Below are 55,261 nucleotides of genomic sequence, written 5' to 3'. Positions count from 1 at the left end.
CGATAGAACGCGCGTGAGTTGACCAACTTGCCGTTCGCCGTGCCCGAGACGGGCGTGACATACACCTCGCCCGCGGGCAGGTACACCGCGTTCGCCGCACCGCCGGCCTGCATGTCTTCGGCGGAGATCACGCCGTCGCTCACGCCGACGGGCCGGCCCTTGATGTTGACGGTGAGGTCGGTCCCGTTGGGATGCGTGATGTGCACTTCGCTGCCCGCGGCGAGCGCGCCCTTCACCGTCGCGCCGCGCTTGACGAGATCGGCGTAATCGACGTTCACGCCGTTCCAGAAGATCTTCGACAATTCGTCTTCGCTCATGCCGAAGCGTTGCGCGCGCCATGGCGTGGGATAGAGGTTGTTGCCGACTTCGAGATTGCGCACGCCCTTGCGCTGGTACAGCTCGCCGATGCCTTCGTTCGCCTTGCCGCGCGCGGCCATGCGCTTGGGGTCGGCGCCTTCGAACAGGTTCTCGGTGGTGTTGTTGCCGAGGGAGATGATCACGTCGACGACGTCGGCCAGGTCCGCGTCGAGCGTGTCGCGCTGCGAATCCCACTTCTCCGGCACATCGAAGAACATGCGCTTGGCCAGGCGGTCGCTGCTGTACAGGATCATCGGGAACGCGCCGAGCTTGCGCGCGGCCACCGCGATGTCTTCCATCAACTCGGCGTCGTGCGCGCGGCCCACGATCATCACCACTTCGCCTTCCTTCACGGCGGCGTTGGCGACCAGGCGGTCGGAGAGCAGGTTGTAGTCGACCGGCGCGGCCTTCGGTGCGGCGGCGGTGGTGGCGCCCGATGCCGGCGCGGCGGCGGTCGACGTCGAAGGCGTGGTCGACGTCGGCGCTTCCTGCTTCTGGCACGCGGCGAGGAGCGTTGTCGCGAGGGCGGCCGCCAGGGCGGTCACGATGAGTTGGCGAGTCATGGCGGGAACCGTCGACGCCCGCGAGTCGGGCGAAGGGGTCAACGTGCGTGGCGCGGCCGTGCGGTCACCCCGGGTCGCCGGGGTGAACCCGCGCCGACGCACGGTTCCCTAGACTGGCCGCATGGCCCGCAAGACTCGTTTGCCCCGCGCCTTCTACCGACGCGACACCGTCCGCGTGGCGCGCGATTTGCTGAACAAGATCCTCGCCATGCCCGATGGCCGCGCGGGCCGCATCGTCGAAGTCGAAGCCTACCTGGCGGGCATCGACCCGGCCGCGCACACCTATCGCGGCAAGACGGCGCGCAACGCGACGATGTTCGGCGAGCCGGGCCACATGTATGTCTACTTCACCTACGGCATGCACTGGTGCGCGAACGCGGTGGCGTGGGACCAGGCACCCGGCGCGGGCGTACTCATCCGTGCGCTGGAACCGATCGCGGGACTGCCCGAAATGCACGACGCGCGCGGCGGCGTCTCCGATCGCCTGCTGTGCAGCGGACCGGCGCGGTTGACGCAGGCGCTCGGCATCGACGGCGCGTTGAACGGCGCGGACCTGGTGAAGGGCGATGGCCCGCGCATCCTCGACGACGGCACCGCGCCGCCATTGCACCCGATCGCCACGCCGCGCATCGGCATCAGCGTCGGACAGGAACACTTGCTGCGGTTCCTCGTGCCGAACAACCTCCACGTCAGCCCGGCGCGCGTGAAGCAGGTGCAAAGCTGAGCTAGGCTGGGTCCCATGCCCGTGCCGCGCCGGATCGTGTTGCCCATGCTCGCGTTGATCGCGCTCGGCGTGGCCGTGCATGGATGGATCCTGACGCAACGCAAGGACGCGGCGGACGCGCGCACGACGCGCATCGCCGACAAGGCCTGGAAGGAAACGCACACCGCGCACTACCTGATCGTCTCGGATGCGCCGCAGGACCAGGTCGCGCTGACCGGCGCCGCCGTCGAACACCTGCACGCCGCATGGGCACAGGTCTTCCCCGACATGCCGCGCACGCACCCGTCGCTGCGCCTGGTGCTGTATCGCTCGCGCGCCGAGTTCAAGGCGAACAACCGCGGCGTGCCGTGGGCCGAGGCGATCTACCGCACGCCGGAGTGCCACGCGTACGTCGCCGACGGCGAGAACCGCGTGCACTGGATGGTGCATGAAGCCGCGCATCAACTCGCGCGCGAAGTGATGGGCTTCGAACGCGTGCGGTGGATCGACGAAGGGCTCGCCGGCTACTTCGGCGCGAGCCGCATCGACGCGACCGGCCTGCATCCGGGCACGCTCGATCCGAATACGTATCCGCTGTGGTGGCTCGCGCAATTCCACTGGTCGGGCAACCTGGAACGCGACCTGCGCGAAGGCCGCCTGATCCCGTTGCGTGCGCTCATCGAAGACACCGGCCCGCCGATCGCCGGTTACGTCAATCTGTACTACATCGAATACTGGAGCCTGACGCACTTCCTGCTGCACGGGGAGAACGGCAAGTACGCGGCCGGTTACAAGCGTTTGCTGGCGAATGGCGCGACGCTGGCGGATTTCGAACGCGAAATCGGCCCGACCTGGCAAATCCAGGTGGCGTGGTATGCGTGGATGCGCGAACAGCGCGCGCGTTTGTTAGCCGAAAGCGCGGAAGGCGTCGATGGCGCGCGCGATGCCGGCGTCGTCGATGTCGATGTGCGTGACCATGCGGATGCGAGGTAGGTAACCGATGGACATGCGGATGCCGGCGGCGTCCATGTGCGCGCGGAAGGGGTCTAGGTGTTCCTTCGGTACGTCGATGAACACCATGTTGGTGTGTTGACCGGCCACGGTGACCTTCGACAAGCCCTGCAATCCATCGGCGAGCGTCTTCGCGCGGCGGTGGTCGTCTGCGAGGCGTTCGACATGGTGATCGAGCGCATGCAGGCACGCGGCGGCGAGCAGGCCCGATTGCCGCATGCCGCCGCCGGCCACCTTGCGCCAGCGTTTCGCATCGTCGATCAATGCGCGCGAACCGACGAGCACGGAGCCGACCGGTGCGCCGAGGCCTTTGGAAAGGCAGATCGACACGCTGTCGAAGTGTTTGGCGATCTCGCGCGGCGCCACGCCGTCGGCGACCGCGGCGTTGAACAGGCGCGCACCGTCGAGATGCAGCTTGAGCCCGCGGCGATCGCACAACGCGCGCGCTTGCGCGAGATACGCACGCGGCAACACGCGGCCATGCCACGTGTTCTCCAGGCACAGGATCTTGGTGCGCGCGAAATGCGGATCGACCGGCTTGATCGCGTTTTCCACCGCATCGAGCGGCAACGTGCCGTCTTCGGCCTGCACGATCGGCTGCGGTTGGATCGAACCGAACACCGCCGCGCCGCCGCCTTCGAACTTGTAGGTGTGCGCGTCCATGCCGACGATGTACTCATCGCCCCGCTGGCAATGCGACAACAACCCGAGCAGGTTGGCCTGCGTGCCGCTGGGCGCGAACAACCCGGCCTCGAACCCGAGGTCGTGCGCGAGGCGTTCCTGCAGCGCGTTGACGGTGGGGTCCTCGCCGTAGACGTCGTCCCCGACGTCGGCGCGGAGCATGGCTTCGCGCATGGACTGGGTGGGCTGGGTGACGGTGTCGGAGCGCAGGTCGATCGGGGTCATGGGCAAAAGTCTACACACCCGTCAGCCCCATCAGCCGCTTGTGCACCGCCTTGCCGTGATCGGTGATCACCATGACGCCGGTGAAGCGCAGGTCTTCCGCCAACGCGGCCAGGTGTTTGTCGACTTCCTTCGACAACTGGAACACGTCCGCGTCGTCCGCGCGGCGGCCTTGCGTGGTCATCTGCGCCTGCAGGTCGCTGCGGAAATCGACGAACGACGCCAGGCGCCGCACGTCGTCGAAGAACTGGCTCAGGATCACGCGCTGGTCGACGTTGCGGCAGAGCGAAGTGAAATGCCCGTGGCTGGCGTACCACACCGCGGTTTCCAGGTCGGCGTGCAGCAGGCGCGGGCAATGCGTCGAATCCAGCAGGCGCAGGATGCGCTTGGCCTCGGCGGTGTTCTTCACCACCGAGCCGAGGATCGAATCGATCACGCGCTCGTATTCGGCGAGCTGCAGCGCGTCGCGCTCGGCCGTGTCCTCGGTCTTGCGGCGGCGCTCGACGACGAGCGCCAGCCAGATACCGATGAACACGGCGACCACGCCGCTCAGCGTCTGGACGATGAACGACCATGCCATCTCGCTCATGGGGATGGCGCCTGAGTCGGGTTATTCGGCCGTGGTCGGATCGATGATCGTCGCGACCTGCGTGACGCGCTGGACAGGGAAACTGCCGAGCCGCCCGTGTTCGCGCACCATTTCCTCGTCAGGCGCGACGTACACGCAGTACAGGCTGTCGCCTGCGACGTAACTGTGGATCCACTGGATATCCGGGCCGAGCTGGCGCAGCACGCCGACCGAGCGGCGGGCCAGGCTCTGCAATTCCTGGGGCGTCAGTTTCCCCGCACCGGGGACTTCGCGTTCGATGACGAACTTGGGCATGGGTGAATTACCTCCGTGACTAAAGAACGCCACGGAGGAAATGGACAGGCCGCGTGCGCGCCACGGCCGTTCGACTGCCGTTCGAACTCCCTCACAAAGCGCGCACCAGGTCCTTCGCGAGCGTCGGCGTGCCGTCCTTGTCGCGCGTGAAGCAGTGGCGCCCGATGCCATGGTTCCAGGCGTCCTGGCTCGCCGGCCAGCCTTCCGGCGGATGCATCGACGTATCCGTTGCGAACACCGCGCAAATGCGGAAGCGGTCGGCGTCGATTCGCTCGTATTCGTAGGGCGCGCGTGTTTCCGGATCGGTGAACGACGTGATCGTCCCTGGTTGCGCCTTCACCTGCGCAATCTGCGCGGGCAGGCGCTCCTTTTCCTTCGCGTACGCCACGATCGCGTCTTCGAGCTTGTCGAGGTCGGAAACGCGATGCTCATCGATGCGCACCAGCCGCTGCTCGGACGGCGAGCCCATCATCCGGATCGCGAGCACGATGGCGACGACGGCGAGCACCGTGCCGCCGATGGCGAGCCACTTCCCGATGCGATCCGCCTTCTCGCCGCTCATGCGTCTTCCCCGCGGCGCAGGTCGAACAGGTAGTAGCTGAAGATCGAACCGGCGACGACCGCGACGACCAGCACCTTCAGGAGGAAGCGCAACGTCAGGTCGCCGGCGAGCAGGTTGTTGACCAGCGTGATCATGTCGCCGATCAACGTCATCGCCGCGAGGAACAGCGTGAGATACGTCAGCCAACGGCGCACCGGCGAGAGCCGCGCGAGCGGATCGCGCGTGACCTGCCGCGCGACCAGGCGCGCCATCCACAGGAACACGGGCAGCGCGATGATGATCGAGGCGGTCGACCAGCGCATCCTGCTCGTCGAGTATCCGTATTGACGCAACGCATCCGCCGCATCGGGCAGGGACCGGTTGAGCAGCGTGAACAACAGATCGCACGTATGCCAGGCCGCCATGTACAAAGCAGCGAACATCAGCAGATAGAAGAACGCCTCACGCGCGGACAACGACGCGCGCGGCCGCGGCACCGGCACCGCGAAGGGCACGTCGGCCCACGCGTTGAGCGCGCGTTGCACTTGCGCCTGCGACCAGCCTGCGCCGGTGAGGGTCGATGCGATGGTGTCGCGGGAGTTGCCTTGCGCGAGCGCGTCGCGCACGAACGATTCCAGGTCCTGTGTCGCGGAAGCCATGCGTCCCCTCCCCTGTGGTGGACGCAATCTAGCAGGCCGCTACGCGTGCGGCACGTGCCTCGATACCACCGCGGCGCGCCGCGCGGAAATCAGGAGATACACCAGCGTGGCGAGTTCCGCGATCGCCAGGCCCGCAACGGCGCCGCGCCACCCGAAGGGAACGACCAAGGCCAGCGCCGCGCCCACGCGCAACACCGCGCCCAGCCACAACCCATGCGTGAACGCATCGCCGCGCCCCGCGACGATCGCCGCGTTCCCCAGCATGCCGCGCGCGAAGTCGAGCATCGGCAGCCAGCACAACCAGACCAACGCATCCGCCGCCAGTGCGAACTGCGGCGCGGACGAGCGCAACAACGCCGAGAGGACGAACAACACGCCGCCCGCGAGCAACGCGTACGCCGCCGGCCACCAGATCGCACGCCGCCACAGCGCGACGCGCGCCTCCGGCGTGGCATGCAGCAATCCCGGCAGCGTGCTGGCCACCGAGGCCTGCAACGGGAAGCCGACCAGGTCGACGATGCGCTGCGCGAAGAACAACGCGCCCGACGTCGCCGCGTCGATCACGCGCAACACGATCGGCTTGTCGCCATCGGACAGGATGCGATTCGCCGTGCCGCCTTCGCCGTAGCGGAACCCGACGCGCACCAGTCGCCGCACCGCATCCCACGAGCGCGGGGCGTCCTTGCGCGGTACGGTCATCGCGCCGAGCGCGACCACCGCCGACAACGCGAGTGCGATCGCGACCCACGCATCGAGCCGCAGCGCGACATCCCACGCGATCACCGCCAGCACCGCGACCAACCGCAACGCATGCGGCGCGGCCTGCCACAGCACCATGCGGGATGCGCGCCCGCGGCCTTCCTCGTAGCGCGCACGCAGTTCCGCGAACCCGATCATCACGATGTCGGCCACGCCGACGCCGAGCCACAGCAGTGCGTCACGCCAATCGTCCCCGAGGGCGAGCATCGCCAGCATCACCAGGGCCGCGCACGGCAGGCCGACGACGACGAGCGTGCGCGACCACAACGTCGCGATCTGTTCGCGCGTGCTGCCGAACGCCTTGTGGCTGTGCATGTAGACCACCGCCGGCCCGCTCACCAGCAGCGGCGCAAGGCAGGTGGCCATCGCCACTGCGGTGACGTAGCGCCCGTAGTCCCCTTCGTGCAACACCAGCGCCAGCAGCAGCAAAGTGGCGGCCTGCATGCACGTGCGCGTCCACTGCCATGCCCGCAGTTGGAGCATCGGTCCGATCATCGGTCCAGTTCCCTTGGCCCGGTCGCCCGGTCGATTGCCGAGCGTCCCCTGTACCGCGTGCAACGGGCGCGAAAGCGCCCCCCGGTCACCGGACGATCAAGTTGAACCCCACCTGGCGGACCACGCCATTGGATTCCCCTTGCACGACAAGGGGATAGGTGCCGGCGGTGGCCTGGGAGCTGGACACGCGCAGGGCCACGCGGGAGGTGCCGTCCCCGTCGGCCGGGGGCGTCACGGGGTTCACCGACCAGGTGGCCGTGACCCCGGTGGGCAGGCCGATGATCGAAATCTGGATCGGTGCGTTGAAGTCGCCGTAGCTGCCGAAGGTGATGATCTTCCCGCCCGTGCTGCCGCGATTGACCGCGATCGACGGCGAGGCCTGCAGCAGGAAATCGGGCACGACCTGCGTCGCGCGATTGCACGTGCCGGCGACGGTGTCGGTGAACGTCTTGCCCGCGATGGGTACGAAGTCCGCCCGATAGTCCGACGCGGTGAGCGTCAACTTCAGGATCCCGTAGGTGCTGCTTTGCTTGCGCTCCAGCAACGGCGAGGTGCCGTTGACCGGGTACATCGGGCCGCCGCCGGTGCCGACGACGATCTCCCGCACGCCATCGCTCTGCGGATTCTGGTTGCCGTCCATGGGCGACCAACGCTGGTAGTTGTGGTCGTGCGCGACCAACGCCAGATCCGCGCGCGAGGCATACAGGCGGTCCATGAACGGCTTCATCGTCGCGTAGCCGGTGTAGTTGCCGCGGCTGATGAACGCGTGGTGCCAGTACGCCGCCGTGCACGGCTTGGTGTTGGCGCGCAGGTCCGCATCGAGCCAGGTCAGTTGCGCCGCGGCCACCGTGTTGCCGCTGCGGCTGTTGAGCGCGATGAAGTGCCAATCGCCGACGTCGAAGCTGTAATAGCCCTTGCTGCGGTCGCCCGCCGGGCCCGTCTGGTTGCCGACGCCGTTGTAGTAGTCGAAATACCCCGGCGCATTGGCCACCGTGTACTCGTGGTTGCCGGGCACCGGCTGCGTGATCGCCTTGAAGCGGCCCCAGTTCGGTTCGTAGCGCAACAGATAATCGTCGAGCGTGCCGTTGTTGTACGCGTTGTCGCCCAGCGTCAGCGCGACCACCGGGTTGATGCCGAGCACCAGGTCCGAGGTGGCCTTGCAGTTGTTCGGATTGGTGGCGCTGCAGATATCGCCCGCCGCGGTGACGAGCGACTCGGTCGAAGCGAGCGACACCGTGCCCGCCTGGTAACCGCTCAATGCGTAACGGCTGCCCGGATTGGCGAACGTCGGCGTGATCGTGACGCAACTGCCGCGCAGCGCGCGCGTGTAAAAGCTGCGGCCTTCCCACTTGTCGCCGGCCTTCAGTTCGATGACGCCACCCTGCGTACCGCTGAGCCTGAGCTTGTCGTTGCCCTTCAGCACCAGCGAATCGAAGCCCACGCGGATCCAACGCGAATTGCTCCGGCATACCTGCGTCGGCGCCGTGCCCGCGAGTTCCCGCGAGACGGCCGTGTCTTCCGCGAACTGCAGCGTGTTTTCCGCACCCTTCGCAACGCCGACCGCGGAGACCAACGCGACCAACGGTGCACCCCACATGCCGAACTTCATGCCCGCAATCCTCCACGCACGTTGCGTTTACAAAAAGCAACGCACGCACGCGCGCGCAACAGGACACCCTCACGGAAGTGAAGCGCGTTTCATCGGCATGAATGCGGCGCACGCCGAATCAAGGCGCCGGAACGTTGGCGACGACCACCGTGCCCGCGTACGTGCCGTACGCGAACCGGGTGAAGTCCGGTGACCAGGTGACCGCAGAGGTCACGCCGATCCCCGTGCCCGATTCGAAGGTTTGCCGCAGCGCGCCGTCGGACACGCGCCAGAAGCGGATCGTGCCGCGTTGATCCCATCCTTCCGACGTTTCGAACGGACGGTAACCGGTGGTCACCAATCGCGTACCGCCGGGCGAGAAACGCACCGCGGTGACGCCTTCGTTCGACTGCGCATTCGGGAAGCGACGGAGCACCGCGCCGTCGGAGATGCGGAACAGCGTGGTTTCGTTCGGCGACGAGGCCCACGCCGCGAGCGACGCACTGTCCGGCGCGAACTGCATCGGCGTGGTGGTGCGCAGGTTGCCGGCGGTAAGCAGCCGCATCGTTCCCCCATCGCTACGACGCTGCACGGTGATGGTGCCCTGCGATGCGGACGCCTGGAGTTGCCCGTCGGGCGAGAACACCCAGTTGGTGGAGATCTTGTTGTAGCCGCTGCCGACGATCCGCACTACGGAGAAATTCACAATGCGCCACCGCGCTGCGGTCGTATCGCCCGTCGACGCGGTCAGCTGCGCATCCGGCGTGAACGTCACCACTTCGTTGGGTTGGATCGTGATGACCAGCGACCCGAGGAATGCGCCATCCGACGCGCGATGCACGCGATATGCGCCGCCGCGATTGCTGTTGTGCACGGCGAGTTGGACGCCGTCGTTCGAGTACACCACCTGATCGGCCGTGCCCGAGCGATGCGGCTGCAACACCGACCATGCGAGCGCGCCGTTCGACGCCGCGCGCGCACGCACCCAGCGATCCGTCGAACCGACCGCGACACGCGCGCCCGACCCCGGCGCCCATGCCACGCCGACGATGGAATTGGCCAGGCCGTTCGGCGTCGGCGCCGACCACACGATCTGCGGCGCGGATTGCGCGTGCGCGGCGGCGCCCATCACCAGCGAGAAGGCCAGCAGCCCGTGGACGAGATGGCGATGCGTGTTCATGGTCGGCCCTCCGCGTGGCTGCGCACGCGGTGGATGCCCATGGGCGTGGCGGCGGTTCGACAAAAGGCCGGCGATGGAACACGGAAGCACCGGGGATGCAACGCTGCTGAGCTTCATCCCGCGCGACCATGTGCGCCGCGAAACCGCCCCCACGGAATCCCCATGTCCAAGCCCAAGCTGTTCGAACCCCTGCGCGTGCGCAACCTCGCGCTCGACAATCGCATCGTCATCGCGCCGATGTGCCAGTACTCATGCGACGCCGACGGCCGCGCGAACGACTGGCACGCGATCCACCTCGGCCACCTCGCGCTCTCCGGCGCGGGCCTGCTGACGATCGAAGCGACCGCCGTCGTGCCGGAAGGCCGCATCACCTGGGCCGACCTCGGCTTGTGGGACGACGCCACCGAAGACGCACTGCGTGACGTCCTCAAGCGCGTGCGCGCCTTCTCCGACATGCCCATTGCGATCCAGCTCGCGCACGCGGGACGCAAGGCCTCCTGCGAAACCCCGTGGGCCGGCGGGCACCAGTTGCCGCCGAAGGACGCGCACGGATGGCAGACCGTCTCCGCGAGCGCGCAACCGCACTACCCGCACGAGCACGCCCCCGTCGCACTCGACCGCGCCGGCATGGACCGCATCCGCGACGCCTTCGCCGAATCCGCGAAGCGCGCGGCGCGCATCGGCATCGACGCCGTGCAGATCCACGCCGCGCATGGTTACCTGCTGCATCAATTCCTTTCGCCGTTGAGCAACACGCGCACCGACGAATACGGCGGCAGCCTGGAAAACCGCATGCGCTTCCCGCTGGAAGTGTTCGACGCCGTGCGCGCCGCCTTCCCCGCCGACCGCACCGTCACCGTGCGCGTGTCGGGCACCGACTGGATGGACGGCGGCTGGGATGTCGAACAGACGATCGCATTCGCGAAAGCGCTGGAAGCCCGCGGCTGCGATGCGATCCACATCAGCAGCGGCGGCGTCGCCGCGGAACAGAAGATCCCCCTCGGGCCTGGCTACCAGGTACCGCTGGCGCGTGCGGTCAAGCACGCGGTGACGATGCCCGTGGTCGCCGTCGGCTTGATCAACGACCCCGAACACGCCGAAGCGATCCTCGGCAACGGCGATGCCGACATCATCGCCCTCGCGCGCGCGTTCCTCTACGACCCGCGCTGGCCGTGGCGCGCGGCGGTGAAGCTCGGCGGCCACGTGCGCCCGCCGAAGCAATACCTGCGCAGCGAACCGCGGCAGGATCGCGGGTTGTTCAAGGTGCCCGAGAAGGTGTCGCCTGCCGCGCACTGGAGCGCCGACGAGGCGTAGCACCTCCGCTCACGCCGAGAGCGCCGTTCACCGGCTGGCCGAGCGGCCGGCCGGGTGCCGTTTCGCCGAGTGTCGAAGCGACGGGAACGGCCATGCACATTTCCGGCAAAGGCACGATCGCATTGTTGGCGCTGGCGCTCGCGCTGCCCGCGTGCGTCGATGACGACGACGGCGGCAACTCGACCCCGCCGCAGTGGATCTACCAGGATGCGCAGAAGCCGCATCCCATCGCGGTGGTATTCGTCCACGGCCTCATCGGCGATACCAAGGGCACATGGACGAACGGCGGCAAGTCCTTCTTCGACTATCTGCACGACAGCCCGGGCGTCGGCGACCAGGTCGACATCTACGCGTTCGGCTTCACGTCGAAGATGGTGGGCGATGGGTCGCTGAAGATCGGCGAGGCTGCGATCAAGCTCAACGAGATGATCAAGGACGCCGGCATCGACCGTTACGACCAGATCGTCTTCGTCGCGCACAGCATGGGCGGGCTCATCACCCTGCGCGAGTTGATCAGCCGGCCGGAAGTGCGCGCGAAGGTGCCGCTGGTGGTGTTCTACGCGACGCCGCAGGAAGGCGCGCAGATCGCGAAGATCGGCCAGCTCCTGAAAGACAACAAGGCCGTGCGCCAGATGCTGCCGTCCGACAGCAACGATTACCTGGAGCAGTTGCAGGAAGACTGGGTGAACGTGCGCAACGGGCCCGTGCATCCACGGGTCATCTGCGCCTACGAAACCAAACCATTGCCCGTCCTCGGCGTCATCGTCCCGAAGACCACAGCCACGCGTTTCTGCGACCAGAACGCATCGGCGATCGAAGACAGCGACCACGTCACGCTCGTGAAGCCGAACGGACTGGATCATCCGTCCGTCGTGGTGCTGCGCAATGCGCTGAAGGACTACGCGATGCCGGCGCTGAGCGACGCTTCGTGGGAGCCGCAGAAGATCGACACCGCGACGCAACCCTGGTCCTACGTAATCGAGGACGCAGGCGGACCGAACCCGGTGCACTTCAAGAACCGCGCGCGCATCGCCATGCCGCTGTCCGTGCGCTCGCTCGACGGCGGCTTCGTGCCCATCCAGGACGACAAGCCACCGCTCGTGCAACCCAATGGCGAAGGCGGCGTCGAACTCGTGCTGTTCAATCCGCTCAAGACCGAATATCCGTTGGAAGTGCGGCTCGGCCGCGCGCCGCCGCGCACCCTCATCGCGCGCATCACCGACATGGACCGCGCGATCGCGCAACGCAATGCACTGCGCGACACCACGACGCAACACATGAACGCCTGGATCGAGACCGGTGACAACAAGGCACGCCTCGAAGCGTTGCCCACCGAGCAGCGCAACGAGAAGTTCCTCGCGCTCGCCACCGAATCGATCGCGCAACTGCACCCCGAGATGCCCGAAAGCGCACGACTGGTGCTGGCCGCCGACACGCTCAACACCCTCGGCCTCTCCGGCGGCGCGGCGCATGCCTTGTCCACCGTCGAAGCGCGCTACCCCGAAGTCGCGAAGACCGCCGGCGTACGGCGACTGGCCGGCATCGTCTCCGCACGCACCGGCAACGACGCCGTCCTCGAACACGTCGACGTCCCGGCCATCCCCGCCGACGAAGCCCTCAAACCCGCCGACTTCTCCACCGCCACCGACGCACAACGCCACCACCTCGACGTCTTCGCCGACCACCTGCGCACGATCCCCGCCACGCACGCCGAAGGCGCGGTGCTGAAAGGCGACGTCGCGATGGCGGCCGGCCACGATGAAGCCGCCGCCCGCGCCTATACCGAAGCGCAGCATGTCGAAGCCACGCCGGTGGTGCGGCATCGCATGCGGTCCGCTGCGGAGGTGCATCGCTGACGCGGGCAACCGCAACGCCGCGGGGGCCGATAGACTCGTGCGTTGACTCGGGGAAAGTCGATGCAATCGGACGCACTGCGGTTCTGGATCTTCGTGCTCGTCTCGCTGGTGGCGTTCGCCGCCATCCTGCGATTCGCCACCCGCCACCGCACGCAGCGCCCGCGCGCCGCCACGGTAATCGCAACCGCGGCCATCGTGGTCGTCGGCGGAATGACCTTCGCCAAGTACGGCCACAACCTCGGCCTGCCGTGGTGGATCTACTACACCGCCCCCGCATTGGCGACGCTGCTCCTGCCGCCGATCGTCTTCCGCCTGCGCGGACGTGAGCTCGCGTGGTACCTGGGTCTCGCGTTCCTGTCGTCGCCCGTGATCCACGTGGCGTTCTCCTTCCTGCTCGGCTGGAAGGAATACATGCCGTTCATCCCGGTCCCGGCGTGGTGGGACGTGCTGGGGCGCTAACCCCTAATGCACATACCCGGCATCCCGACACGACGCCTGCACATGCGCCTCGACCGCCGCCCAATCCGGCGCGTCATCGCCCCGCAGCGCATCCCAGGCCTTGTGCAACACCGGCGACAACTCGTCCCAGGACCCGTGCGCACATTCCTCGCGGGCGACCTTGAGGACCGCTTCGAACAGGTGCGCGTCCATCGCGCGCGTAATGGCCATCTGCGCCTCCCGTGGTAGAAGCACGCGGAAACGATGGGCTTGGGGGTGTCAAAGCGATGGGTTCGCGTGGTGATGGAGGCTGACTGGTTCAGCCTTGGCGCCGACGCGAGTAACGCAGCTACTTTCGGTATCGAGTGACCGGGGCACTGCGTGCGACCCGTATCCTCCACCGACGCAATGGCTCCGGGGGGATGCCGTGGGGAACAAACTTCTTTGGACGGCTGCCGCAACCTTCGCGGTTGCGTTCCTCTTGCCCGGACTGAATTCGAACGTCGCGCACGCGCATAGCGGCGGCCTCAATGCCGAAGGCTGCCACCACGATCGGAAGCATGGCGGGTATCACTGCCATCGTGGGCCGGGTGCGAGCGCGGCGCCGAAAGCGCGAGTTGTGCCGCGCTCTGACTTGAACTCGGGGAGCGTGTATTACCGGAATTGCTCGGAGGCGCGGGCGGCGGGAGCTGCGCCGGTGCGTCGGGGGGACCCGGGGTATGCGCCGCATCTGGATCGGGATAACGACGGCATAGGTTGCGAATAGAGATACGAAACCTGATCTCACATGGAGCAACTCGCAACTCGGCTCAGAGAATTTTCTTGTAACGCAATGAGAATTGCGACAAATTCCGGATGCCCACAGGGGGGCGTACGGGGTTTCTATGAAAGGGGAGGCAATCGCTTTGGAGCCGTTCCGGCTCGGCGCGACGTACACGCGTGAAGATATTGCTCAAGAGGGCGGAGTCGCACCAATAAATCCGCGATCGGGCGGAATCACTGAGTACAGTAACGCTGTTCTCTTCTTCGTCACTTTGGAGAAGGAAGAGCCGTACCTGGACACTTTTGACGGCACATACTTTCAGTGGCAGAGCCAGCTTCAACAGCATCAGGGCTCACCAGTAATCTTGCGAATTCGCGACGAGGCACTACCTGTACATCTGTTTGCTCGAATTCGGGCAAAGACTGACGGCAGGACTCACCCCTTTGTCTATTGTGGCGAACTCGCGTTCCTGGCGATGCAAGGCGAGAACCCGGTCACGGTCATGTTCCAGTCGCTACATTTCGATCTCAAGTCGAAATCCGACTTGCTCCGCGCCATTTACGCATGGCGCTCCAACTTGCCGCCAAGCGCTCTGGACCGCGCGCGACGAGACGAGATCGAAGGGCGCGTCTCCAAGGGGCAGGGAAGGCTCCTCGACGCCGCTCTCCGCAAGAAGATTGAACTGCTCGGAATGGAGGCAGCGAAAGGGCACTACGTCTCACTGAAGTACGTCGTTCGTGATACCTCCGCAAACCACCCCTACGACCTTGAGTGCAGACGAGGAAGCGAGTTGCGAAGAGTTGAAGTGAAGGCAACGCAAGGGGATGCGAGTGAGGTTTACGTGACTTCTGGGGAGGTTCTGTGCGCGCGGATGCCTGGAGTATCCACTGACCTTTTCATCCTGCATGGAGTGCGAGTACACAAGGAGAATGGCAAGGAACTGTCCGTCATCGGCGGTCAAGTACGAATTGTTGAAAATTGGCACCCTCGGAATGAAGATCTCACTGCCACACAGTACCGATACAGAGTTTCGAAATAGAAGCTCACTTGAATCAATCGTTCGACTCTAGGGGATTCATGAAAGCTAAGTTATTGCTGGTGGCCGCGATCGTCACTCTCGTTGGCTGCGCCACTACACCAATCAACACCGCGACGGCGCGCAGCACTCCGCTCAGTCGCATTTATGCGCAGGATCTCGTGATTCCTGGCGAAGGCAAAGTACAGCTGATTGTCGCGCGTGACGCAGGTGCCGTCGGCAGCGCTTGCATGACCGCTGTGTACCTTGATGGCAAGATCGTTTCCGCAATCGATAACGCTGAAAAGGTCACTTTTTACGTCTTGCCTGGCAGATACATCCTCGGAACAGGCCCAAATCCAAATGGAACTGGACTGTGCAAATACAATTCCGAGAGGTCCCGTCGAGAAGCTGAAATCATCGCCGAGATTGGTAAGCCGCTGAAGTATCGGTTGGCAATGAATGACCGCGGTGAGTTTTCCTTGATGCCGACCGCGTTCTAATCAGCAGGCATCAATCGATAACCGTCTGCGCGAATTGGATGGCGATGTGACTCATAGTCCGTCGCCATCGCACCTGCGCACCTGATTCAATCTCGCAACTTCATCCGCGAGATCATCAATGCAAGCCATTCCCGACTACCCACGCCAATTCATCCTCTCCACCGACACCCGCAACCGCTGGCGCTGGTTCCTCTTCGACGACGGCATGAAGCCCGTCGCCCGTGCCTTCACCACCTACCGCACCTATGACGCCTGCATCGAAGGCATTCGCCAGGCCGTCGGCATCGCGCAGGGTGCGGCGGTGTGGGATGCGGAGCTGCAGCGGTGGGACGAACAAGCGCTCGCTCGGGAATGAGCCGCCCTGCTGGTGGGGAATTGGGAAATCTCGTATCTCGACACCCTTCCGGAGTATGTCGACACACGATTTTTGTATGTCGACTTCCCTTTTTCGTATCTCGACGCAGGTTCGAAGCGTTCTGACACACCTTTTCGGTCTGTGGGGATACGTTCGGAGGGTGCTGACACACCTTTTTCGTCTATCAGTTAACGATTGAGGTCCTCCCACGGGGAAAATTCCTCCTCCGGAGCACGTTTGAAGGTCTCGGGAGAGGAAAACTCGTTCTCCGGAGACCTCGCGACCGGCACCAGGCGTACCCTTCCCTCCCATGCACCCCGACTTCGACAACTTCGATCCCGACGACAACTTCGCCGCGTCCTTTTCGTCCTCGTCCGACCTCGACGAGGACGCCGCGCTCGAGGCCGTCGCCTGGCAGCTCCTGCTCCTGATCAATCCGGGGGACGAGGATTCGGCGGCGTTGCAGTTCGCGGAGGTGCGCGATGCGCTGGGGTCGGGTTCGGAGGCCATCGATGCCATCCGCGATGCGATCGACTGGAAGGCGGGGTTCTTCCTCGCCGAGGACGATGCGGGCGGGGTGGTCGAGGCGCTCGATGAGCTCGCGGCGCGGGTCGGGGTCCGGGTGGATTGGGACCTGGACGACGAGGCCGACGATGCGCTCGCCGATGCCGATGCGGGGGCGTTGTTGTCGCGGGCCGCGGTGCAGTTACGGGAGCGGGGGTATTCGCTCTGGTTGTGGGAGACCGGAAGCGAGCATTTGGCCGGGTGGGTAGCGGCCCGGTCGGATGATGAGTCGGTGCCGATGGTCGCAGGAGCGTTGGGGTTTCACGTCCGCGCGGCGATCTAGCAATCCCCGCCCGCTTGCACCCATCCGTTGTCCACGCGCTTCATGCGCTGGCCGTTGATGCAGCGTTCGTTTTCCGTCGGGGTTTCCGCGCGTTGTTCGCGGGCGCGTTCCTGTTGGCGGAGTTGTTGCTGGACCTTGAGCGTTTGTTCGCGGGCAGCGCGGGCGGCGGCGTCGCGGGCTTCGGCCTGGTCCATGAAGGTTTCGGTCGCGGTGGCGGGTTTCGCCACGGTCGCGGGCACCACCGGCGGTGGCAGCGGCGTGGGGGTTTCGATCACGGTGGCCGAAGGTGCGGCGACGGCGGTTTGCGACGGCGGCTTGATCGGCAGGTTGCCGCGCCAGTACTGCACGCCCACGTAAGCCAGTGCGCCCACCGCAATCAGTGCGATGGTCCAACGCAATCCACGGTTCTTCTTACGACGGCGCCGCATATGCCCCGGTCTCCCGACTGATCCTCGCCCCTGCGCGGAGCATAGCGGGCCGGTCGGCGGGAAACGTGTTGCGGTGCAACGTTTCGAATACCGGTTACTTCCGGGCGCGGCGTCGGCGCAGGTATTGCGAGACGGCGAAGCTGCCCCAGAACACCAGCGTCGCCACCAGCACCAGGCCTTCCGAAATATGGAACTGCGTGGCTTGCGCCTGGGGCACCCAGATCGTGCTGCCGCGGTACTGGACGGCGGCGGTGGCTTGCTGGTTGGGCTCCACGTAGCCGGTGCGCAGCACGTCCTGCCCGAGATGCACCTGCCAGGCGATGGCGCCGAACCAGCTGCCGGCGCCGACCAAAGTCAGCACCAACTTGCGTCCCTGCCATGCATCCAGGTCGCGGTCTTGCTGCGAGACCCACGGTTCGAACGGATCGCGTTTTTCCTTCGACAGCCAGGGCTGGTACGGATCCATCGCGACTCCCTTAGTTCGAGGGGATCAAGCTCATGTCGCTACGATAACTCCAGATCTCCGCCTGCACCTCGTCGACGGTGCCGGCGAAGCCATCGAGCAGTTGCTGCCGCACCGTCGTGTCTTCCACCGATGCGAGCACGCCTTCGAGGCCGCCGGGGCCTTCGTCGAACGCCGACCAGCCTTCGCGCGAGACCATCAACATGTAACCAGGCGACGCCGTGCCGCCCACGCCTTCGTACCAGGTGAACGACGATTTGTGTTTCGCGGTGTCGAGCGCGGCGCGCATGCGCTTCACGATTTTCTCGAAGCGCTCGCTGCGGCCCAGGCGCACCTCGTACGTGTAGACCTGCACGAGTTTGGTCGGGCGCCATTGTTCGAGCGGTGTGCCGGCGCTGAGGTCGCGGCGCACGCGGTACACCGCGCGGTAGGTCGGTTCGCCATAAGGCAGGAACGTGCGGTCGGCATCCTTGCCGTCGTCGGAGGGCGCGACGCGGTTGTCGAACGCCGCGAACGGCGCGCCGAACGTGCCATCGATGAACATCCCCATCCGCGGTCCATGCGTGACATACCAGCCGTACCAGACGAGCGGGTCGTCGTGCGTGCGGTGCCATTCCAGGTGCTTGCGGTAGCCGGCGTCGAATTGCGCGTCCATGCCGGGCTTCGGCAGGTAGCCGAAGAGGTGCGCGGCATCGCCGGAGTCCTTGAGCGTGGTGGTGGGTTCGGCTGCGGAGGCTGCGAGCGCGGCACAAGTGAGCGCGACGGCGGCGAAGACCTGGAGCAAGCGGGGACGCTGCATGCGGATGGGGTGTGCGATCGGGGGAGGATCGAGTGTATCGCCGTCCAATCACCGAAGGCCTCACAATGGCGCCAACATCCCGCCTGGAATTCGCCATGGCGATTTCGAAGTGGCTGTCCCTGTTGGCGTTGGCGCCTGTCCTCTCTCTCGCGGCCGATACCGCCGCGCCGCCTGCGCTTGCGGATTTCGTCGCGCATTGCGATGCGCAAGGCCGCACGGTCTGGAAGGTGTCGCTCTGCGCGCCGGTCGTGGTCGTCGCGCAAGACGGTACCGTGCAATGGACCAGCACCACGCCGCCATCGGCGCCGTTGCCTTCCACGCGTGCCAATACGTCGGTCGATTGGGGTGGCAGCAAGTGGGTGATGTTGCTCGCGCCGCTGCCGACGAGTGACGCGGAGCTGCGGCGGCTCGTGTACCACGAGTCGTTCCACGTGCATCAGGGTGCGCTCGGGTTGCCGGACAACATGGCGGTCGCGGCGCATCTGGAATCACAACAGGCGCGGGTGTCGATTCGCCTGGAATGGAGTGAGCTTGAGCAGGCGCTTGCGTCCACGGGCGACGCGCGCAAACGAGCCATCGAGCGTGCCCTCGCCTATCGCGCGCAGCGCCTGACCGACGCCACCGCCCGCAGCGACGAACGCGCGCAGATGCGCCACGAAGGCCTGGCCGAGTACACAGGCACCGTGTTGTCGGGCGATGCGGCGGCGCTCGCGATCGACAGCCTGAAGCATGCAAATGAGCGGCCGTCGTTCGCGCGCAGTTTCGCGTACGTCAGCGGGCCTGCGTGGGGATTGTTGCTGGATGCGCTCGTGCCGGATTGGAAGGCGCAACTCGCGGCGAAACCGGATGCCGACTTGCCGGACCTGATGCCGCTGAAACCGGCGACGCTGCCGCGCGTGCTGATTCGCGGCGCCATCGAGCGCGAGGAAGCCAGCCGCGCATATCGCCGCAAGCAACTCGTCGACGACGCCACGCAGCGCACATCCGAAGCCAACGGCCTCCACCTTCCGCTCGCGAAGATCCAGCTCGACTTCGATCCCAACCGCGTCGTGCCGATGCCCGACGGCTCGCAGGTCTACGACAAGATCACACTGACCAGCGATTGGGGCACCATTGCGGTCGACGGCGCGCCGCTGCGCATCGTCAAGGAATGGAATGCCGCGTACGTACCATGGCCGCTACCGGGGGAGATGACATTGAAGCTCGCGGATGGGTGGTCGGCGCAACGTGGCGCAGACGGACGAATGATCGTCGGAAAGAAGGAATCGCCATGACGCGCAGTCGCACGTGGGTCGCTTATCTGTGCGGAATCCTGGGATGCGCCGCGGCGCCGGCGTTGTGTTTCGCCACCATCGAGGCGTCTGACGGATCGCGGTACAGCGCCGACTTTGCCGCAACGTTCTTGATCGCATTCCTGATCGCGTTGCCGCACGCCGTGTTGCTGGGCGCGCCGTACGTGGCGTGGTTGCGCAAGCGCGCCAGGTTCCGCTTGTGGCCGATGCTGGTGGGGGGGTTCCTCGCGGCGGCGTTGCCGTACGCGCTGCTCACGGTCGGCCCGGAGTTGCTGCGCGGCAGCGTCTCCGGCTTCTGGACGCTGTGGTATCAGCCGATCGTCTGGGGGGCGTGGGCGATGTTCGGCGCGCTGGGCGCGGCGGCGTTCTACTTCGCGTTCGCGTTCGTGCAATCGCACGCCACGTTGCGGACGAGCGCTGGCTGATCGCGCGCGTCGGCGGTGGCAGGATGTGGCCTTCAAGAAGGGGCGAACCATGCAACAACGTCCAGGGTTACTCGCGATCGTGTTGGGGATGCTCGCATCCGCCGCAGTCCCGACGCTCGGCGTGTTCGCGCTGATGCTGTTCTTCATCGCGGAAGACGGATGGGCGGACTGGGTGACGCTGGTCGTCGCCGTGACATTCGCCGCCGCGCTGCTGCACCTGTGCTTCCTGGGCCTGCCGGCGATCTACTGGCTGATCTCGAAACAGAAATTCCGCGCATGGCCCATGGCGCTGACCGGCGCAATCGTCGCGGCGATCCCGGTCTCGATCCTGACGTTCCCCTACGCGCCCTGGGCTGATCCGAGCGACACGTTGGCGGACTTGGGCGTCGCGGTGCTGCTATTCGCATCCGCCGGCGCGGTGAGCGCGCTGGCGTTCTACGGCGTATGCCGCGCGATGGCGAAGCCGGTGGCGGCTGTGTAAAGAAAAAGGCCAACCTTTCGGTTGGCCTTCTCTTTCCTCAAGCCTGCAACGGATTCATCCGCTCCACATCAATCTTGTACAACTTGATCGCGCGAGCGACATCCTTGCCTGCCATCTTGCCTTCCGCCGCGAGCGCCGCGATGGCGGCGTGCGCGATGTAGTAGCGATCCACTTCGAAATGGCGACGCAGGTTGGCGCGCGTATCGGAGCGTCCGAAACCATCCGTGCCCAGCACCGTGTAACGCGTCGGCACGAATGCGCGGATCTGCTCGGCGAACGTGCGGATGTAATCCGTCGCGGCGATCGCCGGGCCCTGGCGGCCTTCCAGCATTTCGGTGACGTACGCCTTGCGGGGCTTGTCTTCCGGATGCAGGCGGTTCCAGCGTTCGGCGTCGAAGCCGTCGCGGGCGAGTTCGTTGAAGCTCGGGCAGCTCCAGATGTCGGCGGTGACGCCGAAGTCCTTGTCGAGCAATTCCGCCGCGGCGATGGCCTCGCGCAGGATCGTGCCGCTGCCCATCAGTTGCACGCGTTGCTCGCCCTTCTTCGGCTTGCCGGCGTCCTGCAGCAGGTACATGCCCTTGATGATGCCGGTCTCGGCGCCCGCCGGCATGTCCGGGTGGGCGTAGTTCTCGTTCATCAGCGTGAGATAGAAGTACTCGTCGCGCTGTTCTTCGATCATGCGCTGCATGCCGTGCTGCAGGATGACCGCGACTTCGTAGCCGAAGGTGGGGTCGTAGCTCTTGCAGTTCGGGATGACGCTGGCGAAAACCTGGCTGTGGCCGTCTTCGTGCTGCAGGCCTTCGCCGTTGAGCGTGGTGCGGCCGGCGGTGGCGCCCAGCAGGAAGCCGCGCGCGCGCATGTCCGCTGCCTGCCACGCGCTGTCGCCGATGCGCTGGAAGCCGAACATCGAGTAGTAGATGTAGAACGGCACCATCTGCAGATCATTGGTGCTGTAGCTGGTGGCCGCGGCCATCCAGCTGGAGAACGCGCCGCACTCGGTGATGCCTTCTTCCAGCACTTGGCCGGCCGCGTCTTCGCGGTAGTACATCAGTTGGTCGCGGTCGACCGGCTTGTACTTCTGGCCGTGCGGGGCGTAGATGCCCAGCTGGCGGAACATGCCTTCCATGCCGAAGGTGCGCGCTTCGTCCGCGACGATCGGCACGCAGCGCGGGCCGACTTGCTTGTCGCGCAGCACGATCGACAAACTTTGCACGAACGCCATCGTGGTGCTGATCTCGCGGTCGCCGCTGCTCTTGAGCAAACGGTCGAACACTTCGAGCTTCGGCGCGGTGAGCGATTCGGTCGCCTTGCGGCGGCGCTGCGGCAGGTAACCGCCGAGTGCGCGGCGACGCTCCTGCAGGTATTCCACTTCCGGCGACTTCTCGCCCGGGTGGAAGAACGGCACGGCGCTGTCCTTGAGCTGGTCGTCGGTGACCGGGATGTTGAAACGGTCGCGGAAGATGCGCACCGCTTCGTCGTCGAGCTTCTTGGTCTGGTGCGTCGGGTTGAGCGCTTCGCCCGCCGCGCCCATGCCGTAGCCCTTCACCGTCTTGGCGAGGATGACCGTCGGCATGCCCTTGGTCTGCGTGGCCTGGTGATAGGCCGCATAGACCTTGTGCGGGTCGTGGCCGCCGCGGTTGAGGCGCCAGATGTCGTCGTCGGAGAGGTTGGCCACCATGGCCTTCGTCTCCGGGTACTTGCCGAAGAAATGCTCGCGCGTGTACGCGCCGCCGAAGGCCTTGCAGTTCTGGTACTCGCCGTCGACGGTCTCCATCATCAGCTTCTTGAGCACGCCATGCGTGTCGCGCGCCAGGAGCGGATCCCAGTAGCTGCCCCAGATGAGCTTGAGGACGTTCCAGCCCGCGCCGCGGAAGCTGCCTTCGAGTTCCTGGATGATCTTGCCGTTGCCGCGCACCGGGCCGTCGAGGCGCTGCAGGTTGCAGTTGATGACGAAGACCAGGTTGTCGAGGCCTTCGCGGCCGGCCACGGAGATCGCGCCCAGGCTTTCGGGCTCATCCGTTTCGCCGTCGCCCAGGAAGCACCAGACCTTGCGGTCGGTCTTGGGCATCAGGCCGCGGCCTTCGAGGTACTTCCAGAAGCGCGCCTGGTAGATGGCCGAGATCGGGCCCAGGCCCATGCTGACCGTCGGGGTCTGCCAGTAATCCGGCATCAGCCACGGGTGCGGGTAGGAGGAGATGCCGCGGCCGTCGACTTCCATGCGGAAGTTGTCGAGCTGGGATTCGCTGATGCGGCCTTCGAGGAAGCTGCGCGCGTAGATGCCCGGCGAGCTGTGGCCCTGGATGTAGAGCAGGTCGCCCGGATGACCTTCGCTGGGGCCGCGCCAGAAGTGGTTGAAGCCCACGTCGTACAGCGTGGCGGCCGACGCGAAGGACGCGATGTGGCCGCCGAGGTCGCCCGGCTTGCGGTTGGCGCGCACGACCATGGCCAGCGCGTTCCAGCGGATGATCGAGCGGATGCGCCATTCCATCGCCGAGTCGCCCGGCGACTTGGCCTCGAGCTGCGCGGGGATGGTGTTGATGTATTCGGTGGTCGGCGCGAACGGCAGGTGCGCGCCGGCGCGGCGCGTGAGCTCGACCATGTTGTCGAGCAACTGGTGCGCGCGCTCGGGGCCGTCGTTGTCGATGACCGCCTTGAGCGCCTCGACCCATTCGCGGGTCTCTGCGGGATCGGGGTCGTTGGAAAGGATGTCGTTCAGCCAGTTCATCGGGGGCTTTGGCAGTCAGGCGGTTAGAGTCGGGATTCTAGCAGCGCCCCCGTGGACGCCCACCTTCGCTTTCCGGTGAAACTAACCGGCGGCAACGCGACGGCCTTACGATCGGCACATGGCCACTGACCTCCCCCGTGTCTCGGTCGCCCTGTGCGTGCACAACGGTGCGCGCTGGCTGCGCGAACAGATGGACTCCGTGCTGGCGCAGGAAGGCGTCGAGTTGGAGGTGATCGCGCTCGACGATGTGTCGACCGACGACTCGCTCGCGATCCTGCGCGAGTACGCCGCGCGCGATCCGCGCGTGCGCGTCGAGGCGAATGAATCCAACCTCGGCCATCTGCGTTCGTTCGAGAAATGCATGGCGCTGTGCACCATGCCGTTGATCGCGCCGTGCGACCAGGACGATGTCTGGGAGCCGCGCAAGCTGGCGACGCTGGCGCGGGCGATGGGCCGCGCGGACCTGGCGTATTGCGATTCGGCGTACATCGACGAAGGCGGGTTCTCGCTCAATCGGCGCTTGTCGCAGGATCTGAAGGAAATGCTGTCGGGGCGCGAGGCGTTGCGCTTCGCGTTCGGCAATACCGTGTCGGGGCATGCGCTGCTGGTGCGGCGCGATGTGTTCCTCGGCGCGCGGCCATTCCCGGCGCTGCTGTATCACGATTGGTGGTTGGCGTTGCGTGCGGCGTCGGGCGCGGGCGTGGTGTATGTCGACCGGCCGCTCGTGCGGTTCCGCCGGCATGCGGGCGCGGCGTCGGCGGCCGGCAAGAAGGCCGCGGGCGTGCAGCGCAAGCGGTCGTCGTCGCACAACAAGCGGTGGTTGGCGCAGCGCACGTATGTGTTCGAGCAACTCGGGTTCGCCGAGTGGTTCCCGGTGATGATGGCGACGCGGTGGTTGTTCGCGATGCAGGCCGCCGAAGCGGGACGCATCGGGCCATTGGCGCAGGCCGTGTTGCGCGATTGGCGCAGCGTGCCGCCGGGCGGCGTGTTCGCGGCGCCGCGATTCCTGGCACGCGTGTACAACAAAGTGCGGCGCGCCAAGCGCGAGCGCTCGTTCTACGGGCCGCTGTTCAAGTAAAGGCGTGTCGCCACGCGGCCTGCAGGCGGTTGCGGTCCGCGCGTTCGCGGCCGCGGCCGAGGAGCCGCGAAATCGTCGACGATTCGATCAGCCGCACTTGCACCGATGGCAGCGTGCGATGCCTGAGGCCGCGCAGGCCGATGCGCATCGCGAGGTCCGTCGTCGCGCATGCGAGGTCTTGGTACGAGGGGTCGAATCCGCTTTCGCGCAGGAACACGTGTCGCCGCACTGCGAGGCATCCGTACGCGACGACATTGCGTGCGTCGAACACGGCTTCGTTGCGTTGCGGTGCGACCAGGCCGATGTCCGGCTGCCTTGCGTGATCGACCAGTGCCCGCAGCCAATCGGCATCGAAGCCGCGGCACCGACTGTCGACGAGGACGACGATGTCGTTCGCAATCGCATCGACCGCACGATTGCACGCCTGCGCGATGCCGGCATGCGCCGTGCACGCCCATCGCATGCCGGTGAAGCGCGCATCGCGCAGCGGTTGCGGACGCGTGGAGGCGACCACGATGTCGAAGGGCGCGTGCGCGGTGGTTTCGCGCAATGCGTGCACGCATCGCTGGAGGCTCGGCAGCCCGGCGTGATCGACGATCACGACCGCGATTTCGCGCACAGCGCCGGGTTCATCCGCGCAGTCGGGCTCCGGAAACGTGATGTCCATCGAAATGCCGCCGCTACTGTCGAGAAAGACGGCACGAAAGTTATGGCTGCTTCTTGTGACGATCGACGAGAAAATTCTCCAATTGGAAAAATAGCGAACGGATACGGAAAACCCCGGGATTTTTTGCGTGATCGCCTTTGCACTCTGCCCCCGCGGCCAATGGGAAACCGCTTCCAGCCGAGCTTGAATAAGCGCGAGCTGAATATCGCCCTAAGCGACAGCTGAACGCTTCACCTCTTTCGTGGCCGTCCCGGGCACGAAGTCCACGTAACCTTTCAGTCACCTGTCCAGGAAGTCCCAGGTCCTCATGCCGCCAGGAAGCGCAATGTCCGCCCGACGCCGCCCGGAAGTCCGGATGCCGGAAGTCGTGGAGGCCGCAGTCGCCCGCCAGATCGCGCTCCCGCGCGTTTCGGTCGCGCTGTGCGTCTACAACGGGGAACGTTGGCTCAAGGCGCAGCTGGATTCGCTGGTCGCGCAGCGGGACGTGCAGCTGGAGATCATCGTCGTCGACGATTGTTCGACGGATCGTTCGCGCGACATCCTGCGTTGGTACGCACGCCGCGATTCACGCATCCAGTTGCACGAGAATCCGACCAACCTCGGGCACCTGCGTTCGTTCGAGAAGTGCATGGCGCTGTGTACCTCGCCACTGATCGCCCCGTGCGACCAGGACGACATCTGGCATCCGCGCAAGCTCGCCATCCTCGCGGAGGCCATCGGCGATTCGGACATGGCGTATTGCGACTCGGCGTACATCGACGAAGCGGGCCGTCCGCTCAACCGCCGCATCTCCGACGATCTCGGGCCGATGCACGCGGGCCACGATGCGCTGCGCTATGCATTCCAGAACACCGTATCCGGCCACGCGATGCTCGTGCGCCGCCGCGTGCTCGACAAGGCGCCGCCGTTCCCGAAGGAGCTGTACCACGATTGGTGGCTCGCCATCTGCGCGGCCAGCGGCAACGGCGTGACCTACGTCGACGAGCCGTTGGTGCAGTTCCGCCGCCATGTCGATGCCGCCTCGCCGCTCGGCAAGGACGATTCGACGAAGCACAAGGCGCTGCCCGGCAAGTGCACGCGCAACCGCAAGTGGCTCGAGCAACTCGACTACATGATGCAGGCCATCGGTTCCACCGATTGGCCGGCGGCGGAGCACGCGCGCGATTGGCATTCCGCGCTGCGCTCCAGCCTGATCAGCGATTACCGCGGTTTGCTGAAGCTCTCGTGGCGCGACCGCGCGTCCGTGCCGCCGTGGAATGCGGGCTTCGGCTGGCTGCGCGCGGTGCGTTTCTATGCGCGCCTGCGCCGCAAGGTGAATCGCGCACGCCGCGAACCCGCGCTGACGACGCCGTTGTTCGGCGCCTGAGCCTTCAAACGCGCGGCGGGTGCGCGTACCAGTAGCGTTTCGACTTGTTGCCCAGGTTCGGGTTGTAGGCCGCGTCCTGCACTGTCGAGAGTGTGTGCGTCGTTTCGAGTTTGCGGCGGTCGGCATCGTTCGCATCGAACGCATTGCCCGGCGCCGCCACCAGCATCCGCAACGACGGTAGCCATGTGTGGCGCAGGCCGGTCTTGCCGATGCGCAGCGTGAGGTCGAGCATCGCGCCGGTCAGCGTGGCGTACGCGGCGTCGAAACCGCCCGCGTCGATGAACACCTTGCGCGGCACGATGACCAGGCCATGCATCAACGCGGACAGGTTCTGCGGCAACTTCGCGCGGCCCGCGTAGCCGTCCCCGTCGGCGCGCGCGCCACCGTCCATCGCCGACCACACGCCATCGACGTTGATGAGCACGCCGTTGCCGATGACGTGGCGTTCGGAATCGAAGAGCTTCCCGCCGAGCGCGCCGACGTTGGGACGTGACGCCCATGCGACCGCGCGGAGCAGCCACGTGTCGTCCTCGGGCACGCAACGGCCGTCGATGAAGACGAGCAGCTCGCCCGCGGCGTCCTGTACGGCGGCGTTGAGCGCCGCGGGTGCCGCGTCGGCGGTGCGGAGATCCAACGACGGATACCCGGTGCGTTGCACGGCGTCGCGGCACGCATCGCGCAACGCGGCCTCGCCGGGATCGGCGATCACCACCGTCACGCGCGGCAACTGCGCAGGGGGCGCGTATTCGACGAGGTAGTGCCCCGTCGGATGCGATTGCACGTCGCCGGACAAACCGTTGCGTTCCAGGTGTTCGAGGATCGCGCGGCGCCCCGCTTCCAGCGCGTACGGCTTCACGGCGTTGCCCGCGGCCGTGCTCGCCTCGTGGATGCGCCAGTGGTACAGCACGTGCGGGATGTGGATGACCTGCGTCGGCGCGATGCGGTCCACACAGCGCAGCATCAGGTCATAGTCCTGCGCGCCTTCGTATCCGACGCGGAAGCCGCCGATCTCGCGCAGCAGCGACGTCCGGTACGCACCGAAGTGCGACACCATGTTGTAGCTGCGCGCCAGGTCCGGGTTCCAGTCGGGCTTGAAGAACGCTTCGCGGCGGCGGTTGGCCTCGTCGCACTTGTCTTCGTCCGAATAGATGACCCCGGCATCGGGGTGCCGCGCGACGGCTTCGGCGACGCACAGCAACGCGTGTTCGGGCAACAGATCGTCGTGGTCGAGCAACGTGATCCACGGCGCGGTGACGATTTCCAGGCCCGTGTTGGATGCCGCGGAGATGTGGCCGTTCACCGTGCGATGCACCACGCGGATGCGCGGGTCGCGTTGCGCGTAGGCATCGAGCGTCGCGATGACGTCGGGATCGGTCGACACGTCGTCGGCGATGCACAGCTCCCAATGCGGGTACACCTGCGCGATCACCGAATCGATCGCTTCGGCCAGCCACTTCGGCGATGGGTTGTACACCGGCATGACTACGGCGATGGGCATCGGCGGGAGCTTGTTCGCGCGTGCGACGAACGATGCACGGTTGCCGTCGTGGATCGTGTCGAACTGCGCCACCCACTGCGCGTAGTCGGCGCCTTCGCCGCGTTGATCGGCCAGGCGGATGCGGCGTGCATCGAGGCGGCGGCGATTCCAGTCCTTCAGCCGCCCGCCCGCGCGCTCGGCCATCGCACTTTGTCCGAACGCACTGCGCGGCAGCACGAGCTTGACCGCGCGTTCCGCGCTCTTGCGACGCAATCCCGGATGCATCAGGCCGCGCCACAGCGGTGCGATCCAGCGATGGCGCGGCTGGTCCAGGACGGCTTCGCGCATGTCCGCTTCGAGCGAATACATGTCGGCGAGCTGCGCGCCCAGCGCGCGCTTGGCGTCGGGAAGATCGGGCCGCGCGGCGATGCACTTGCGCTGGTCGGCCGCGATCTCGCGATACATCGCCAGTACGCGGCGATTGCGGCGCTCGTAGGTCGCCGCGTCGTTCGCGCTGCGGTCGAACACCCAGTCGCCGAGGTTCGCATCATGCCGGCGATAACCGAGCAGCGATTGCTGCAGGCAGAAGCACCGCCCCGCCAGCGCACCGCGCAGGGTGAGCATGTTGTCTTCGACCTTGCCTTCCATCGGCGGGAAGTCGGTGAGCAGCGTGCGACGGACGGCCATCGAGGCACCCAGCACCGCGGCCAGCTTCCCGCGACGCAGCAGCCACGCTTGATCGACTTCGTAGGGCGTGCCGCGCGTGGCGTTCTTGATCGGCTTGCCGCGCACGTCGATGTCGTCGACCAGCGAGCCGACGACCTGCGCATCGGGATGCGCGGTGAAAGTCGCCAGCAGCCGATGCACGCGCTGCGGATACGACACGTCGTCGCCGGCCTGGAACACCAGCACGTCGCCGGTCGCGATGCCCGCCAGTTCCGTCAGGTGCGCGCACAGGCCGAGATTGCGCGGCGTGCTGCGGACCGTCACGCGATGCGGGCCGTTGTAGCCTTCGACTGCCTTGCGCGCCGCGGCGAGTGTGCCGTCGGGCGAACAATCATCGGAGACGATGATCTCGCACGGGATGGTCTGCGCCAGCGCGGAGCGGATCGCGTCCCCGATCATCGCCTCCATCTTGTAGGCGATGACGAGGATCGTCGCGGTCGGGTTGTCGGACATCGGGGGATGCGTCCTGCGCGGGTACTAGCGGGCCTTGCGGATCTGCGCTTCCACTGCGGCGATGGCGGTCATGTTGACCACGCGGCGCGGCGTGCTGGCGGGCGTGAGGACGTGCGCCGGCTTGTCGATGCCCATCAGGATCGGGCCGATCGCCACGCCGTCGGTCATCACGCGCACCATGTTGTAGGTGATGTTGGCCGCGTCGAGGTTGGGCATCACGTACAGGTTCGCCCGGCCCTTGAGCGTGCTGTTGGGCATGATGCGCAGGCGCAGGTCCTCGTCCCACGCGGTGTCGCCCATCATCTCGCCGTCGACTTCGAGCTTCGGCACGCGCGCTTTCAGGATCTCGCGCACCTGGCGCATCTTGCGCGCGCTGGCGTCGTCGTGGCTGCCGAAGTTGGAGTGCGACAGCAGCGCCACCTTCGGTTCGATGCCGAACAACTTGAGGCGATAGCTGGCCTGCAGCGTGCTCTCGGCGATCTGCTCGGCGGTGGGATCCAGCTGCACGTGCGTGTCGAGGAAGAACCACACGCCTTGCTCGTTGATCACGCCGGTCATGGCCGACGTGCTGGTCAGGCCGGGATCGAGGTTGAACACGCTGCGCAGATAGCCGAGCTTCTTGTGATAGCGGCCGACGAGGCCGCAGATCATCGCGTCGGCTTCGCCGCGTTCGACCATCAGTGCGCCGATCAGCGTCGGGCGCGACCGCATCAGGTTCTTTGCCGCCGCCGGCGTGACGCCACGGCGCTCGGTGAGCGCGTGGTACTGGTGCCAGTAATCGTTGAAGCGCGGGTCGTCGTTGATGTTGGTCAGTTCGAAGTCAACGCCGGCGCGCATGCGCAGGCCGAGGCGCTCGATGCGCGTGTCGATGACCTCCGGGCGGCCGATCAGGATCGGCGTGGCCATGCCTTCGTCGATGACCGTCTGCACGGCGCGCAACACGGTCTCTTCTTCGCCTTCGGCGTACACCACGCGTTGCTTGTCGCTGCGCGCGCGGTCGTACACCGGCTTCATCACCAGGCCCGTGCGGTAGATGAACTGGCCCAGCTTTTCTTCGTAGGCGGCGAAGTCGACGATCGGGCGCGCGGCGATGCCCGAGTCCATCGCGGCCTTCGCCACGGCGGGCGCGAGCATGACGAGCAGGCGCGGATCGAACGGACGCGGAATGATGTAGTCGGCGCCGAAGGACGGCACGTCGCCGCCGTAGGCCGCGCCGAGGTCGGACGCTTCGCGGCGCGCGAGCGCGGCGATGGCGCGCACGCAGGCCAGCTTCATCGCCTCGTTGATTTCCGTCGCGCCGACGTCGAGCGCGCCGCGGAAGATGTAGGGGAAGCACAGCGCGTTGTTCACCTGGTTCGGATAGTCCGAACGGCCCGTGGCGATGATCGCGTCGGGGCGCACGCGCTTGGCCTCTTCCGGCAGGATCTCCGGCGTCGGGTTGGCGAGCGCGAGGATGATCGGACGGCTGCCCATCGTGGCGACCATCTCGGGCTTGAGGATGCCGCCGGCCGACAGGCCGAGGAACAGATCCGCGCCGTCGACGATGTCCGCCAGCGTGCGCTTGTCGGTGTCGCGCGCGTAACGCTGCTTGTCCGGGTCCATGTGGCCGCGGCCGGCGTACAGCACACCTTCGCGGTCGTAGGCCAGGATGTTCTCTTTCTTCATGCCCAGCGCGACGAGCATGTCCAGGCACGCGATGCCCGCGGCGCCCGCGCCGGCGGTGGCGAGTTTCACTTCCGAGATCTTCTTGCCGACGATTTCCAGTGCGTTGAGCACCGCGGCGCCGACGATGATCGCCGTCCCGTGCTGGTCGTCGTGGAAGACGGGGATGTTCATCCGCTCGCGCAACTTGCGCTCGACGATGAAGCACTCCGGCGCCTTGATGTCTTCGAGGTTGATGCCGCCGAAGGTCGGTTCGAGCGAGGCGATGATGTCGACGAGCTTGTCGGGATCGCGCTCGTCGATCTCGATGTCGAACACGTCGATGCCCGCGAACTTCTGGAACAGCACGCCCTTGCCTTCCATCACCGGCTTGCCGGCGAGCGGGCCGATGTCGCCCAGGCCCAGCACGGCGGTGCCGTTGGTGATCACCGCGACGAGGTTGCCGCGCGCGGTGACGGTGCTGGCCTCGTTGGGGTCGGCGACGATGGCTTCGCACGCGTAGGCCACGCCGGGCGAATAGGCCAGCGACAGATCGCGCTGCGTCACCATCGGCTTGGTGGGGACGACCTTGATCTTCCCGCGCGGCTCCATGCGGTGGTAGTCGAGCGCGGATTGCTTGAGATCGTCGGACATGCTGGCCGTGGCGCGGGGTGGGCCGTCGATTCTACCCACCACGCAGGTCGGCGGTCGCCGCGCCTTGCTTAGAATGCGGCGTTCCTTCACATGAAAGTCGCCCGATGGCCGCTGCATCCCCCTCCCCGCGCTGGTCCGCGGTGCTGGCCCAGCCGGCGCCGTGGCTGGTCGCGCTCGCGGCGTTCCTCCTGCAGGCGCCGCTCGTGCTCAATCCGGGGTACTGGAGCCACGACGAGCTGCAGTGGGCGTATCACGCCACGCACATGGGGCACGGGGTCGATTGGTTCGACGTCGGGACGTTCCAGTACCGCCCGCTGACCTTCAACCTGTGGATGGCCTTGTCGCGCGCGCTGTTCGACGAGCCGCAGGCCTTCCACGCAGTGCTGGTCGCGTGGGGCGCGGGAAATGCGGCGTTGTTGCACGCGATCGGGCGTCGCGCGGGCGTCGATGCGCGCGCGTCGGCGGTCGCGGCCGTGGTCTTCGCGCTGAGCCCGTATGCGGTGATGGCACAGGGCTGGGTCGGCACGATCGCGGACCTGGCGTGGTTGTCGTGCGGGCTGGCGATCGCGTGGGTCGGGTTGCGATCGCGGTCGCTCGCCCTCGCCGGTGTTTTCGCCGCGGTTGCGACGCTGGTCGGCCTGCTCGCGAAGGAAGCGGCGTTGTCGATCCCGCTCGTCGCGAGCGTTGCGTGGGTATTCGCGCGCGACAAGCGCTGGGCGGCCGTGGCGGCCGGCGCATGGGCGGCGGCCATCGCGTACCTCGCGGTGCGCCTGCCGGTGCTGCTCGACGCGCCGGGCGAACCGACCCTCTACGCCGCCAAGTTGTCGAATGTCGCCGTGCGCTGGGTCGAGTACCAGTTGTTCACCCCGATGGTGCGGGTGATCGAAACGCACTCGACGCTCGCAAGCTCGGGCCCGAAATTCCTGTTGATGTCCGCGATCCTGTGGTGCGCGTGGCTCGCCGCGATGTGGCGCGGCAGCCCGCGCATCGCGACGTACACGATCATCGCTGGCGGCGCGGCGCTCGGGCCGGTGTTGTTGCTGGGATCGGCGTTCAACCACTACGCCTACGGTTTCGCCACGGTCTATGCGGTGTGTGGCGCCGCGGCCTGGGCGCGCACGGCGCGGTGGGGCCGCATCGCGCTGGGCACGATGGCAGTGATGACGGTGTTGCATGGCATCGTCGTCATGGGCGTGATGTTCGAAGTCGGGCGCGTGCAATCCGTGTTTTCACCGGCGCTGGCCGACGTCCTGCGCGTCCGCCCGCTCGATGCGCCGCCGGTGCGCCTGCGCCCGGATGCCGATGCGAAGGAATGGATGTTCGTGCGGCTCACGCACGAGATCCCCGCTTACCGCGAGGTCCCCATCGGTGCGCGCGTGGTGCTCGTGTCGCCGTCGGAACCGGCGGACTTCACGATCGCGCGCGACGGCACGCTCGCGCCCGTCCGCTGATCACTGCAGTTCGAACAAGCCTTCGGACGCCATCACCTGGTCGAGGCGGATCCGGTTGGCGAACAGCGAGAACGCCAGCATCCCGGCCAGGCCGTTGGCGCGCGAGACCCATTGCGGCAGGAAGCGCGGCATCGACAACGCACCGCAATCGAACATCGGCTCGAACCGCTGCACGTCGGCCAGCGTCATCTTGCCCGCGAACAACATGCGGCACAGCCGCAGCTTGCGGTTGCGCAGCGCCCAGCGGAAGAAGGTATGCACGCCGATCAGGCCGCGCACGTACACCGTGTCCTTCGTGAAGGCGCAACCGCCGCTCGTGGGCACGCCGCGGAACACGCGCTGCGCGGAGACGAAGCTTTCGGTCGGCGGATTGCCCGCATCGAGGAAGAACCGGAACACCTCGATGAAATCCGCGCCCTCCAGCGCTTGCGCCACCGCTTCGATGCGCAGGCTGATGCGCTTCATGCGCTCGATGTCGATGCTGCCGGTGATCTGCTCGGCGAAGGTCGCAAGGCCTTCCTGCGTCGCGGTGGTGCGCGGCGAGGACAGCGACAGGCTCTGCAATTGCGGTTGCTCGCGGCCGTTGAGCGCGGTGAGTGAGTGCACCAGCGCTTCGTGTTCCAGCAGCTGGTGGCGGTCGTAGTCGCTGAACGCGGCGCTGGTGCGCAGGCGGATGCGGTTGGCGCCGGCGGCGGCCTTCGCGATGAGGTCCGGATCGAGCACGACCTCGATCATCCGCCCGTTGAAGAAGTCGTCCAGCGAAGCCTGCAGCTGCAATTGCAACGCCGTCGCGGAGATCTGGACCTGCTCTTCCGGCGCCAGCAGTTCCTTGTCGAGTTCGTTGGCGATGTCGATGAAGTGGTGCGCGGCCTCGCGCGTGGTCGTGCCGCCGCCGGGCAGGGGTTCGTCGGGGCGGCCGAACAGGCGGATCGAATGCCGAGTGACTTCGGGCGTGCCCAGGTTTTCGAGCAGCTCGCACGCGATGCCCCAGCTGCGCGCCGAGTCGCACACGTAGTGGCCGAGCGGATGATCGGGGTCGGCTTCGCGCTCGATGTCGGCCAGTTCGCGGCGCGCGTCGCTGAAGTCGTACTTCGGGTATTCGTGCCGCGGGAGTGTGTACTCGCCCCGGTTGTAACAGTCGAGGAAGCGGACCTGCTCGCGCGCGTCCCAGCTCACCATGCTCAGCAGGCGGATGCCGCGCGCCGCCCGCACCATGCGCGCGTCGAGTGCGGCGTGGTGGAGGATGTCGTCGGCAAGCTCGACCATCAGTGTTTCCCGTACTTGTCGTCGATGCGCTTGTACAAACTCTTGTTCTGCACCTTGTCGTTCGCCTTCTGCGCCAGGCGCGTGGCGAGCTTGTCGGCGGCGCCGGCGACTTCGTCGCGGAGCTTGAGGAAGTTGGCGAACCGCGCGGCATCCAGCGTGCCGGCCTCGATCGCCGCGCGCACGGCGCAGCCCGGTTCCTTCGCGTGGCGGCAATCGCGGAAGCGGCATTGGTCGGCGAGCGCTTCGATGTCGCTGAAGTTCTCGGCGATGTCTTCTTCGCCCGTGGGCTTGAGTTCGCGCATGCCGGGCGTGTCGATGAGGCACGCGCCGGACGGCAGCGGAATCAGCGCCCGGTGCGTCGTGGTGTGGCGCCCGCGCGAGTCGCTTTCACGCACCTCGCTCGTCTTCATCTTCTCGATGCCGAGCAGCGTGTTGGTGAGCGTGGATTTCCCCGCGCCCGAAGAACCGACGAGCACGATGCTCTCCCCGGCCGACAACCACGGCGCGAGTGCGGCGACGCTGTCGGGGTCTTTCGCGTTCACCGCGACGACCTGCACGCCTTGCGCGACATCGTCGAGTGCGGCGCGCGCGTCGTCGACGGCGCTGGCTTCGAGCGCGATGGCCTTGTCCGCCTTCGTCAGCACGACGACGGGCTCCACGCCGCTGCCGCCGATCAACACCAGATACCGCTCGATGCGGCGCGGATTGAAGTCCGCGTCCAGGCCGCACACGACGAAGACGGTGTCGATGTTCGCCGCGATCAACTGCTGCTTGTAATGCTCGCCCGCCGCGCCGCGCTTGATTGCCGAATGGCGCGGCAGCAACGCGACGATGCGCTTGCCTTCCAGCAACACCCAGTCGCCGACCGCCGCGCGTTCCTCCGGCGCGATCCCCCCCTTGCGGTAACTCGATGCGCGCTGCCACTCGGGCGGGGACTCGGCCTTGATGCCCGCATCCGGGCCCTCGGCCACCACGTAACCGGAGCGATGTTGCTCGATCACGCGCGCAGGACGGGCATCCGGATGGGCTGAAAGCGTTTCCCGCCACGCCGCGTCTTCCACCTGCGCGGCGTAGGGCCAGCCGATGGCGCGCAGGGAGGGAGTCACGGGCAGGTGCGGGTCGTCATCGGTCCGGATTCTAGCGCCCTCTCTCCTGCTAGGCTTGCGGGCCTCCACGTTTTCGAAAACCGCGCCGCCGATGTCGATGCCGAGCCTCAAGACCCGCGAACGCCTGTCCGAAGTCCGATACGAGATCCGCGGCGAACTGGCACGACGCGCCCGCGAGCTGGAAGCCCAGGGCCGCACGCTCGTGAAGCTCAATATCGGCAACCCCGGCGCCTTCGGGTTCCGTGCGCCCGAACACCTGCAGCGCGCCATCGCCGACCGGATCGCCAACACCGATCCCTACACGCACCAGCAGGGCCTGCCCGTCGCGCGCGAGGCCATCGCCGATTTCCATCGCAAGCGCGGGACGCCCAATGCGTCCCCCGAACGCGTGTTCGTCGGCAACGGCGTGAGCGAGCTGATCGACCTGAGCCTGCGCGCGCTGCTCAATCCCGGCGATGAAGTGCTGCTGCCCTCGCCCGACTATCCGCTGTGGTCGGCCGCGACGATCCTCAACGACGGCCGGCCGGTGTATTACCGCTGCCTGCCGGAGAATGGCTTCCTGCCCGATCCGGACGAGATCGCCAAGCTCGTCTCGCCGCGTACGCGCGCGATCGTGCTGATCAATCCGAACAACCCGACCGGCGCGAGCTATCCGCGCGAATTGCTCGAGCGCATCGTGGCCATCGCCGCGAAGCATCACCTGCTGCTGATGTCCGACGAGATCTACGACGAAATCCTGTACGACGACGCGACGTTCCAACCGCTCGCGCCGCTGGCCGGTGATCTGCCGTGCCTGTCGTTCGGCGGCCTGTCGAAGGTGCACCGCGCGTGCGGCTGGCGCGTGGGTTGGGCGGTATTGAGCGGCGATCCGCTCGCGAGCGGCGATTTCCACCATGCGATGGACCTGCTCGGCGCCTTGCGCCTGTGCGCAAACGTGCCGGGGCAATTCGCGATCGAGCAGGCGCTGCATGGCGTCGACACGATCCGCCCGCTCACCGCGCCCGGCGGGCGCCTGCACGCGACGCGCCAGGCGCTGATCGACTGCTGCGCGGGCAGCGAGCACTTGTCGCTCGTCGCGCCGCAGGGGGCGCTGTACGGATTCCCGGCGGTCGTCGGCGATGCGGCGGAGGGTTTCGACGATCACGCCTTCGCACTGGAAATGCTGGAGCACGAGGACGTGCTGATCGTCCCGGGTTCCAGCTTCAACGTGCCGTTCCGCAATCATTTCCGCGTGACGCTGCTGCCGGAGGCGCCGGTGTTGCGCGAGGTGTTCGCGCGCATCGAGCGCGTGCTCGGCCGCCGCGCCGAAACCGCGGCCAAGCGCCGCGCCGCGGTGGCCTGATGCGCAAGCTCGCCGGCATGCGGTATCTCGCGCTCGGCGACAGTTACACGATCGGCGAAGGCGTCGACGCCGCGTTGCGCTGGCCGTTGCAACTCGCGCGTGCGTTGCGCGAGGAGAAGATCGGCCTGCGCGATCCGCGCATCATCGCGACGACGGGCTGGACGACCGATGAGCTCAACGCCGCGATCGACGCGGCCGAACCGCTCGGCCACTGGGACCTGGTGTCGCTGCTCATCGGCGTGAACAACCAGTATCGCGGGCGCAGCGTCGCCGATTATCGCGGCGAGTTCCGCGGGCTGCTGCAACGCGCGATCGGCTTCGCCAACGGCCGCGCGGAGCGCGTGTTCGTCGTGAGCATTCCCGATTGGGGCGTCACGCCGTTCGCGAAGACCGAAGCGCGCGACCGGGTGAACGTGTCGGAGGAGATCGACGCATTCAACGCCGCCGCGCGGGACATCGCGCAGGGCACCGGCGTCGCGTTCGTCGACATCACGCCCGCGAGCCGCGCGAATCCGGCGCAGGTCGCCGAAGACGGCCTGCATCCCGACGGCGCGATGTATACGGCGTGGACGCAACTCGCGCTGCCCGTCGCGCGGACGCTGCTGGCGAAATGACGGACGCCGCGCTGCCGCCGGCCGACGCGTTGCGCATCGCGCGCGCGTTCCTGCCGGATCGGTGGTACGGCAATCGCGCGCTGTACTACTACGCGCGCGTGAAGATGCGCACCGATCCGCTGTACCCCGGCGTGATCGACGCGTTGCGCGGCACCACCGCGCCGCTGCTCGACCTGGGTTGCGGCATCGGCCTGCTCGCGCACGCGTTGCGTTCGAACGGCGTGTCGATGGCCTATCGCGGTGTCGACATCGACGCGCCGAAGATCGCGCAGGCGAAGCGCGGTGCAGCGCGCGCCGGATTGCAGGGCGTCGCGTTCGACGTCGTCGACCTCGCCGCGGGCATGCCGGCGCATTCGGGCAGCGTGGCGATCCTCGACGTGCTGCAGTTCGTGCCACCGCAGGCGCAGGACGCCTGCCTCGACGCAGCCATCGCAAGCATCACGCCCGGCGGCAAGCTCGTGATCCGCACGGGCCTGGATGATGGCAGCACGCGCGCGCGCACCACGCGCCGCATCGACGTGCTTTCGAAGTACATCCACTGGATGCCGTCGGCGCCGACTGCGTATCCGGAGGCCGATGCCTTGCGCGCGAAGCTCGAAGGCGCCGGACTGCGCGCGACGTTCACGCCCCTGTACGGCAATACGCCGTTCAACAACTGGCGGATCGTCGCCGCGCGCGACTAGTCGGGAACCACCGCGCGATAGCCGCGCGCCTGCAATCGTTCCAGCACCGCACGCAACGTGTCGACGTTGCGGCCGTGCTTCGCGCCTTCATGCAGCAACACGATCGCGCCGGGCGACAGCTGGCGTTCGATGCGGTCGGCCACGCGTTGCGGGTCGGAAGCGAACGCATCGTATCCGCGCGCACTCCACGCCACGCGCGTCATGCCGTGCGCTTTCAGCACGGGGGCGACGAAGGGATTGGCCATGCCGACCACCGCGCGGAACCAGTGGGGCGTCGTGCCGGTGAGGTCGCGCAAGGTGGCCTGCGTGCGTTCGATTTCCGCGCGCATGCGCGCCGGCGGCAGGGCCCAGAACCACGCCTGCGGATGCGTCGCGCTGTGGTTGCCGATGCCGTGGCCGCGTCGCGCGATTTCGTGCACGAGCGCCGGCTGGGCGCGCGCGCGCTCGCCGACGAGGAAGAACGTCGCCTTCGCATCGAAGGCATCGAGGACGTCGAGCACCGCGCGCGTATCGGCCGACGGGCCGTCGTCGATCGTCAGCCAGGCGACTTGCGCGTCGGTGGGCAGGCGCCGCACCACCGGGCTGAACAGGGCCGAATCCGGCACGAGCGTGGCCCACCAGAACGGCGCGTGCGAGGCGACCATCGCCGGCAGGCCGATTTCCCAACCGAAGCGCCACCACAGCCACGCCACCACCGCCTGCGAGGCGAGCAGGCACCACGCCCAGGCATGCGGGCGGCGCGGGACGCGGCGGGGGGCGAGGACCTGGTGCATGCGGGCCATCTTGCCGCAAAGGCTTACAATTCGCGTCTCCCCCGCAGTTCCGGAATCGCCCCATGTCCCTCGATCCCGCCCTCCGCTCGCGCATCGACACGTTGCTCGCGGACAATCGCATCGTCCTGTTCATGAAGGGCCAGCCGCAGTCGCCGCAATGCGGTTTCTCGGCGAAGGCCGTGGGCGCTCTGAACGGGCTCGGCATCCAGTACAAGCACGTCGACGTGCTGGCCGATCCGGAAATCCGCGAAGCCATCAAGCTCTACGGCGACTGGCCGACGATCCCGCAGCTCTACATCGGCGGCGAACTGGTCGGCGGCAGCGACATCATCGAGCAGATGGCCAATTCCGGTGAGTTGCACGGCGCGCTCGGCCTGCCGCCGCCGGACCGCACACCGCCCAGCATCGTCATCGGCGAAGCGGCGATCGCGATGCTGCGCACCGCGATCACGGATGCGGGCGGCGATGTCGTCGTGCGCATGGACATCGACCCGCAATACCGCACGCGCCTGCATCTCGCGCAGCCGGATCCGAATGCGATCACGGCCGTCGTCGATGGCATCCGCGTGGAGTTCGATCTCGCCGGCGCGCGCCGCGCGGACGGCTTGCGCATCGATTGGGCGGACGACGTGCGCGGCCGCGGCCTGGTGATCGAAAATCCGAATGCACCCCCGGCCGTGCAGCCGATGAATCCCGCCGATGCGATGGCACGCCGCAACGCCGGCAACCTGCGCATCGTCGACGTGCGCCCGTCGGAGGAACGCGCCCTCGCATCCATCGCTGGCGACGTGCTGAATTTCGACCAGGGCCTGGAAGCCATCGGCGAATTGCCGAAGGACACTGCGCTCGCGTTCCTGTGCCACCACGGCGGCCGCAGCGCGCAGGCGGCGGAGCATTTCCGCCAGCAGGGCTTCCGCGAGGTTTACAACATCACCGGCGGCATCGACGCGTGGGCCGATGCCGACGCGAGCGTGCCGAAGTATTAAGGCGTGAAGCTCACTTCGAAGGAGATGTAGAACGGCGCCTTGCTCGGCACGTAGAACATCTGCCGCGCGAGTTTGTCGTCCATGCACTTGGCCAGGCCGGTTTCGGCGTTGCGCCAGTGGTTGGTGACGCGGCCCTTCGCATCGAGTTCCAGCACGACGGTGAAGGACTTCGGCGCTTCGGTCGTCTGGCACGAGGCCGCCGCGCGCTCGAGCACGCCGGATTGCGAGCGGCGCAGCATGTCGGCGGAGAGCTTGGACATCGCGGCTTCGTCGCGGTCGGCCAGCGCCTTGGCGGCGTCGTAGTCGAGCGGCGCAGCGATGGCGGCGGGGGCGATGGTCGTGGCTTGGGCCGCGGGCGTGGTCGCCGTGACGGCGAGGAGCAGGAGGGAAGTGATCATGGCGCGATGCTAACCGAGCGCGTCGCGCTCCCGGTCAGAAGCCGCCGCCCGCGTTCAGCCAATCGCGTTCTTCGGGCGTGCTTTCGCGCCCGAGCGCGCGGTTGCGATGCGGGAAGCGGCCGAACCGGGCGATGACCTCCGCGTGCTTCTTCGCCCATCCGCCATGGTCGCCGTTGGGCAGCGTCGCGTGGAGCGCGACCGAGCGCGCCTGGTCGGCCGCGTCTTCGGAATGCTCGAACGGCAGGTAGAAGAAGATGCGCAGCGTCGGGTCGACCTGCGTATCGAAGCCCGCGTCGATCGCGCGGACTGCATACATCCGCGCCAGCGCATCGGTCGCGAACATGTGCGCTGTGCAGCGGAAGATGTTGCGCGGGATCTGGTCGAGCAGGAGCAGCAGCGCGAGCGCGCCGTCGGGCGTCGCGTTCCAATCGTCGAACGTGCGCGCGGCCGCCGCGTAATGCGCGTCGCGGAATCGCGCATCGCATTCGCGGTCGAACGCTTCGCCGCCACGGAACCATTTCGTCGGCCCGGCGTCGCGCCAGAACGAGACGATGTCCCCGGCGCCAATCATTCGTCGAACCGCAGGTGGCGCACGCTCTTGCCGTGCCGGCGGATCAGGCGCAGTGCCTCGATGCCGATCTGGATGTGGCGCTCGACGTATTCCGCGCTCACGCGCGCATCCGATGCTTCGGTCTTCACGCCTTCGGGCACCATCGGCTGGTCGCTCACCAGGAGCAGCGCGCCGCTCGGAATGCGGTTGGCGAATCCGGCGGCGAAGATCGTCGCCGTCTCCATGTCGATCGCCATGCAGCGCATCGTGCGCAGGCGTTCCTTGAACGCATCGTCGTGTTCCCACACGCGCCGGTTGGTGGTGTACACCGTGCCGGTCCAGTAGTCGTGGCCGAGGTCGCGGATCATCGTCGACACCGCGCGCTGCATCGCGAAGGCCGGCAGCGCGGGCACTTCGGGCAACAGGTAATCGTCGGACGTGCCTTCGCCCCGGATGGCGGCGATGGGCAGCACGAGATCGCCGAGCTGGTTCTTGCGCTTGAGGCCGCCGCACTTGCCGAGGAACAACACGCCCTTCGGCATGACGGCCGAGAGCAGGTCCATCATCGTCGCGGCATTGGGGCTGCCCATGCCGAAGTTGATCATCGTGATGCCGTCGGCCGTGGCGCTGGGCATCGGGCGGTCGAGCCCGACGACTTCCGCGCCCGACAATCGCGCGAAATGTCCGAGATAACCGCCGAAATTGGTCAGCAGGATGTATTCGCCGAATTGGTCCAGTGGCACGCCGGTGTAACGCGGCAGCCAGTTTTCGACGATCTGCGGTTTGTCCTTCATGGGGGGATTATGACCAAAGTCAGGCTGGCGCCAGAATCGCGCACGGGCTAGCTTTCGACAGTCGCGCCACCAAGGAAAGGGGTTGCCCGTGTCGTTGAAGCCCATCGTTGCCGTCATCGCGACGGTCCTCATCGCCGGCTGCGCGAGCAGTGGCGCGACGAAGACCACCGCCGCGCCCGCCAAACCGAGCTGGACGGACGATCCCTATCCGACCACCTACCAGCGCGTGCAATCGCCTCCGGTGCTGATCACCGGCGCAACCGTGCTCACCGGCACCGGCACCCGCCTGGACAACGCCGACGTGCTGCTGCAGGACGGCAAGATCGTCGCGGTCGGCACGGGCTTGCAGGCGCCCGCCGGCGCCACGCGCGTAGACGCGCAGGGCAAGTGGGTCACGCCGGGCATCATCGACATCCACTCGCACCTGGGCGTGTATCCGAGCCCCGGGATGAGCGCGCACAGCGACGGCAACGAGATGACCGGCCCGGTCACGCCGAACGTCTGGGCCGAGCATTCGATCTGGCCGCAGGACCCCGGCTTCCTCACCGCGCTCGCGGGCGGCATCACGAGCCTGCAGGTATTGCCGGGTTCGGCGAACCTCATCGGTGGCCGCGGCGCCACGTTGAAGAACGTGCCGGCGACCACGTACCAGGCGATGAAATTCCCCGGCGCGCCCTGGGGCCTGAAGATGGCCTGCGGCGAAAACCCCAAGCGCGTGTATGGCCAGAAGGGCGGCCCGGCCACGCGCATGGCCAATGTCGCCGGGTATCGCGCCGCCTTCATCGAAGCAGCCGATTACATGAAGAAGCAGAAGGAATCGAAGGAAGGTCCCGGCAAGCGCGATCTGAAGAACGACACGCTGGCTGGCGCGATCAACGGCGACATCCGCGTGCACATCCACTGCTATCGCGCCGACGAGATGGCGACGATGCTGGACCTGGCGAAGGAATTCGGGTTCAGGATTTCCGCCTTCCACCACGGCGTGGAGGCCTACAAGATCGCCGACAAGCTCGCCGCCGCCGGCACGTGCGGCGCGCTGTGGGCCGACTGGTGGGGCTTCAAGATGGAAGCCTTCGACGGCATCCAGGAAAACATCGCCCTCGTCGACCGCGCGCCGGGCGGCTGCGCCATCGTGCATTCCGACAGCGAGGAAGGCATCCAGCGCCTCAACCAGGAAGCGGCGAAGGTCATCGCGAACGCGAAGCGCATCGGCATCGACATCACGCCGGAGCACGCGATCCTCTGGCTCACGCAGAATCCCGCCAGGGCGATGGGCATCGACGCGATGACCGGCACGCTGGAGCCGGGGAAGATGGGCGATGTCGTGGTGTGGAACGGCAATCCGTTCACCGTCTACGCGCACGCCGAGCAGGTGTACATCGATGGCGCGCGCCTGTACGACCGCGCCGATCCGTCGCGCCAACCGAAATCGGACTTCATGCTCGGGCAGGACGACAAGCGCGGAGGCGTGCGATGAACAAGACCCTCTTGAAGTCGCTCGCCATCGCCTGCGCGTTCGCGCTTTCCGGCACCGCGATGGCGCAGGACCTGCTGGTCCGCAACGCCAAGGTGCACACCGCCACGTCGCGCGGCACGCTCGAACATGCCGACGTGCTGGTGCGCAACGGGCGCATCGCCGCGGTCGGCGCCAACCTGCAGGCCGGCAACGCAACGGTCGTCGAAGCGAACGGCCGCGCGCTGACGCCCGCGCTGTTCGGCGGCATCACCGACATCGGGCTGGAAGAAGTCAGCGGCGAAGAAGCCACCGTCGATGCGCAGCAATCGCTCGGCGAGGAGAAGGATCCGGCGGTGCGTCCGGAGTTCGACGTCACCCTCGCGTACAACCCCGAGTCGATCCTGCTGCCGGTCGCGCGCGTGGAAGGCATCGGCTGGACGATGCTCGCCGCGGGTTCGACGACGGGCGGTTCGATCATCGGCGGGCAGGGTGGCGTCGTGCGCCTGGATGGCAGCCTCGATCCGGTCGGGCCGAAGGCGTTGTTCCTCTCGCTCGGTGCTTCCGCGTCCAACCTCACGGGCAAGTCGCGCGCCGCGCAATGGATGATCCTCGACCAGCTCGTCGCCGAGGCGCGCGGGCGCATGTCGGCCGATTCGAAGTTCGCGATGCTCACGCCGATGGGGCGCGCGGCGTTGGCGAAGTTCCTTGATCGCCGCGGGCTGATCGTCGTCAACGTCAATCGCGCGGCGGACATCGTGCAGTTGCTGCGCTGGAGCAAGCGCAACAACGTCCGCGTCGCCGTCACCGGCGGCGCGGAAGCGTGGAAGGTCGCGGACCAGCTCGCGGCCGCGAAGGTGCCGGTGTTCGTCGATTCGCTCGCCGATCTGCCGGCGGATTTCGACCAGCTCGGCGCGACGCTGGAAAACGCCGCGCGTCTGCGTGCGGCCGGCGTCGACGTCGCGATCCAGAGCGCGGGCTCGCACCACGCACGGAAGGTGCGGCAGATGGCGGGCAACGCAGTGGCCAACGGTCTGCCGTGGGAAGACGGGCTGGCGGCGCTGACGCGCGTGCCGGCGCAGGCCTTCGGCGTCGATGGCGACTTCGGCACCATCGCGGTCGGCAAGCGCGCCGACCTGGTGCTGTGGAGCGGCGACCCGCTCGACGTGACGTCGCTCGCGGAGGCCGTGTGGCTCGATGGCCGCGCGCAGCCGATGCGCTCGCGCCAGACCGAACTGCGCGATCGCTACCTGCGCTCGCCCGGCGCCCTGCCCCGCGCGTATCCTGCCGGCTCCGAATAACCGCCTGGGGAGGCACTGCACATGCACGATCTGAACTGGTTGGCGATCATCGCCGCGGCCGTGTCCGCGTTCCTGTTGGGCGGCATCTGGTACGGCCCGTTGTTCAAGAACGCCTGGTGCCGCGAAGCGGGCGTGGACCCGAACGCGAAGCCGAAATCGCACCCGGCGAAGACCTTCGCCATCGCATTCGTCGCATCGCTGGTCGCCGCCTACGGCTTCGCCATGTTGCTGCACCTGACCAACAGCGGCACCGAGTTGTGGAAGGCGGTGCACGCGGGCGTGATGGTCGGCTTCTTCTACGTGGCGATGTCCTTCGGCATCAACTACGCCTTCGCCGGCCGCAGCTTGAAGTTGTGGCTGATCGACGCGGGCTACCACATCCTGCAATTCGCGCTGTACGGCGTGATCCTCGGCCTCTGGCACTGACATGCCCGCGCCGTTGCGCTGGTATTTCGATTTCCTCTCGCCCTTCTCCTACCTGCACTGGCAGAAGGTGAAGGGCCTGCGTGCGACGCACGCGGTGGAATTGGTGCCGGTCGTCTTCGGCGCGGTGTTGTCCGCGCACGGGCAGAAGGGCCCGGCGGAAATCCCGGGCAAGCGCGAGTTCACGTATCGGCACGTGCTGTGGCAGGCGCGCGCCGAAGGCGTGCCGATGACCTTCCCGCCCGCGCATCCGTTCAACCCGTTGGGTGCGTTGCGCGCGTGCATCGCGGCGGGCAGCACGGCCGAATCCGTGGATGCGATCTTCGACTGGATCTGGCGCGACGGCCGCGCGGTGGACACCGACGCGGCATTGCGCCCGTTGCTCGACCGCATCGGTGTCGCGCCCGATGCGCTCGCCGCCGCCGACACCAAGGCGGCCCTGCGCGCGAACACCGACGCCGCCATTGCCGCCGGCGTGTACGGCGTGCCGACCCTGCGGATCGGCGACGACCTGTTCTGGGGCAACGACGCCCATGGCTTCGCGCTTGCTGCACTGCACGATCCGACGTTGCTGGAGGAAGCGGCGATGCAGCGCGTGTCCACCCTGCCCGTCGGGATTTCCCGCCTGCCCTGAGTTGCGGTAGGGTCCGCGAACTCGGTCACGGTTTCCTCGGGGGGAGGGTCTGCAATGCGTATCGGTCTGGTGGTGGATTCGGCCTGCGATCTGCCTGGCGAATACCTGCGGCGCAACGGCTTCACGATCCTCCCCATTTCCGTCCGCATCGGCGATGAGACCCGCGAGGACCAGCGCGACGAACGCGTCACGCTCGACTTCCTGCGCACCCACGTCACCGAGCGCGGCGCCGAGGCCGAGACCGCACCGTTCACCGTGGAGCAGATCACCGACGTCTTCCTCAGGACGCTCGTGATCGACTACGACTACGTCTTCTGCATGACGATCACGCGCACGCGCAGCCCGATCTACGACAACGCGCTGCAAGCGAGCTACGCGATCCTCAACGAATACCGTCCGGTGCGTTCGGCCGCGGGCCACGACACGCCGTTCGCATTGCGCGTGATCGATACGCAGACGCTGTTCGCCGCGCAGGGCATCACCGCCGTGGAAGCCGTGCGCCTGGTCAAGGCGGGCGAAGGCGCGCCGAAGATCCGCGCGCGCCTGGAGAACCTCGCCCTGCACACATACGGCTACATGATCCCGCGCGACCTGTATTACCTGCGCGCGCGTGCCCGCAAGAAGGGCGACCGCAGCGTCGGCCTGCTCAGCGCCGCACTCGGTTCGGCGCTGGACATCAAGCCGGTGTTGCGTGGCTATCGCGGCGCGACCGAACCGGTCGCCAAAGTGAAGGGCTTCGATACCGCGGTGCAGAAGCTGTTCGCGCACACCGCCGATCGCGTGCGCCGCGGCCTGATGACGCCGACGGTCTGCCTGAGTTACGGCGGCGAACTCGAGGAAATGCGCGCCCTGCCCGGCTACGAAGACCTGCGCGTGACCTGCCAGAGCTACAACGTCGAATTGTTCGAGAGCGTCATGAGCCTCACGGGCATGGTCAACGTGGGCAAGGGCGCCCTGGTGGTGGGCTTCGCATCGGAGCCGCACGCGTTCGAAGCCTGAGCCTTGACGCCGCGCACGCGGCACGCGCGCCATCATGCGGGCATCACGACAGGAGTCGCCCATGACCCGTTATTACCTGAGCCTGCCCGACCCCAAGGCCGCGCGCGGCAGCGATGCGAACACTTCGTTCAAGGCCAATGGCGCCGATGGATTCGCATCCGAACTGCAGGAGGCCTTGCGTTCGACGCAATTGTTCGAACGCTGGCGCGGGCAGCAGGACGATCCGGACGATATCGACCAGGCGTTGGCCGCGACCGATCCCAACGCCAGCGTCACCGGCGAACAGCACGATCTGCGCATCGATCTCGTCGCGAATACGACGTTGCCCGCCAGCATCCTGCGTCACCGCCTGCGCCTGCTGGCCGGCGATGGATGGCAGTTGCGCGACGTCGCCGCGTAACTAACCCGAGGAGGTCGCGGTGCGCTCGCCGACATGCGCGGCGAGCAGCGCCATGCGCCCGTGCACGCCTTCGCGTTCGAACACGTGGTGCAGGTGCGTCTTCACCGTTTCCGGGCTGATGCCCAGTTGCCGCGCGATCTGCTTGTTGCTCATGCCGCGCGCGGCCCAGTGCACGATTTCGCGCTGGCGTTCGGTGAGCGAGGACCAGTCGCCCGAGTGATCCGGCGTCCCGTGCAATGGCGCTTCGACCACCGGCGATGGCGCGGGGACGCCGGTGCCGGCATGCAAGGCGTCGAGCAACAGCTCGGGCGCCACGACGAACAGGCCGGATTCGGCGGCATGGATGGCGCGCATCACCGTGTCGGGGGAATCGTGCTTGTCCAGGCACGCATGGCCTTGCGACTCGATGCAGTGCTGCAGCGCTTCGACGTTGGGGTTGCGGTAGAAGTACAGGCGGCGCGGCGCGGGGAGTTGCGGTTTGCGGCGCTCGCGTTCCACATCCGGGTCGTCGCCGTCGAGCAACAGCAGGGCCGGCTGGCCGTTGGGGGAGTCGCGGTGCTGGCCGGGCGCGTACGCCCCGAGCCAGTCGAACTCGCCCCGCATCGCGAGCAGGCGCTGCATCCGGGTGCGCCACCCCGCATCGAGTCCGATCACCAGCACAGGCATTGCAGGCATTGGGGCCAACCCATCGTTTGAGCCGTTCGCGACGCCGCCCCCGATGCTCACGCCGCTCACTCGTGAACGCCGGTCTCCCCCGAAACCGGACACGCGCCCGCTCCCCCGTCGCAGCGATTGTGCGGACGGGTTGGCACGCGGAGTCTCGAACGTGCAGCACGGCTGTCATGACCGTGCGCCTCGTCCTCCGCTGCATGCTCCCCCTTCATGCAGCTCCCTGGCGACGGAGACCCAAGGCTCCGTCGCCTTTTTTATGCGGGATATGAGGGCGTTTTGTTACGCGCGGGTGAGCGCCGCGGCGTGATGCGCGACGTGGTCGCCGACGAAGGAGGCGACGAAATAGAAGCCATGGTCGTAGCCGCGGCGCATGCGCAGATCGAGCGCGTGGCCGCCGGCATCGCATGCCGCGCGCAACAGGTCGGGTTGCAACTTGTCTTCGAGGAACGGGTCGGCGTCGCCCTGGTCGACGAGGAGCGGGAATTTCTCCTTCGACGCACGCAACAGATCGCACGCATCCCACCGGCGCCAGGTGTCGGCGTCCTCGCCGAAGTACGCGGCGAATGCCTTGCGTCCCCAACCGCGCGAGGCCGAACAGATCGGCGCGAGCGCACTCACGCTGCGATAGAAGCCCGGGTTGCGCAACGCGCAGATCAGCGCGCCGTGCCCGCCCATCGAATGCCCGGTGATGCCGCGCATGTCGCTCGCGGGGAAATGCGCTTCGACCAGCGTCGGCAACTCCTGCGTCACGTACGACTGCATGCGGTACTGCGCCGACCACGGCGCTTGCGTGGCATCGACGTAGAAGCCCGCGCTCAGCCCGATGTCGTCGCCCTCCGCATCCGGCACGCCCTCGCCGCGCGGACTCGTGTCGGGGCTGACGATGATCAATCCATGCTCGGCGGCGTAACGCTGCATGCCGGACTTCTGGATGAAGTTCTGTTCGGTGCACGTCAGGCCGGAGAGGAAATACAGCACCGGGCAGGGCGTGTGCTGCGCCTGCGGCGGCAGGAACACGCCGAAGCGCATCTCGCACGACGTGGACGTCGCGTCGTGCGCCCAGACTTCCTGCGTGCCGCCGAAACTGCCGTGCGATTCGATCTTGCGCATGTCAGAAGTGAATCACGGTGCGGATGGATTCGCCGCGATGCATCAGGGCGAACGCCTCGTTGATCCCGTCGAGCGGCAAGGTGTGCGTGATGAACGGATCGAGCTGGATTTCACCGCGCATCGCCTGTTGCACCATGCCCGGCAATTGCGTGCGCCCCTTGACGCCGCCGAACGCGGAGCCGCGCCACACGCGCCCGGTGACCAGTTGGAACGGCCGCGTGCGGATTTCCTGGCCCGCGCCCGCCACGCCGATGATGACGCTCTCGCCCCAGCCCTTGTGGCAGCACTCCAGCGCCGAGCGCATGACATCGACGTTGCCGATGCATTCGAAACTGAAATCGACGCCGCCCTCGGTCATCTCGACGATGACCTCCTGGATCGGCTTGTCGAAGTCCTTCGGATTCACCGTGTCGGTCGCGCCCTGCTCGCGCGCGAGCGGAAACTTCGACGGATTGGTATCCACACCGATGATGCGCGACGCGCCCGCCGCCTTCGCGCCCTGCACGACCGCCAGGCCGATGCCGCCGAGGCCGAACACCGCGACCGTGTCGCCGGGTTGCACCTTCGCCGTGTTGTGCACCGCACCCAGGCCCGTCGTGACGCCGCAACCGAGCAGGCAGACTTTTTCGAGCGGTGCCTGCGGATCGATCTTCGCCAGCGAGACCTCCGCGCACACGGTGTATTCGCTGAAGGTGCTCGTGCCCATGTAGTGGTACAGCGGCTTGCCTTCGTAGGAGAAGCGCGACGTGCCGTCGGGCATCACGCCTTTGCCCTGCGTGGCGCGCACGGCCTGGCACAGGTTGGTCTTGCCCGACGTGCAGAATTTGCACTTGCCGCATTCGGCCGTGTAGAGCGGGATGACGTGGTCGCCGGGCTTGACGCTCGTGACGCCTTCGCCGACTTCGACGACGATGCCGCCGCCTTCATGGCCGAGCACGACGGGGAACAAGCCTTCCGGGTCGTCGCCGCGGAGCGTGAAGGCATCGGTGTGGCACACGCCGGTGTGCGTGATGCGCACGAGCACTTCGCCCGCGCGGGCCGGCGCGACGTCGATCTCCACGATCTGCAGCGGCTGGCCGGGGCCGAATGCGACGGCGGCGCGGGATTTCATCGTGGTGCTCCTGGAGTCTCGACGCGGGGGCCGCAACGATAGCGCGCGGGGCCGGTGCTGTGTGCAGGCGTTTGCGACCCTGCGGCCGACTCCGGTCGCGCAGCACGTTTCCAGCCACGTCCCCCGACTGTGCGGAGGTTTCCGATGCGCACGTTGCTGCTGTCGTTCGCCTTGTCGTTGTCCCTCGCCGCTTGCGGCACTTCCGCGCCGCAGCAGGAAACCGCGGCCGCGCCCGCGCCGCCGCTGTTCGAGAATTTCGGCGCGCTGCATCGCGACATCGCCTCGCCCGTGCCTGCGGCGCAGCGGTACTTCGACCAGGGCATGCGGCTGGCCTACGGGTTCAACCACGAAGCCGCCGGGCGTGCGTTCGCGGAAGCGGCGCGGCTCGATCCGCTCTGCGCGATGTGCGTGTGGGGCCAGGCGCTGGTGCTCGGGCCGAACATCAACCTGCCGATGTCGCCCGACGCCGCGCCACAAGCCACCGCGCTCGCGAGGAAGGCGCAATCGTTGTCGGACAACGCCAAGCCTGCGGATCGTGCGCTCATCGATGCGTTGGTGACGCGCTACGCGGATCCTGCACCGGCGGATCGCGCACCGCTCGACCGCGCGTACGCGAACGCGATGGCGCAGGTGGTGAACCATTTCCCCGACGACGACGATGCCGCGGCGCTGTACGCCGAATCGCTGATGGATCTCTCGCCGTGGAACTACTGGTCGCCCGCGGGCGCCCCGACGGGCGACACGCCGACGATCGTCGCGCAACTGGAAAAGGTGCTCGCGCGCAATCCGAAGCACATCGGCGCGATCCACTATTACATCCACGCCGTGGAGGCCTCCGATGATCCCGCGCGCGCCGAAGCGCTCGCCGACACGCTGGGCGGTCTCGCACCCGGTTCCGGCCACTTGGTGCACATGCCCGCGCACATCTACATCCGCACGGGGCGCTACAACGATGCGACGCTCGCGAACTTCCGCGCGTCCACCGCCGACAAGGAATTCCTCGCGGTGTGCAAGGGCAGCAAAGGCATGTACCCGCTCGGCTACGTGCCGCACAACTGGCACTTCGCCACGTTGAGCGCGGGATTGATGGGTTCGCGCACGCTCGCCACGCAAGCCTCCGACCAGACGTTGCAGCGCGCGGACATGGCGCAGCTGGACACGCTGAACTTCATGCAGCACTACGTGGTCGTGCCGATGCAGACGCAGGTGCGGTTCGGCGAGTGGGACGCGATCCTGGCGCGTACGCAGCCGCCCGCGTCGCAGCCCTATCCCACCGGCATCTGGCACTTCGCGCGGGGCATGGCGCAATTGCGCAAAGGCAATGCGGCGGATGCGCAACGCGAACTCGACGCGTTGCAGAAGCTCGCCGACGACCCGGAGATGGGCAAGTTGATGCTCGGCACGACCAATTACGCCGGCGATCTGCTCAAGGTCGGCGCGGGCGTGTTGCGTGGGGAGATGTTGTCCTCGCAAGGCAAGCACGATGCAGCCATCGCGTCATTGCGCGAAGCGGCGAAGATCGAAGACCGGCTGATCTACAACGAGCCCGCGGATTGGCCATTGCCCGTGAGCAACTACCTCGGCACTGCGTTGCTGAAGGCGAAGCGGCCCGATGAAGCGGCGAAGGCGTTCGCGAACGACCTGCAGAAGTTCCCGAAGAACGGATGGGGGCTGTACGGGTTGGCGCAGGCGCAGGAGGCGATGGGCGACAAGGCGCGCGCGGCCCAGACGCGCGCGCAATTCAAGGAGGCGTGGCAGTGGGCGGATACCGAACTGACGGCGGCCGTGTTCTGAAACCGCCGGCCTGGATTCCCCGCGTTCGCGGGGATGACGGCTAGTACTGGAATTCCGAGAACACGCGGTCGATGTTGCCGGCCCACGGGCCTTCGTACAGCGCGAGCTTGCGTTCGGCCGGCGTCTGGCCTGCTTCGGCGCTTTCGATCAGCGGGTCGAGGAACACGCGTTCGTCGACGCCGCTCTTGTTGCGGCGATCGCGGCGCGCCAGGCCCGCGGCGGAAATCTTCAACGCTTCGATCGCCAGTTCGCGCACCGTGGCCTGCGTGTTGCCCATGCGCGCGGGCAGCTTGAGGGCGTGGCGCGGCACGCCGTCGCGCAGGGCGTGGCGTTCTTCGCGCGTGTAGTCCTTCATCAGGTCCCACGCCGCATCCAGCGAGGCGTCGTCGTACAACAGCCCCACCCAGAACGCGGGCAGCGCGCAGATGCGATTCCACGGGCCGGAGTCCGCGCCGCGCATCTCGAGGTACTTCTTCAGGCGCACTTCGGGGAACGCGGTGGTCATGTGGTCCGACCAATCGCGCAGCGTCGGCAGGGAGCCCGGCGCGATGTCGAGCTTGCCGTCCATGAACTTGCGGAACGACTTGCCCGACGCATCGAGGTACTCGCCGTTGCGATAGACGAAGTACATCGGCACGTCGAGCAGGTAATCGGTGTAGCGCTCGAACCCGAAGCCGTCCTCGAACACGAAGTCGAGCATGCCGGTGCGATCGGGGTCGGTGTCGGTCCAGATGTGCGAGCGATACGAGAGGAACCCGTTCGGCTTGCCTTCGGTGAACGGCGAGTCGGCGAACAGCGCGGTCGCGATGGGCTGCAGCGCCAGCGACACGCGGAACTTCTTGATCATGTCCGCTTCGCTGGCGAAGTCGAGGTTGACCTGCACGGTGCACGTGCGCGTCATCATGTCCAGGCCGAGGTCGCCGCGCTTGGGCATGTATTCGCGCATGATCTTGTAACGGCCCTTGGGCATCCACGGCATTTCGTCGCGGCGCCACTTGGGCTGGAAGCCCACGCCGAGGAAACCCAGCCCGAGTTCCTGCGCGACCGTTTTCACCTCGCTCAGGTGCGTGTTGGTTTCGCGGCAGGTGTCGTGGATGGTGAGCAGCGGCGCGCCGGAGAGTTCGAGCTGGCCAGCCGGTTCGAGCGAGACGTTCGCGCCTTCGCGGCTGAGCGCGATCGTGCGGCCGTGTTCCTTCACCGGTTCCCAGCCGAAGCGCACGAGCCCTTCCAGCAGCGCTTCGATGCCGCGATCGCCGTCGAACGTGGGCGGGCGGAAATCATCGGTGCGGAATCCGAACTTCTCGTGTTCGGTGCCGATGCGCCATTCGCTGGGCGGCTTGTTGCCGGACGCGAGGTATTCGACCAGCTCGCGGCGGTCGGTGATCGGCAGTTCGGCGACGTTGCTCAGGCTCGACATCGGGTCCATCCGTTGCAGGCCCGGCACTATAGTCCTGTGAACGTCCACGGAATCCTCACGCGGACAGAACATCGCCGTTCCAGCAATGTCGCTTGTGCGGACGCCCTAGACGCCCATCCAGCGCGCGACAACCGCGCGCAATTCGTCCACGCCCTGCTTGGATTCCGCGGAAAAGGCCTGGACCGACACGGTGTCGCCGAACACGCGCGACAGTTCCATGCGCACGGCCTGCAACGTATTGGCGGTGGCGCCGCGCGAGAGCTTGTCGGCCTTGGTCAGCACCGCGTGCGCGGGGATGCCGCGGTTGGCGGCGTAACCGAGCATCTGGCGGTCGTAATCCTTCAGCGGGTGGCGGATGTCCATGATGACCACCAGCCCCTGCAGCGCATCGCGCGTGGAGAAGTAGCCGTCGAGGAACTGCTGCCAGTGCGACTGCAGGTCCTTGGGGACCTTCGCGTAGCCGTAGCCGGGCAGGTCGACGAGATGCCGATGCGGCTGGACCTCGAAGAACACCAGCTGTTGCGTGCGGCCGGGCGTCTTGGACACGCGGGCCAGCGCATTCTGCTGGGCCAGCGCATTGAGCGCGCTCGACTTGCCGGCATTGGAGCGGCCGGCGAAGGCCACTTCGCTGCCCTGGTCGGGCGGAAGCTGGCGGTAGTTGTGCGCCGAAAGCACGTAGCGGGCGCGGGCAAAGGGGTTGGCCATGGCGACAGGATCGCACGCCGGGCCCGGCTCGGCCGCAGGCCGGTTTGACCGGTCGGCGGGCCGCCGTCGATAATCCCGCGCCTTCGCGACCGAAAACCGGTGCGCGACCACCCGGCGGCCAATCGCGCCGGACCCAGCAATTTCGGAGCTTTGCATGCGCCACGCACGCGTCCTCGGCTACGCCGGTCTGACCGCCGCCCTCGCGGTCGCCGCCGTCGCCTTCGCCCAGTCCACGGTCACGCCGGTCGCGGCCGACCCGAAGGTCGAAACCAAGCCGCTGGTGGAAGCCAAGCCGGTGTGGGGCGACGAGAAGCGCGGCGCGCAGAAGGCCGGCACGTGCGCGGCCTGCCACGGCCTCGACGGCAACCCGACCGACCCGCAGTACCCGCGCCTGGCCGGCATGCCGGAGCGCTACATCGCGCACCAGCTGGAGCTGTTCAAGACCAGCCAGCGCACCACCGGCATGGCCGCGGTCATGAAGCCCTTCGCCGATGCGCTCACCGCGCAGGACATGCGCGACCTCGGCGCGCACTTCGCGATGCAGAAGCCCGGCGCAGGCGTCGCGGACGACACCGCAATCGCCACCGGTCCCAACGCCGGCATGAAGTTCTACGAAGTGGGCGAGCGTCTGTTCCGCCAGGGCGATGCTACGCGCGGCATCCCCGCGTGCATGGCGTGCCACGGCCCCGCCGGCGGCGGCAACCCGGGCCCGGCGTATCCGGCCATCGCGGGTCAGCAGTCGGCCTACGCGCAGCGTCGCCTCGAGGAATACCGCGCGGGCACCACCACGCAGACCGACCCGCACCTGTTCAACATCATGGCGTCGGTGGCCAAGCCCCTGACGGATGAGGAAATCCAGTCGCTGGCGAGCTATGTGCAAGGCCTGCACAAGCGTTCCGACGAAGCCACCGCGAAGGAATAACCCTGCGCGGAACCTCCGCCGGCGGAAGCTGTCGAAGCGTTCACGACCTTGATCAGCACGCCGGTCCCACACTGTGGACCGGCGTTTTTTTTGACCAGACGAAGGACCCTGCATGATCCGCCGCGCCGCATTCCTCCTGCTGGCCCTGTCGTTGTCGGCGCTTCCCGTCGCGGCCTTCGCGCAGTCGAAGAACCCGGTATTCGAAAACGTCGACTATGAAGTGCTCGACAACCCGGGCACGTTCGACAAGGTCGGCAAAGGCGAGATCGAAGTCGCGGAGGTCTTCGCCTACACGTGCCACCACTGCCACGACCTTGCGCCGAAGCTCGAAGCCTGGCGCGCGAAGCTGCCCAAGAACGTCAAGGTCCGTTACCTGCCCGCCGGTTACGACCTGGACGACACCTTCAGTCGCGGCTTCTTCGCTTCGCAGCAGATCGGCGCGCTCGGCAAGACGCACGCCGCCACGTTCCGCGCACTGCACGACGAGCGCGTCCTGCCGCGCAACCCCAGCGACGCCGAGCTCACTGCGTATTACGCCACCCTCGGCGTGGATGCGAAGAAGTTCGCCGCCGCGCTCACCGGGCCGAAGGTCGCGCAACGCATGAAAGCCGCGCGCGAATTCTCGCTGCGCATCGGGCTGGAGGGCACGCCGACGCTCATCGTCGATGGCAAGTACCGTGTGCTCGGCCGTTCGCTCGATGATCAGTTGCGCATCGCCGGCGCCCTGATCGCCAATCCGCCCCGCTGACCGTCCCTTTCCCCTTCCACTCCATATTCAGGCATCCCGCCGGAGGATCCACCCCATGACCCGACGCGTCCTGCTTCCCCTGCTCCTGCTCGCCCTCGCCGCCTGCGGCAAGACCGAAGCGCCGGCCACCGCCGCGCCGGCCCCCCAGGCCACCGCCGCGATGCCGGCCAGCGCCGACGAACCCGCCGCCAGCACCTCGGC

General features: G+C 67.1%; 57 protein-coding genes (1 of these 57 cut by a window edge). 29 read left to right on the top strand and 28 right to left on the bottom strand.

Annotated features, from left to right (window positions below):
- Positions 1–920, bottom strand: partial view of an aminopeptidase gene (locus tag LF41_RS13005; protein ID WP_036170449.1) — the 5' portion only. The gene continues 352 nt to the left of window position 1, outside the view; 920 of the gene's 1,272 nt are visible here — the first part of the coding sequence; its start codon is at positions 918–920; its stop codon lies beyond the left edge, outside the window.
- A 121-nt stretch (positions 921–1,041) separates the two neighbouring features.
- Here LF41_RS13005 and LF41_RS13000 point away from each other — a divergent pair, with 121 nt between their 5' ends.
- A complete protein-coding gene (locus LF41_RS13000; RefSeq protein ID WP_036170447.1) occupies positions 1,042–1,644 on the top strand; it encodes a DNA-3-methyladenine glycosylase in 603 nt (200 codons plus the stop codon).
- Positions 1,645–1,659: 15 nt separating this feature from the next.
- Entirely contained in the window at positions 1,660–2,616 is a 957-nt protein-coding gene (locus LF41_RS12995; RefSeq protein ID WP_036170445.1) for a hypothetical protein, read from the top strand.
- On the opposite strand, the gene ltaE is transcribed toward LF41_RS12995, so the two are convergent.
- The 8 genes from ltaE to LF41_RS12955 all read right to left on the bottom strand — a co-directional run bounded on the left by ltaE (position 2,530) and on the right by LF41_RS12955 (position 9,642).
- Entirely contained in the window at positions 2,530–3,540 is a 1,011-nt protein-coding gene (gene ltaE, locus LF41_RS12990; RefSeq protein WP_036170443.1) for a low-specificity L-threonine aldolase, read from the bottom strand. The two genes, LF41_RS12995 and ltaE, sit on opposite strands and share 87 nt — an antisense overlap.
- A gap of 10 nt (positions 3,541–3,550) precedes the next feature.
- Complete coding sequence (locus LF41_RS12985) at positions 3,551–4,126, bottom strand: hypothetical protein (protein ID WP_036170441.1); 576 nt, start codon at positions 4,124–4,126, stop codon at positions 3,551–3,553.
- 21 nt (positions 4,127–4,147) lie between these two features.
- Positions 4,148–4,420: a DUF4242 domain-containing protein gene (locus LF41_RS12980; RefSeq protein ID WP_036170439.1), complete on the bottom strand. Its 273-nt coding sequence runs from the start codon at positions 4,418–4,420 to the stop codon at positions 4,148–4,150.
- Between the two features lie 91 nt (positions 4,421–4,511).
- Positions 4,512–4,982, bottom strand: coding sequence for a hypothetical protein (locus LF41_RS12975; RefSeq protein WP_036170437.1), 471 nt, complete (start codon positions 4,980–4,982; stop codon positions 4,512–4,514).
- The gene (locus LF41_RS12970) at positions 4,979–5,620 is read right to left on the bottom strand and encodes a DUF5671 domain-containing protein (protein ID WP_036170435.1); all 642 of its coding nucleotides are present in this window, start codon (positions 5,618–5,620) and stop codon (positions 4,979–4,981) included. The genes LF41_RS12975 and LF41_RS12970 overlap by 4 nt, the downstream gene beginning before the upstream one ends.
- Positions 5,621–5,659: 39 nt before the next feature.
- On the bottom strand, positions 5,660–6,874 hold the full coding sequence (locus tag LF41_RS12965) for a lipopolysaccharide biosynthesis protein (protein ID WP_036170430.1): 1,215 nt from the start codon (positions 6,872–6,874) through the stop codon (positions 5,660–5,662).
- 85 nt (positions 6,875–6,959) lie between these two features.
- Entirely contained in the window at positions 6,960–8,483 is a 1,524-nt protein-coding gene (locus tag LF41_RS12960; RefSeq protein ID WP_052116424.1) for a metallophosphoesterase family protein, read from the bottom strand.
- A 118-nt stretch (positions 8,484–8,601) separates the two neighbouring features.
- Positions 8,602–9,642, bottom strand: coding sequence for a WD40 repeat domain-containing protein (locus LF41_RS12955; RefSeq protein ID WP_036170428.1), 1,041 nt, complete (start codon positions 9,640–9,642; stop codon positions 8,602–8,604).
- A gap of 162 nt (positions 9,643–9,804) precedes the next feature.
- Here LF41_RS12955 and LF41_RS12950 point away from each other — a divergent pair, with 162 nt between their 5' ends.
- The 3 genes from LF41_RS12950 (at position 9,805) to LF41_RS12940 (ending at position 13,271) form a co-directional block, all read left to right on the top strand.
- Positions 9,805–10,956, top strand: coding sequence for an NADH:flavin oxidoreductase/NADH oxidase (locus tag LF41_RS12950; RefSeq protein ID WP_052116423.1), 1,152 nt, complete (start codon positions 9,805–9,807; stop codon positions 10,954–10,956).
- Positions 10,957–11,048: 92 nt separating this feature from the next.
- Positions 11,049–12,812 carry an esterase/lipase family protein gene (locus tag LF41_RS12945; RefSeq protein WP_036170426.1) on the top strand — a complete coding sequence of 588 codons (1,764 nt, stop codon included), beginning with the start codon at positions 11,049–11,051 and terminating at the stop codon, positions 12,810–12,812.
- Between the two features lie 60 nt (positions 12,813–12,872).
- Complete coding sequence (locus LF41_RS12940; protein ID WP_036170424.1) at positions 12,873–13,271, top strand: hypothetical protein; 399 nt, start codon at positions 12,873–12,875, stop codon at positions 13,269–13,271.
- Between the two features lie 3 nt (positions 13,272–13,274).
- Here LF41_RS12940 and LF41_RS12935 read toward each other — a convergent pair whose 3' ends face one another.
- Entirely contained in the window at positions 13,275–13,481 is a 207-nt protein-coding gene (locus LF41_RS12935; RefSeq protein ID WP_036170422.1) for a hypothetical protein, read from the bottom strand.
- A 196-nt stretch (positions 13,482–13,677) separates the two neighbouring features.
- Between LF41_RS12935 and LF41_RS17300 the strand changes: the two genes are divergently transcribed.
- From LF41_RS17300 to LF41_RS12915, 5 genes are all read left to right on the top strand, one after another.
- Positions 13,678–14,016: an excalibur calcium-binding domain-containing protein gene (locus LF41_RS17300; RefSeq protein WP_345775578.1), complete on the top strand. Its 339-nt coding sequence runs from the start codon at positions 13,678–13,680 to the stop codon at positions 14,014–14,016.
- Between the two features lie 118 nt (positions 14,017–14,134).
- Positions 14,135–15,052, top strand: coding sequence for a DUF3427 domain-containing protein (locus LF41_RS12930; RefSeq protein ID WP_036170420.1), 918 nt, complete (start codon positions 14,135–14,137; stop codon positions 15,050–15,052).
- A gap of 8 nt (positions 15,053–15,060) precedes the next feature.
- Positions 15,061–15,531: a hypothetical protein gene (locus LF41_RS12925; protein ID WP_152600019.1), complete on the top strand. Its 471-nt coding sequence runs from the start codon at positions 15,061–15,063 to the stop codon at positions 15,529–15,531.
- Between the two features lie 118 nt (positions 15,532–15,649).
- On the top strand, positions 15,650–15,886 hold the full coding sequence (locus tag LF41_RS12920) for a hypothetical protein (RefSeq protein ID WP_036170418.1): 237 nt from the start codon (positions 15,650–15,652) through the stop codon (positions 15,884–15,886).
- Positions 15,887–16,196: 310 nt separating this feature from the next.
- Entirely contained in the window at positions 16,197–16,733 is a 537-nt protein-coding gene (locus LF41_RS12915) for a DUF6630 family protein (protein WP_036170416.1), read from the top strand.
- Here the strand turns inward: LF41_RS12915 and LF41_RS12910 are convergent.
- The 3 genes from LF41_RS12910 to LF41_RS12900 all read right to left on the bottom strand — a co-directional run bounded on the left by LF41_RS12910 (position 16,730) and on the right by LF41_RS12900 (position 18,423).
- Complete coding sequence (locus tag LF41_RS12910) at positions 16,730–17,161, bottom strand: hypothetical protein (RefSeq protein WP_152600018.1); 432 nt, start codon at positions 17,159–17,161, stop codon at positions 16,730–16,732. The two genes, LF41_RS12915 and LF41_RS12910, sit on opposite strands and share 4 nt — an antisense overlap.
- Before the next feature lie 94 nt (positions 17,162–17,255).
- On the bottom strand, positions 17,256–17,627 hold the full coding sequence (locus tag LF41_RS12905; RefSeq protein ID WP_036170409.1) for a hypothetical protein: 372 nt from the start codon (positions 17,625–17,627) through the stop codon (positions 17,256–17,258).
- A gap of 10 nt (positions 17,628–17,637) precedes the next feature.
- Positions 17,638–18,423 carry a hypothetical protein gene (locus LF41_RS12900; protein ID WP_036170408.1) on the bottom strand — a complete coding sequence of 262 codons (786 nt, stop codon included), beginning with the start codon at positions 18,421–18,423 and terminating at the stop codon, positions 17,638–17,640.
- A 95-nt stretch (positions 18,424–18,518) separates the two neighbouring features.
- On the opposite strand from LF41_RS12900, the gene LF41_RS12895 reads away from it, so the two are divergent.
- Genes LF41_RS12895 through LF41_RS12885 form a run of 3 tightly spaced genes read left to right on the top strand, consistent with a single transcriptional unit; the run spans position 18,519 to position 20,621 of the window.
- Complete coding sequence (locus tag LF41_RS12895; protein WP_036170407.1) at positions 18,519–19,697, top strand: hypothetical protein; 1,179 nt, start codon at positions 18,519–18,521, stop codon at positions 19,695–19,697.
- On the top strand, positions 19,694–20,140 hold the full coding sequence (locus LF41_RS12890) for a hypothetical protein (protein ID WP_036170406.1): 447 nt from the start codon (positions 19,694–19,696) through the stop codon (positions 20,138–20,140). Before LF41_RS12895 ends, LF41_RS12890 begins: the two co-directional genes overlap by 4 nt.
- Positions 20,141–20,189: 49 nt before the next feature.
- The gene (locus LF41_RS12885; protein ID WP_152600017.1) at positions 20,190–20,621 is read left to right on the top strand and encodes a hypothetical protein; all 432 of its coding nucleotides are present in this window, start codon (positions 20,190–20,192) and stop codon (positions 20,619–20,621) included.
- A gap of 37 nt (positions 20,622–20,658) precedes the next feature.
- Here the strand turns inward: LF41_RS12885 and aceE are convergent, their stop codons facing one another.
- Complete coding sequence (gene aceE, locus LF41_RS12880; protein ID WP_036170404.1) at positions 20,659–23,346, bottom strand: pyruvate dehydrogenase (acetyl-transferring), homodimeric type; 2,688 nt, start codon at positions 23,344–23,346, stop codon at positions 20,659–20,661.
- A gap of 118 nt (positions 23,347–23,464) precedes the next feature.
- On the opposite strand from aceE, the gene LF41_RS12875 reads away from it, so the two are divergent.
- Positions 23,465–24,424, top strand: coding sequence for a glycosyltransferase (locus LF41_RS12875; protein ID WP_084073629.1), 960 nt, complete (start codon positions 23,465–23,467; stop codon positions 24,422–24,424).
- Here the strand turns inward: LF41_RS12875 and LF41_RS12870 are convergent.
- Positions 24,417–25,091 (bottom strand): glycosyltransferase family 2 protein, encoded by a 675-nt coding sequence (locus LF41_RS12870; protein ID WP_036170402.1) that lies wholly within the window; start codon positions 25,089–25,091, stop codon positions 24,417–24,419. The two genes, LF41_RS12875 and LF41_RS12870, sit on opposite strands and share 8 nt — an antisense overlap.
- Before the next feature lie 325 nt (positions 25,092–25,416).
- Between LF41_RS12870 and LF41_RS16265 the strand changes: the two genes are divergently transcribed.
- Complete coding sequence (locus LF41_RS16265; protein WP_161786964.1) at positions 25,417–26,457, top strand: glycosyltransferase; 1,041 nt, start codon at positions 25,417–25,419, stop codon at positions 26,455–26,457.
- 4 nt (positions 26,458–26,461) lie between these two features.
- Here the strand turns inward: LF41_RS16265 and LF41_RS16260 are convergent, their stop codons facing one another.
- Both LF41_RS16260 and LF41_RS12855 read right to left on the bottom strand, forming a co-directional pair.
- The gene (locus LF41_RS16260; protein WP_052116419.1) at positions 26,462–29,113 is read right to left on the bottom strand and encodes a glycosyltransferase; all 2,652 of its coding nucleotides are present in this window, start codon (positions 29,111–29,113) and stop codon (positions 26,462–26,464) included.
- 24 nt (positions 29,114–29,137) lie between these two features.
- A complete protein-coding gene (locus LF41_RS12855) occupies positions 29,138–31,408 on the bottom strand; it encodes an NADP-dependent malic enzyme (protein WP_036170400.1) in 2,271 nt (756 codons plus the stop codon).
- Between the two features lie 104 nt (positions 31,409–31,512).
- Here LF41_RS12855 and LF41_RS12850 point away from each other — a divergent pair, with 104 nt between their 5' ends.
- Positions 31,513–32,859, top strand: coding sequence for a hypothetical protein (locus LF41_RS12850; protein WP_152600016.1), 1,347 nt, complete (start codon positions 31,513–31,515; stop codon positions 32,857–32,859).
- Here the strand turns inward: LF41_RS12850 and LF41_RS12845 are convergent, their stop codons facing one another.
- Together LF41_RS12845 and rsgA are read right to left on the bottom strand one after the other, a co-directional pair.
- Positions 32,860–34,125, bottom strand: coding sequence for a flavohemoglobin expression-modulating QEGLA motif protein (locus LF41_RS12845; RefSeq protein ID WP_036170396.1), 1,266 nt, complete (start codon positions 34,123–34,125; stop codon positions 32,860–32,862). It lies immediately after the preceding gene.
- Entirely contained in the window at positions 34,125–35,237 is a 1,113-nt protein-coding gene (gene rsgA / locus LF41_RS12840; protein WP_036170856.1) for a ribosome small subunit-dependent GTPase A, read from the bottom strand. Before rsgA ends, LF41_RS12845 begins: the two co-directional genes overlap by 1 nt.
- A gap of 85 nt (positions 35,238–35,322) precedes the next feature.
- On the opposite strand from rsgA, the gene LF41_RS12835 reads away from it, so the two are divergent.
- From LF41_RS12835 to LF41_RS12825, 3 genes are read left to right on the top strand one after another with little or no spacing between them, the layout of a single operon-like run.
- Positions 35,323–36,573 (top strand): aminotransferase class I/II-fold pyridoxal phosphate-dependent enzyme, encoded by a 1,251-nt coding sequence (locus tag LF41_RS12835; protein WP_036170394.1) that lies wholly within the window; start codon positions 35,323–35,325, stop codon positions 36,571–36,573.
- Positions 36,573–37,187: an SGNH/GDSL hydrolase family protein gene (locus tag LF41_RS12830; RefSeq protein ID WP_036170392.1), complete on the top strand. Its 615-nt coding sequence runs from the start codon at positions 36,573–36,575 to the stop codon at positions 37,185–37,187. The genes LF41_RS12835 and LF41_RS12830 overlap by 1 nt, the downstream gene beginning before the upstream one ends.
- An 11-nt stretch (positions 37,188–37,198) precedes the next feature.
- The gene (locus LF41_RS12825; protein WP_425599479.1) at positions 37,199–37,870 is read left to right on the top strand and encodes a class I SAM-dependent methyltransferase; all 672 of its coding nucleotides are present in this window, start codon (positions 37,199–37,201) and stop codon (positions 37,868–37,870) included.
- Here LF41_RS12825 and LF41_RS12820 read toward each other — a convergent pair.
- Positions 37,867–38,643: a polysaccharide deacetylase family protein gene (locus LF41_RS12820; protein WP_036170388.1), complete on the bottom strand. Its 777-nt coding sequence runs from the start codon at positions 38,641–38,643 to the stop codon at positions 37,867–37,869. The genes LF41_RS12825 and LF41_RS12820 overlap by 4 nt on opposite strands.
- A gap of 62 nt (positions 38,644–38,705) precedes the next feature.
- Between LF41_RS12820 and grxD the strand changes: the two genes are divergently transcribed.
- Entirely contained in the window at positions 38,706–39,629 is a 924-nt protein-coding gene (gene grxD / locus LF41_RS12815; protein WP_036170384.1) for a Grx4 family monothiol glutaredoxin, read from the top strand.
- Here grxD and LF41_RS16255 read toward each other — a convergent pair.
- The 3 genes from LF41_RS16255 to LF41_RS12800 are packed head-to-tail and all read right to left on the bottom strand — an operon-like array spanning position 39,626 to position 41,371.
- Complete coding sequence (locus LF41_RS16255) at positions 39,626–40,027, bottom strand: hypothetical protein (protein ID WP_052116418.1); 402 nt, start codon at positions 40,025–40,027, stop codon at positions 39,626–39,628. The two genes, grxD and LF41_RS16255, sit on opposite strands and share 4 nt — an antisense overlap.
- Before the next feature lie 34 nt (positions 40,028–40,061).
- A complete protein-coding gene (locus LF41_RS12805; protein WP_036170380.1) occupies positions 40,062–40,598 on the bottom strand; it encodes a DUF924 family protein in 537 nt (178 codons plus the stop codon).
- Entirely contained in the window at positions 40,595–41,371 is a 777-nt protein-coding gene (locus LF41_RS12800) for an AMP nucleosidase (protein ID WP_036170378.1), read from the bottom strand. Before LF41_RS12800 ends, LF41_RS12805 begins: the two co-directional genes overlap by 4 nt.
- An 88-nt stretch (positions 41,372–41,459) precedes the next feature.
- On the opposite strand from LF41_RS12800, the gene LF41_RS12795 reads away from it, so the two are divergent.
- The 6 genes from LF41_RS12795 (at position 41,460) to LF41_RS12770 (ending at position 46,581) form a co-directional block, all read left to right on the top strand.
- A complete protein-coding gene (locus LF41_RS12795; RefSeq protein ID WP_425599478.1) occupies positions 41,460–42,848 on the top strand; it encodes an amidohydrolase in 1,389 nt (462 codons plus the stop codon).
- 59 nt (positions 42,849–42,907) lie between these two features.
- Positions 42,908–44,125 carry an amidohydrolase family protein gene (locus LF41_RS12790; RefSeq protein ID WP_237577793.1) on the top strand — a complete coding sequence of 406 codons (1,218 nt, stop codon included), beginning with the start codon at positions 42,908–42,910 and terminating at the stop codon, positions 44,123–44,125.
- A gap of 21 nt (positions 44,126–44,146) precedes the next feature.
- On the top strand, positions 44,147–44,551 hold the full coding sequence (locus tag LF41_RS12785) for a DUF1761 domain-containing protein (RefSeq protein ID WP_036170375.1): 405 nt from the start codon (positions 44,147–44,149) through the stop codon (positions 44,549–44,551).
- Between the two features lies 1 nt (position 44,552).
- A complete protein-coding gene (locus tag LF41_RS12780; RefSeq protein WP_036170373.1) occupies positions 44,553–45,182 on the top strand; it encodes a 2-hydroxychromene-2-carboxylate isomerase in 630 nt (209 codons plus the stop codon).
- A 54-nt stretch (positions 45,183–45,236) separates the two neighbouring features.
- Positions 45,237–46,181, top strand: a complete 945-nt coding sequence (locus tag LF41_RS12775) for a DegV family protein (protein WP_036170370.1) — start codon at positions 45,237–45,239, stop codon at positions 46,179–46,181.
- A gap of 61 nt (positions 46,182–46,242) precedes the next feature.
- Positions 46,243–46,581, top strand: coding sequence for a hypothetical protein (locus tag LF41_RS12770; RefSeq protein WP_036170368.1), 339 nt, complete (start codon positions 46,243–46,245; stop codon positions 46,579–46,581).
- Here LF41_RS12770 and LF41_RS16250 read toward each other — a convergent pair whose 3' ends face one another.
- From LF41_RS16250 to LF41_RS12755, 3 genes are all read right to left on the bottom strand, one after another.
- Positions 46,582–47,256 carry a helix-turn-helix transcriptional regulator gene (locus tag LF41_RS16250; RefSeq protein WP_084073625.1) on the bottom strand — a complete coding sequence of 225 codons (675 nt, stop codon included), beginning with the start codon at positions 47,254–47,256 and terminating at the stop codon, positions 46,582–46,584. It lies immediately after the preceding gene.
- Between the two features lie 276 nt (positions 47,257–47,532).
- Positions 47,533–48,363: an S-formylglutathione hydrolase gene (fghA, locus tag LF41_RS12760; RefSeq protein WP_036170366.1), complete on the bottom strand. Its 831-nt coding sequence runs from the start codon at positions 48,361–48,363 to the stop codon at positions 47,533–47,535.
- Between the two features lies 1 nt (position 48,364).
- Positions 48,365–49,474: an S-(hydroxymethyl)glutathione dehydrogenase/class III alcohol dehydrogenase gene (locus LF41_RS12755; RefSeq protein WP_036170364.1), complete on the bottom strand. Its 1,110-nt coding sequence runs from the start codon at positions 49,472–49,474 to the stop codon at positions 48,365–48,367.
- Between the two features lie 144 nt (positions 49,475–49,618).
- On the opposite strand from LF41_RS12755, the gene LF41_RS12750 reads away from it, so the two are divergent.
- The gene (locus LF41_RS12750) at positions 49,619–51,268 is read left to right on the top strand and encodes a tetratricopeptide repeat protein (RefSeq protein ID WP_036170362.1); all 1,650 of its coding nucleotides are present in this window, start codon (positions 49,619–49,621) and stop codon (positions 51,266–51,268) included.
- Between the two features lie 40 nt (positions 51,269–51,308).
- On the opposite strand, the gene LF41_RS12745 is transcribed toward LF41_RS12750, so the two are convergent.
- Both LF41_RS12745 and yihA read right to left on the bottom strand, forming a co-directional pair.
- Complete coding sequence (locus LF41_RS12745) at positions 51,309–52,694, bottom strand: glutamate--cysteine ligase (RefSeq protein WP_338037857.1); 1,386 nt, start codon at positions 52,692–52,694, stop codon at positions 51,309–51,311.
- Between the two features lie 96 nt (positions 52,695–52,790).
- Positions 52,791–53,390, bottom strand: a complete 600-nt coding sequence (yihA, locus tag LF41_RS12740; protein WP_036170360.1) for a ribosome biogenesis GTP-binding protein YihA/YsxC — start codon at positions 53,388–53,390, stop codon at positions 52,791–52,793.
- Positions 53,391–53,544: 154 nt separating this feature from the next.
- Between yihA and LF41_RS12735 the strand changes: the two genes are divergently transcribed.
- Positions 53,545–54,312, top strand: a complete 768-nt coding sequence (locus LF41_RS12735; protein WP_036170358.1) for a c-type cytochrome — start codon at positions 53,545–53,547, stop codon at positions 54,310–54,312.
- 112 nt (positions 54,313–54,424) lie between these two features.
- Positions 54,425–55,060, top strand: coding sequence for a thiol:disulfide interchange protein DsbA/DsbL (locus LF41_RS12730; protein WP_052116416.1), 636 nt, complete (start codon positions 54,425–54,427; stop codon positions 55,058–55,060).
- The last annotated feature ends 201 nt before the right edge of the window (positions 55,061–55,261 follow it).

This window comes from Lysobacter dokdonensis DS-58 (genome assembly GCF_000770795.1).
Lineage (GTDB): Bacteria > Pseudomonadota > Gammaproteobacteria > Xanthomonadales > Xanthomonadaceae > Noviluteimonas > Noviluteimonas dokdonensis.
Note: the sequence above shows the minus strand (reverse complement) of the source record. Positions and strands in the feature narration are given on the sequence as shown.

Excerpts from the sequence above, each read along its gene's own strand:
- LF41_RS12800 (WP_036170378.1), bottom strand. The coding sequence starts at position 41,371 with ATGAAGGACAAACCGCAGATCGTCGAAAACTGGCTGCCGCGTTACACC.
- LF41_RS12910 (WP_152600018.1), bottom strand. The coding sequence starts at position 17,161 with ATGCGGCGCCGTCGTAAGAAGAACCGTGGATTGCGTTGGACCATCGCA.
- LF41_RS12915 (WP_036170416.1), top strand. The coding sequence starts at position 16,197 with ATGCACCCCGACTTCGACAACTTCGATCCCGACGACAACTTCGCCGCG.
- LF41_RS12930 (WP_036170420.1), top strand. The coding sequence starts at position 14,135 with ATGAAAGGGGAGGCAATCGCTTTGGAGCCGTTCCGGCTCGGCGCGACG.
- LF41_RS12980 (WP_036170439.1), bottom strand. The coding sequence starts at position 4,420 with ATGCCCAAGTTCGTCATCGAACGCGAAGTCCCCGGTGCGGGGAAACTG.
- LF41_RS12920 (WP_036170418.1), top strand. The coding sequence starts at position 15,650 with ATGCAAGCCATTCCCGACTACCCACGCCAATTCATCCTCTCCACCGAC.
- LF41_RS12995 (WP_036170445.1), top strand. The coding sequence starts at position 1,660 with ATGCCCGTGCCGCGCCGGATCGTGTTGCCCATGCTCGCGTTGATCGCG.
- LF41_RS12785 (WP_036170375.1), top strand. The coding sequence starts at position 44,147 with ATGCACGATCTGAACTGGTTGGCGATCATCGCCGCGGCCGTGTCCGCG.
- LF41_RS12935 (WP_036170422.1), bottom strand. The coding sequence starts at position 13,481 with ATGGCCATTACGCGCGCGATGGACGCGCACCTGTTCGAAGCGGTCCTC.
- ltaE (WP_036170443.1), bottom strand. The coding sequence starts at position 3,540 with ATGACCCCGATCGACCTGCGCTCCGACACCGTCACCCAGCCCACCCAG.
- LF41_RS12940 (WP_036170424.1), top strand. The coding sequence starts at position 12,873 with ATGCAATCGGACGCACTGCGGTTCTGGATCTTCGTGCTCGTCTCGCTG.
- LF41_RS12965 (WP_036170430.1), bottom strand. The coding sequence starts at position 6,874 with ATGATCGGACCGATGCTCCAACTGCGGGCATGGCAGTGGACGCGCACG.
- LF41_RS12830 (WP_036170392.1), top strand. The coding sequence starts at position 36,573 with ATGCGCAAGCTCGCCGGCATGCGGTATCTCGCGCTCGGCGACAGTTAC.
- LF41_RS12870 (WP_036170402.1), bottom strand. The coding sequence starts at position 25,091 with ATGGACATCACGTTTCCGGAGCCCGACTGCGCGGATGAACCCGGCGCT.
- LF41_RS12885 (WP_152600017.1), top strand. The coding sequence starts at position 20,190 with ATGCAACAACGTCCAGGGTTACTCGCGATCGTGTTGGGGATGCTCGCA.
- LF41_RS13000 (WP_036170447.1), top strand. The coding sequence starts at position 1,042 with ATGGCCCGCAAGACTCGTTTGCCCCGCGCCTTCTACCGACGCGACACC.
- LF41_RS12900 (WP_036170408.1), bottom strand. The coding sequence starts at position 18,423 with ATGCAGCGTCCCCGCTTGCTCCAGGTCTTCGCCGCCGTCGCGCTCACT.
- LF41_RS12845 (WP_036170396.1), bottom strand. The coding sequence starts at position 34,125 with ATGGTCGAGCTTGCCGACGACATCCTCCACCACGCCGCACTCGACGCG.
- LF41_RS12780 (WP_036170373.1), top strand. The coding sequence starts at position 44,553 with ATGCCCGCGCCGTTGCGCTGGTATTTCGATTTCCTCTCGCCCTTCTCC.
- LF41_RS12850 (WP_152600016.1), top strand. The coding sequence starts at position 31,513 with ATGGCCGCTGCATCCCCCTCCCCGCGCTGGTCCGCGGTGCTGGCCCAG.
- LF41_RS12775 (WP_036170370.1), top strand. The coding sequence starts at position 45,237 with ATGCGTATCGGTCTGGTGGTGGATTCGGCCTGCGATCTGCCTGGCGAA.
- LF41_RS12805 (WP_036170380.1), bottom strand. The coding sequence starts at position 40,598 with ATGATTGGCGCCGGGGACATCGTCTCGTTCTGGCGCGACGCCGGGCCG.
- LF41_RS12975 (WP_036170437.1), bottom strand. The coding sequence starts at position 4,982 with ATGAGCGGCGAGAAGGCGGATCGCATCGGGAAGTGGCTCGCCATCGGC.
- LF41_RS12895 (WP_036170407.1), top strand. The coding sequence starts at position 18,519 with ATGGCGATTTCGAAGTGGCTGTCCCTGTTGGCGTTGGCGCCTGTCCTC.
- aceE (WP_036170404.1), bottom strand. The coding sequence starts at position 23,346 with ATGAACTGGCTGAACGACATCCTTTCCAACGACCCCGATCCCGCAGAG.
- LF41_RS12835 (WP_036170394.1), top strand. The coding sequence starts at position 35,323 with ATGTCGATGCCGAGCCTCAAGACCCGCGAACGCCTGTCCGAAGTCCGA.
- LF41_RS16255 (WP_052116418.1), bottom strand. The coding sequence starts at position 40,027 with ATGATCACTTCCCTCCTGCTCCTCGCCGTCACGGCGACCACGCCCGCG.
- LF41_RS12755 (WP_036170364.1), bottom strand. The coding sequence starts at position 49,474 with ATGAAATCCCGCGCCGCCGTCGCATTCGGCCCCGGCCAGCCGCTGCAG.
- LF41_RS12745 (WP_338037857.1), bottom strand. The coding sequence starts at position 52,694 with ATGGACCCGATGTCGAGCCTGAGCAACGTCGCCGAACTGCCGATCACC.
- LF41_RS12905 (WP_036170409.1), bottom strand. The coding sequence starts at position 17,627 with ATGGATCCGTACCAGCCCTGGCTGTCGAAGGAAAAACGCGATCCGTTC.
- LF41_RS16265 (WP_161786964.1), top strand. The coding sequence starts at position 25,417 with ATGTCCGCCCGACGCCGCCCGGAAGTCCGGATGCCGGAAGTCGTGGAG.
- LF41_RS12820 (WP_036170388.1), bottom strand. The coding sequence starts at position 38,643 with ATGCACCAGGTCCTCGCCCCCCGCCGCGTCCCGCGCCGCCCGCATGCC.
- LF41_RS12735 (WP_036170358.1), top strand. The coding sequence starts at position 53,545 with ATGCGCCACGCACGCGTCCTCGGCTACGCCGGTCTGACCGCCGCCCTC.
- yihA (WP_036170360.1), bottom strand. The coding sequence starts at position 53,390 with ATGGCCAACCCCTTTGCCCGCGCCCGCTACGTGCTTTCGGCGCACAAC.
- LF41_RS12890 (WP_036170406.1), top strand. The coding sequence starts at position 19,694 with ATGACGCGCAGTCGCACGTGGGTCGCTTATCTGTGCGGAATCCTGGGA.
- LF41_RS12960 (WP_052116424.1), bottom strand. The coding sequence starts at position 8,483 with ATGAAGTTCGGCATGTGGGGTGCACCGTTGGTCGCGTTGGTCTCCGCG.
- LF41_RS12955 (WP_036170428.1), bottom strand. The coding sequence starts at position 9,642 with ATGAACACGCATCGCCATCTCGTCCACGGGCTGCTGGCCTTCTCGCTG.
- LF41_RS12750 (WP_036170362.1), top strand. The coding sequence starts at position 49,619 with ATGCGCACGTTGCTGCTGTCGTTCGCCTTGTCGTTGTCCCTCGCCGCT.
- LF41_RS12970 (WP_036170435.1), bottom strand. The coding sequence starts at position 5,620 with ATGGCTTCCGCGACACAGGACCTGGAATCGTTCGTGCGCGACGCGCTC.
- LF41_RS12855 (WP_036170400.1), bottom strand. The coding sequence starts at position 31,408 with ATGTCCGACGATCTCAAGCAATCCGCGCTCGACTACCACCGCATGGAG.
- LF41_RS12985 (WP_036170441.1), bottom strand. The coding sequence starts at position 4,126 with ATGAGCGAGATGGCATGGTCGTTCATCGTCCAGACGCTGAGCGGCGTG.
- LF41_RS12950 (WP_052116423.1), top strand. The coding sequence starts at position 9,805 with ATGTCCAAGCCCAAGCTGTTCGAACCCCTGCGCGTGCGCAACCTCGCG.
- LF41_RS16250 (WP_084073625.1), bottom strand. The coding sequence starts at position 47,256 with ATGCCTGCAATGCCTGTGCTGGTGATCGGACTCGATGCGGGGTGGCGC.
- LF41_RS12945 (WP_036170426.1), top strand. The coding sequence starts at position 11,049 with ATGCACATTTCCGGCAAAGGCACGATCGCATTGTTGGCGCTGGCGCTC.
- LF41_RS12770 (WP_036170368.1), top strand. The coding sequence starts at position 46,243 with ATGACCCGTTATTACCTGAGCCTGCCCGACCCCAAGGCCGCGCGCGGC.
- LF41_RS16260 (WP_052116419.1), bottom strand. The coding sequence starts at position 29,113 with ATGTCCGACAACCCGACCGCGACGATCCTCGTCATCGCCTACAAGATG.
- LF41_RS12875 (WP_084073629.1), top strand. The coding sequence starts at position 23,465 with ATGGCCACTGACCTCCCCCGTGTCTCGGTCGCCCTGTGCGTGCACAAC.
- LF41_RS12790 (WP_237577793.1), top strand. The coding sequence starts at position 42,908 with ATGGCGCAGGACCTGCTGGTCCGCAACGCCAAGGTGCACACCGCCACG.
- grxD (WP_036170384.1), top strand. The coding sequence starts at position 38,706 with ATGTCCCTCGATCCCGCCCTCCGCTCGCGCATCGACACGTTGCTCGCG.
- LF41_RS12730 (WP_052116416.1), top strand. The coding sequence starts at position 54,425 with ATGATCCGCCGCGCCGCATTCCTCCTGCTGGCCCTGTCGTTGTCGGCG.
- fghA (WP_036170366.1), bottom strand. The coding sequence starts at position 48,363 with ATGCGCAAGATCGAATCGCACGGCAGTTTCGGCGGCACGCAGGAAGTC.